This window comes from Kitasatospora sp. NPDC058406, from assembly GCF_042722765.1.
In the GTDB taxonomy this organism is placed as follows: Bacteria; Actinomycetota; Actinomycetes; order Streptomycetales; family Streptomycetaceae; genus Kitasatospora.
The window spans coordinates 54688-107140 of the sequence record NZ_JBHXKE010000003.1 but is presented as its reverse complement, the minus strand read 5'-3'; the positions used below and the strand labels follow the sequence as shown (position 1 = coordinate 107140).

At 72.4% G+C, this 52453-nt stretch carries 55 protein-coding genes (1 of these 55 cut by a window edge); 28 read left to right on the top strand and 27 right to left on the bottom strand.

What is annotated here, in order from left to right:
• Window positions 1-149: 149 nt before the first annotated feature.
• From ACFWOG_RS01570 to ACFWOG_RS01560, 3 genes are all read right to left on the bottom strand, one after another.
• Window positions 150-1496 carry a DUF5667 domain-containing protein gene (locus ACFWOG_RS01570; protein ID WP_380353630.1) on the bottom strand — a complete coding sequence of 449 codons (1347 nt, stop codon included), beginning with the start codon at window positions 1494-1496 and terminating at the stop codon, window positions 150-152.
• Window positions 1497-1773: 277 nt separating this feature from the next.
• The gene (locus tag ACFWOG_RS01565; protein ID WP_380353642.1) at window positions 1774-2547 is read right to left on the bottom strand and encodes an ECF subfamily RNA polymerase sigma factor, BldN family; all 774 of its coding nucleotides are present in this window, start codon (window positions 2545-2547) and stop codon (window positions 1774-1776) included.
• A gap of 626 nt (window positions 2548-3173) precedes the next feature.
• Complete coding sequence (locus ACFWOG_RS01560) at window positions 3174-4253, bottom strand: HAD family hydrolase (protein WP_380353628.1); 1080 nt, start codon at window positions 4251-4253, stop codon at window positions 3174-3176.
• Window positions 4254-4539: 286 nt separating this feature from the next.
• Here ACFWOG_RS01560 and ACFWOG_RS01555 point away from each other — a divergent pair, with 286 nt between their 5' ends.
• The 8 genes from ACFWOG_RS01555 (at window position 4540) to hemB (ending at window position 12012) form a co-directional block, all read left to right on the top strand.
• On the top strand, window positions 4540-4818 hold the full coding sequence (locus ACFWOG_RS01555) for a glutaredoxin family protein (protein ID WP_329885534.1): 279 nt from the start codon (window positions 4540-4542) through the stop codon (window positions 4816-4818).
• A gap of 247 nt (window positions 4819-5065) precedes the next feature.
• The gene (locus ACFWOG_RS01550) at window positions 5066-5764 is read left to right on the top strand and encodes an exonuclease domain-containing protein (RefSeq protein ID WP_380353625.1); all 699 of its coding nucleotides are present in this window, start codon (window positions 5066-5068) and stop codon (window positions 5762-5764) included.
• Between the two features lie 101 nt (window positions 5765-5865).
• Window positions 5866-6762, top strand: a complete 897-nt coding sequence (locus tag ACFWOG_RS01545; RefSeq protein WP_329885532.1) for a redox-sensing transcriptional repressor Rex — start codon at window positions 5866-5868, stop codon at window positions 6760-6762.
• On the top strand, window positions 6759-6899 hold the full coding sequence (locus ACFWOG_RS01540; RefSeq protein ID WP_380353621.1) for a hypothetical protein: 141 nt from the start codon (window positions 6759-6761) through the stop codon (window positions 6897-6899). Before ACFWOG_RS01545 ends, ACFWOG_RS01540 begins: the two co-directional genes overlap by 4 nt.
• The gene (locus ACFWOG_RS01535; protein ID WP_380353618.1) at window positions 6896-8233 is read left to right on the top strand and encodes a glutamyl-tRNA reductase; all 1338 of its coding nucleotides are present in this window, start codon (window positions 6896-6898) and stop codon (window positions 8231-8233) included. The genes ACFWOG_RS01540 and ACFWOG_RS01535 overlap by 4 nt, the downstream gene beginning before the upstream one ends.
• Before the next feature lie 41 nt (window positions 8234-8274).
• Window positions 8275-9300 carry a hydroxymethylbilane synthase gene (gene hemC, locus ACFWOG_RS01530; protein ID WP_380353615.1) on the top strand — a complete coding sequence of 342 codons (1026 nt, stop codon included), beginning with the start codon at window positions 8275-8277 and terminating at the stop codon, window positions 9298-9300.
• The gene (locus ACFWOG_RS01525; RefSeq protein ID WP_329885527.1) at window positions 9297-10967 is read left to right on the top strand and encodes a bifunctional uroporphyrinogen-III C-methyltransferase/uroporphyrinogen-III synthase; all 1671 of its coding nucleotides are present in this window, start codon (window positions 9297-9299) and stop codon (window positions 10965-10967) included. Before hemC ends, ACFWOG_RS01525 begins: the two co-directional genes overlap by 4 nt.
• 64 nt (window positions 10968-11031) lie before the next feature.
• A complete protein-coding gene (gene hemB, locus ACFWOG_RS01520) occupies window positions 11032-12012 on the top strand; it encodes a porphobilinogen synthase (protein WP_329885526.1) in 981 nt (326 codons plus the stop codon).
• Window positions 12013-12065: 53 nt separating this feature from the next.
• Here hemB and ACFWOG_RS01515 read toward each other — a convergent pair whose 3' ends face one another.
• From ACFWOG_RS01515 to ACFWOG_RS01505, 3 genes are all read right to left on the bottom strand, one after another.
• A complete protein-coding gene (locus tag ACFWOG_RS01515; RefSeq protein ID WP_329951434.1) occupies window positions 12066-12335 on the bottom strand; it encodes a hypothetical protein in 270 nt (89 codons plus the stop codon).
• A 254-nt stretch (window positions 12336-12589) separates the two neighbouring features.
• A complete protein-coding gene (locus tag ACFWOG_RS01510) occupies window positions 12590-12934 on the bottom strand; it encodes a rodlet layer protein (protein ID WP_327678146.1) in 345 nt (114 codons plus the stop codon).
• A gap of 80 nt (window positions 12935-13014) precedes the next feature.
• Window positions 13015-13359: a rodlet layer protein gene (locus ACFWOG_RS01505; protein ID WP_327678144.1), complete on the bottom strand. Its 345-nt coding sequence runs from the start codon at window positions 13357-13359 to the stop codon at window positions 13015-13017.
• A gap of 299 nt (window positions 13360-13658) precedes the next feature.
• Between ACFWOG_RS01505 and ACFWOG_RS01500 the strand changes: the two genes are divergently transcribed.
• Window positions 13659-14318, top strand: coding sequence for a hypothetical protein (locus tag ACFWOG_RS01500; protein WP_380353610.1), 660 nt, complete (start codon window positions 13659-13661; stop codon window positions 14316-14318).
• 131 nt (window positions 14319-14449) lie between these two features.
• Here the strand turns inward: ACFWOG_RS01500 and ACFWOG_RS01495 are convergent, their stop codons facing one another.
• The 4 genes from ACFWOG_RS01495 to ACFWOG_RS01480 all read right to left on the bottom strand — a co-directional run bounded on the left by ACFWOG_RS01495 (window position 14450) and on the right by ACFWOG_RS01480 (window position 16120).
• Window positions 14450-14818: a hypothetical protein gene (locus ACFWOG_RS01495; RefSeq protein WP_329885522.1), complete on the bottom strand. Its 369-nt coding sequence runs from the start codon at window positions 14816-14818 to the stop codon at window positions 14450-14452.
• Between the two features lie 119 nt (window positions 14819-14937).
• Window positions 14938-15210, bottom strand: coding sequence for a chaplin (locus ACFWOG_RS01490; RefSeq protein ID WP_329885521.1), 273 nt, complete (start codon window positions 15208-15210; stop codon window positions 14938-14940).
• Between the two features lie 107 nt (window positions 15211-15317).
• Complete coding sequence (locus ACFWOG_RS01485) at window positions 15318-15560, bottom strand: chaplin (RefSeq protein WP_329885520.1); 243 nt, start codon at window positions 15558-15560, stop codon at window positions 15318-15320.
• Window positions 15561-15877: 317 nt separating this feature from the next.
• Complete coding sequence (locus tag ACFWOG_RS01480) at window positions 15878-16120, bottom strand: chaplin (protein WP_329885519.1); 243 nt, start codon at window positions 16118-16120, stop codon at window positions 15878-15880.
• A gap of 242 nt (window positions 16121-16362) precedes the next feature.
• Between ACFWOG_RS01480 and ACFWOG_RS01475 the strand changes: the two genes are divergently transcribed.
• The 5 genes from ACFWOG_RS01475 to ACFWOG_RS01455 all read left to right on the top strand — a co-directional run bounded on the left by ACFWOG_RS01475 (window position 16363) and on the right by ACFWOG_RS01455 (window position 23608).
• Window positions 16363-16602 (top strand): chaplin, encoded by a 240-nt coding sequence (locus tag ACFWOG_RS01475; protein WP_329885518.1) that lies wholly within the window; start codon window positions 16363-16365, stop codon window positions 16600-16602.
• A 354-nt stretch (window positions 16603-16956) separates the two neighbouring features.
• Window positions 16957-18642 carry an RICIN domain-containing protein gene (locus ACFWOG_RS01470; RefSeq protein ID WP_380353605.1) on the top strand — a complete coding sequence of 562 codons (1686 nt, stop codon included), beginning with the start codon at window positions 16957-16959 and terminating at the stop codon, window positions 18640-18642.
• 239 nt (window positions 18643-18881) lie between these two features.
• Window positions 18882-20168, top strand: coding sequence for a hypothetical protein (locus ACFWOG_RS01465; protein ID WP_329950297.1), 1287 nt, complete (start codon window positions 18882-18884; stop codon window positions 20166-20168).
• 135 nt (window positions 20169-20303) lie between these two features.
• A complete protein-coding gene (locus tag ACFWOG_RS01460; protein WP_380353601.1) occupies window positions 20304-20792 on the top strand; it encodes a MarR family winged helix-turn-helix transcriptional regulator in 489 nt (162 codons plus the stop codon).
• 992 nt (window positions 20793-21784) lie between these two features.
• Complete coding sequence (locus ACFWOG_RS01455) at window positions 21785-23608, top strand: LCP family protein (protein WP_380353599.1); 1824 nt, start codon at window positions 21785-21787, stop codon at window positions 23606-23608.
• Between the two features lie 113 nt (window positions 23609-23721).
• Here the strand turns inward: ACFWOG_RS01455 and ACFWOG_RS01450 are convergent, their stop codons facing one another.
• Window positions 23722-24204 carry a hypothetical protein gene (locus ACFWOG_RS01450; protein ID WP_327678121.1) on the bottom strand — a complete coding sequence of 161 codons (483 nt, stop codon included), beginning with the start codon at window positions 24202-24204 and terminating at the stop codon, window positions 23722-23724.
• Between the two features lie 466 nt (window positions 24205-24670).
• Here ACFWOG_RS01450 and hemL point away from each other — a divergent pair, with 466 nt between their 5' ends.
• The 7 genes from hemL to ACFWOG_RS01415 all read left to right on the top strand — a co-directional run bounded on the left by hemL (window position 24671) and on the right by ACFWOG_RS01415 (window position 31905).
• Window positions 24671-26011 (top strand): glutamate-1-semialdehyde 2,1-aminomutase, encoded by a 1341-nt coding sequence (gene hemL / locus ACFWOG_RS01445; protein WP_329950300.1) that lies wholly within the window; start codon window positions 24671-24673, stop codon window positions 26009-26011.
• Between the two features lie 74 nt (window positions 26012-26085).
• Window positions 26086-26733 (top strand): histidine phosphatase family protein, encoded by a 648-nt coding sequence (locus ACFWOG_RS01440; protein ID WP_329885745.1) that lies wholly within the window; start codon window positions 26086-26088, stop codon window positions 26731-26733.
• 325 nt (window positions 26734-27058) lie between these two features.
• Entirely contained in the window at window positions 27059-27667 is a 609-nt protein-coding gene (locus ACFWOG_RS01435) for a TlpA disulfide reductase family protein (protein ID WP_329885512.1), read from the top strand.
• On the top strand, window positions 27664-28434 hold the full coding sequence (locus ACFWOG_RS01430) for a cytochrome c biogenesis protein CcdA (protein ID WP_329885511.1): 771 nt from the start codon (window positions 27664-27666) through the stop codon (window positions 28432-28434). The genes ACFWOG_RS01435 and ACFWOG_RS01430 overlap by 4 nt, the downstream gene beginning before the upstream one ends.
• Before the next feature lie 2 nt (window positions 28435-28436).
• On the top strand, window positions 28437-30239 hold the full coding sequence (locus ACFWOG_RS01425) for a cytochrome c biogenesis protein ResB (protein WP_380353594.1): 1803 nt from the start codon (window positions 28437-28439) through the stop codon (window positions 30237-30239).
• Between the two features lie 3 nt (window positions 30240-30242).
• Window positions 30243-31376 carry a c-type cytochrome biogenesis protein CcsB gene (gene ccsB, locus ACFWOG_RS01420; RefSeq protein WP_329950302.1) on the top strand — a complete coding sequence of 378 codons (1134 nt, stop codon included), beginning with the start codon at window positions 30243-30245 and terminating at the stop codon, window positions 31374-31376.
• Window positions 31377-31518: 142 nt separating this feature from the next.
• Window positions 31519-31905, top strand: coding sequence for a hypothetical protein (locus tag ACFWOG_RS01415; RefSeq protein WP_380353591.1), 387 nt, complete (start codon window positions 31519-31521; stop codon window positions 31903-31905).
• A gap of 52 nt (window positions 31906-31957) precedes the next feature.
• Here ACFWOG_RS01415 and ACFWOG_RS01410 read toward each other — a convergent pair whose 3' ends face one another.
• Window positions 31958-33025, bottom strand: a complete 1068-nt coding sequence (locus ACFWOG_RS01410; RefSeq protein WP_380353588.1) for a ScbA/BarX family gamma-butyrolactone biosynthesis protein — start codon at window positions 33023-33025, stop codon at window positions 31958-31960.
• 351 nt (window positions 33026-33376) lie between these two features.
• On the opposite strand from ACFWOG_RS01410, the gene ACFWOG_RS01405 reads away from it, so the two are divergent.
• The gene (locus tag ACFWOG_RS01405; RefSeq protein ID WP_329885506.1) at window positions 33377-34027 is read left to right on the top strand and encodes a ScbR family autoregulator-binding transcription factor; all 651 of its coding nucleotides are present in this window, start codon (window positions 33377-33379) and stop codon (window positions 34025-34027) included.
• Between the two features lie 19 nt (window positions 34028-34046).
• Here the strand turns inward: ACFWOG_RS01405 and ACFWOG_RS01400 are convergent, their stop codons facing one another.
• The 4 genes from ACFWOG_RS01400 to ACFWOG_RS01385 form a co-directional block, all read right to left on the bottom strand.
• Window positions 34047-34754, bottom strand: a complete 708-nt coding sequence (locus ACFWOG_RS01400; protein WP_329950305.1) for a ScbR family autoregulator-binding transcription factor — start codon at window positions 34752-34754, stop codon at window positions 34047-34049.
• A 313-nt stretch (window positions 34755-35067) separates the two neighbouring features.
• Window positions 35068-35280, bottom strand: a complete 213-nt coding sequence (locus ACFWOG_RS01395; protein ID WP_329885504.1) for an acyl-CoA carboxylase subunit epsilon — start codon at window positions 35278-35280, stop codon at window positions 35068-35070.
• An 81-nt stretch (window positions 35281-35361) separates the two neighbouring features.
• The gene (locus ACFWOG_RS01390) at window positions 35362-36963 is read right to left on the bottom strand and encodes an acyl-CoA carboxylase subunit beta (protein WP_329885503.1); all 1602 of its coding nucleotides are present in this window, start codon (window positions 36961-36963) and stop codon (window positions 35362-35364) included.
• Window positions 36964-37403: 440 nt separating this feature from the next.
• Entirely contained in the window at window positions 37404-37817 is a 414-nt protein-coding gene (locus tag ACFWOG_RS01385) for a PLD nuclease N-terminal domain-containing protein (RefSeq protein ID WP_329885502.1), read from the bottom strand.
• Window positions 37818-37932: 115 nt separating this feature from the next.
• Between ACFWOG_RS01385 and ACFWOG_RS01380 the strand changes: the two genes are divergently transcribed.
• Together ACFWOG_RS01380 and mqnP are read left to right on the top strand one after the other, a co-directional pair.
• The gene (locus ACFWOG_RS01380; RefSeq protein WP_329885501.1) at window positions 37933-39390 is read left to right on the top strand and encodes a menaquinone biosynthesis decarboxylase; all 1458 of its coding nucleotides are present in this window, start codon (window positions 37933-37935) and stop codon (window positions 39388-39390) included.
• On the top strand, window positions 39387-40292 hold the full coding sequence (gene mqnP, locus ACFWOG_RS01375; RefSeq protein WP_329885500.1) for a menaquinone biosynthesis prenyltransferase MqnP: 906 nt from the start codon (window positions 39387-39389) through the stop codon (window positions 40290-40292). The genes ACFWOG_RS01380 and mqnP overlap by 4 nt, the downstream gene beginning before the upstream one ends.
• A 24-nt stretch (window positions 40293-40316) precedes the next feature.
• On the opposite strand, the gene ACFWOG_RS01370 is transcribed toward mqnP, so the two are convergent.
• A complete protein-coding gene (locus ACFWOG_RS01370) occupies window positions 40317-40526 on the bottom strand; it encodes a DUF4287 domain-containing protein (RefSeq protein WP_329950306.1) in 210 nt (69 codons plus the stop codon).
• Between the two features lie 42 nt (window positions 40527-40568).
• Window positions 40569-41207 carry a DUF998 domain-containing protein gene (locus ACFWOG_RS01365; protein ID WP_380353580.1) on the bottom strand — a complete coding sequence of 213 codons (639 nt, stop codon included), beginning with the start codon at window positions 41205-41207 and terminating at the stop codon, window positions 40569-40571.
• Between the two features lie 169 nt (window positions 41208-41376).
• Between ACFWOG_RS01365 and ACFWOG_RS01360 the strand changes: the two genes are divergently transcribed.
• Together ACFWOG_RS01360 and ACFWOG_RS01355 are read left to right on the top strand one after the other, a co-directional pair.
• On the top strand, window positions 41377-42228 hold the full coding sequence (locus tag ACFWOG_RS01360) for a helix-turn-helix transcriptional regulator (RefSeq protein ID WP_329950307.1): 852 nt from the start codon (window positions 41377-41379) through the stop codon (window positions 42226-42228).
• Window positions 42197-42394, top strand: a complete 198-nt coding sequence (locus ACFWOG_RS01355; protein WP_329950308.1) for a DUF397 domain-containing protein — start codon at window positions 42197-42199, stop codon at window positions 42392-42394. Before ACFWOG_RS01360 ends, ACFWOG_RS01355 begins: the two co-directional genes overlap by 32 nt.
• A 205-nt stretch (window positions 42395-42599) precedes the next feature.
• On the opposite strand, the gene ACFWOG_RS01350 is transcribed toward ACFWOG_RS01355, so the two are convergent.
• The 8 genes from ACFWOG_RS01350 to ACFWOG_RS01315 form a co-directional block, all read right to left on the bottom strand.
• On the bottom strand, window positions 42600-44165 hold the full coding sequence (locus ACFWOG_RS01350) for a carbamoyltransferase C-terminal domain-containing protein (protein WP_380353576.1): 1566 nt from the start codon (window positions 44163-44165) through the stop codon (window positions 42600-42602).
• 48 nt (window positions 44166-44213) lie between these two features.
• On the bottom strand, window positions 44214-45041 hold the full coding sequence (gene hisN / locus ACFWOG_RS01345; protein ID WP_380353573.1) for a histidinol-phosphatase: 828 nt from the start codon (window positions 45039-45041) through the stop codon (window positions 44214-44216).
• 4 nt (window positions 45042-45045) lie between these two features.
• Window positions 45046-45735, bottom strand: coding sequence for a methyltransferase (locus ACFWOG_RS01340; RefSeq protein WP_329950311.1), 690 nt, complete (start codon window positions 45733-45735; stop codon window positions 45046-45048).
• Between the two features lie 31 nt (window positions 45736-45766).
• Window positions 45767-47056, bottom strand: a complete 1290-nt coding sequence (locus ACFWOG_RS01335) for a DegT/DnrJ/EryC1/StrS family aminotransferase (protein ID WP_380353570.1) — start codon at window positions 47054-47056, stop codon at window positions 45767-45769.
• Window positions 47057-47085: 29 nt separating this feature from the next.
• The gene (locus ACFWOG_RS01330) at window positions 47086-48102 is read right to left on the bottom strand and encodes a Gfo/Idh/MocA family oxidoreductase (RefSeq protein WP_329950313.1); all 1017 of its coding nucleotides are present in this window, start codon (window positions 48100-48102) and stop codon (window positions 47086-47088) included.
• Between the two features lie 97 nt (window positions 48103-48199).
• Window positions 48200-48670, bottom strand: a complete 471-nt coding sequence (locus ACFWOG_RS01325; RefSeq protein ID WP_329950314.1) for an NUDIX domain-containing protein — start codon at window positions 48668-48670, stop codon at window positions 48200-48202.
• Window positions 48671-49185: 515 nt separating this feature from the next.
• Entirely contained in the window at window positions 49186-50028 is an 843-nt protein-coding gene (locus ACFWOG_RS01320) for a methyltransferase domain-containing protein (RefSeq protein ID WP_329885489.1), read from the bottom strand.
• 160 nt (window positions 50029-50188) lie between these two features.
• The gene (locus tag ACFWOG_RS01315) at window positions 50189-50398 is read right to left on the bottom strand and encodes a hypothetical protein (RefSeq protein ID WP_380353566.1); all 210 of its coding nucleotides are present in this window, start codon (window positions 50396-50398) and stop codon (window positions 50189-50191) included.
• Between the two features lie 97 nt (window positions 50399-50495).
• Here ACFWOG_RS01315 and ACFWOG_RS01310 point away from each other — a divergent pair, with 97 nt between their 5' ends.
• Window positions 50496-50975, top strand: a complete 480-nt coding sequence (locus tag ACFWOG_RS01310) for a diadenosine tetraphosphate hydrolase (protein WP_329950315.1) — start codon at window positions 50496-50498, stop codon at window positions 50973-50975.
• A gap of 85 nt (window positions 50976-51060) precedes the next feature.
• Window positions 51061-51684, top strand: a complete 624-nt coding sequence (locus tag ACFWOG_RS01305) for a DJ-1/PfpI family protein (RefSeq protein ID WP_329885486.1) — start codon at window positions 51061-51063, stop codon at window positions 51682-51684.
• A gap of 76 nt (window positions 51685-51760) precedes the next feature.
• Here ACFWOG_RS01305 and ACFWOG_RS01300 read toward each other — a convergent pair whose 3' ends face one another.
• Window positions 51761-52453 carry the 3' portion of an alpha/beta hydrolase gene (locus ACFWOG_RS01300; RefSeq protein ID WP_329885485.1) on the bottom strand. Its footprint extends 63 nt past the window's final position, so 693 of the gene's 756 nt are visible here — the last part of the coding sequence; the start codon falls outside the window, past its right edge; it ends in the stop codon at window positions 51761-51763.

Here is a 52453-nt window from a genome sequence, read left to right as displayed (position 1 = left end):
TTTTTACTCCCCCCCCCACCACCTTTATCTACTCTGCCTGTGTCGGGGCCTGTGTCTTTTTTTAATACCCCCCGGGCCCCGGGGGGCCCCCCGCCCCCCCCGGCCCCCACCCGCGTCACCACCACGCGGTCGATCGTCCTGCCGGCCGCTCAGCCGCCGAGGATCCGTAGCCCGGGCAGCAGGCCCGGGATCAGCGGGGGCACCTCGACGCCCTGTTGCGGGGCGCCGTCGGCGGTCGGGCTGGGCGTGGCGGACGGTTGGGCCGGTGCCTGGTCCGGCGCCGGGTCCGGACTGGGCGAGGGCTTGGCGCCCGTGAGCCCGTTGGTGAGGTTGTCGACCAGCCCGCCGACCGGGGCCGGGACGACGTTGCCGGGCACGCTGCTCGGCAGGATGTCGACCGGGGCACCGGGAGCGGCCGGAGGCGCCGGAACGGTCGCCCCCGCGGACGGGGCACGCTCGGCGGTGCCGGGCCTGCCGCTGCCGGCCGTGCTGCCGGCCGGACCCGCGCCGGAGCCGCCCTGCGCGGGCGCGCCGGGAGCCGGGTTGCCGCCCGTGGCCGTGGTGCCGGCGGGACCGCCGTCCCCACCGGTGGCCGGGGTCTGCGCGCCGCCGCCCGCCCCGCCGCCGGCCGGTGCACCGCTCTTGGCGGGCGGTTCGGCCAGGCGCAGGGGCGCGACGTCCTCGCTTATGTCGTCGAAGAGCTGTTCCACCAGGTGGGCCTGCGGGATCAGCTGGACGGGCAGCTTGGACTGGACCTCGGCCCAGGCGCCGTCCTCGCCCTCGGCGAAGCCGGCGAGGGTGCGCATCGGGTCGAGCGAGCCGTTGCTGCGGTACACGGCGCGCAACAGGTCGCGGCCCCGGAGGGCGTCGGCGTGCATGTCGTCGAGCGCCTTGCGGACCTGGTCGACCGTGCCCGGGCTGAGCGAGCCGCCGGTCCCGGTCCGCCCGACCAGCGACCGGGCCTCGCCGAGCCGGGTGGCCGCGTTGTCCAGCAGCAGCTCGCCGCGCTCGGTGTCGGATTCCGCGAGGTTGAGCCGGAGTCCTTCCAGGCCGCGCTTCATCCCGTACAGCGGATCGCCCGGCAGTGCCCCGGTGCTGGCGGCCGCGGCGCCGGCGAGGCTCCCGACGGCCAGCCCGGCCACCAGCCCGCCGATCGCGAACCGGCGGCTCCAGCGGCCGCGCGGTGCACTCCGGATCGCCCGATGGCGGCGCTGCCGGGGCACCGTGGCGCCCGGTCCACCGGCGAAAGCCTGCTCGAACGCGGCCATCAGCTGGGCGCGTTGGACGGTCCGGACTTCGCGGTCCAGCTCCGGGCCGGGCAGCGCGCCGAGCGCGCCGACCATGTCGATGAGCCCGGCCATGGTGGCCGGACCTGCGCTGCCGGCCGTGCTCCTGGCCGTTTCCGCGCCGTCGGTAGCGAGTTGCTCCGCCTGGTGGGCCTCCAGCGCCTCGGCGAAGGCCTTCGCCCGCCGGTGCTCCAGCACGTTTGCCGTCACGGGCCACACCTCCCTTCGTCGTTGTCGACACCCCGGCCTGCCGGACGGTTGCCCCGGCAAGCCAATGCCACTCCATCGGGTGAGAGGTCGCAATTCGACTTGACCGTACGCCTGGTGGAGGCTTGCACGCTGGCCAACGAGTGGTGCGGGCGGTCGGTTACGCACGGCTGATCATCGGACCGACCGTTCACCCGGACGTGTCGGACCGTCATCGGGGATGACGGCCCGCCGGTTATCTCCCCCGCCGCGCCGGGGTCGCCCCCGGCCTGCGCCCCGTTCACCGTGCGTCGGGCGGGAGCAGGCGGGCCAGGGTGCGGACGGCGCGGTACTGGAGGGTCTTGATGGCGCCCTCGTTCTTGCCCATGATCCGCGCCGTCTCGGCGACCGAGAGCCCCTGCAGGAAGCGCAGTGTGACGCACTCCTGCTGCTGCGGGTTGAGCCGCCGGACCGCCTCCAGCAGGGCCGCGTTGGACAGCGACTCCAGGACCGAGTCCTCCGGGCTGCGCTCGCACTCGTTGGAGTCGAGCATCTCGCCGGTGGTGACCTCCAGCCGGAACCGGCTGGACTTGAAGTGGTCGGCGACCAGGTTGCGGGCGATGGTCACCAGCCAGGCGCCGAAGTCCCGGCCCTGCCAGGTGAACGTGCCGATCCGGCGCAGCGCGCGCAGGAACGTCTCGCTGGTGAGGTCCTCGGCGGTGGCCCGGCTGCCGACCCGGTAGTAGATGTAGCGGTAGACCGTGTCCGAGTAGTGGTCGTAGAGGCGGCCGAAGGCCTCGCTCTCGCCGGCCTGGGCCCGCTCGACCAGCTCCATGATCGGATTGTGCTCGGTCTCGTAGCCGGGGCCGGTGGTGGTTCGGGTCCGGCTCCGGCCGCCCGTGCCGGCGGCTCCGGTCCGTCCGCGCGCACCGGTGCCGGCGGAGCCGGCCGAGCCGGCTGCGGTGGTGCGCAGCAAGGGGGCTCCGGTGTGCGGCTGGCCGGGGCCGAACGCGGCTCCGGCGGGAACCGGTTGGGGCGAGGTCACGAGCTGGCTGCGGAGCAGGGTGCGCAGCAGTTCGAGGCCGGTGGAGATCTGCCGGGGCGGGACCGGGCGGCCGCGGAGGCTGGTGCGGGAGCGCAGGGGCGCGGACGACGGGCGGGAGGGTGCAGGCGCGTCGTTCCGGACGGGTGGGTACACGGGACTCCCAGAGGCAGAACTGTGGACGGATCACCTCCGCCTGCGCGGAGAGCACGGCCGCACCACCCGGTCATGCCGGGGCGGGTGGGTGACGCGCATCCAGGAGAGAATAACGCTTTGTGCAATGACAGCTACACCGTGTGGTCGAAGTGGTCGTTTGGGATCCGCATTGACCACTTATAAGGCTGACACTGACCGAACGTGTCATCGATCATCCGGCCCAACGTGACCGAACGGGTGCGCCAGGTGACCAATTCGGCGGCGCGGGGGGCGGTTTCCCTGCCCTGGGCGCGGATAACCCCTGACTTTCCCGGACTGACGAGCGATCAGAACCGGTCACCTGGTGTCGGGTTCGGTCGATGACCCTGAATCGACGTCCGGCGCGCCGGAGTTAGCCCGTAAGAGCGGCCTGGTCAGCGCGCGAATTGACCGGACTCACTCCGTCGGGCGGCCTGGCGGGAGGATCGGGTCCGGGTGCGCGCCCGGGCGGGTCCGGGCCGGGGTCAGGCCCGGTGGCGGCGGTGCAGGGCCACCGCCGCCGCCACCGCGCCCGCCGTCACCCCGAGCGCGGCCGCCGCCGGCAGGCCCACCCGGGCCGCCTTCCGGCCGGTCCGGAAGTCCCGGACACGCCAGCCCTGCGAGCGGGCGTGCCGCCGCAGCGCGCCGTCCGGGTTCACCACGTACGGGTGCCCGACCAGCGAGAGCATGGGGATGTCGTTGGCCGAGTCGCTGTACGCGGCGCAGCGGTCCAGGTCGAGCCGCTCCCGGCGGGCCAGCGAGCGGACGGCCGCCGCCTTGGCCGGGCCGTGCAGCATCTCGCCGACCAGCCGGCCCGTGTACGCGCCGTCGCGGGCCTCGGCGACGGTGCCGAGCGCGCCGGTCATGCCGAGCCGGGCGGCGATGATCCTGGCCACCTCCACCGGCGCGGCGGTGGCCAGCCAGACCCGCTGGCCGGCGTCCAGGTGCATCTGGACCAGGGCGCGGGTGCCGGGCCAGACCTTGTCGGCGATGACCTCGTCGAAGACCTCCTCGCAGAGGGCCTCCAGATCGGCGGTCCGCTTGCCGGCGACCAGGCCGAGCGCCGTGTGCTGGGCGTCGGCCATGTGGTCCGGGTCCTCGGCGCCGTGCAGCCGGAACCACGCCTGCTGCCAGGCGAAGCGGGCGATGTCGCGGCGGGTGAGGAAGCCGCGGCGGTAGAGGCCGACGCCGAGGTAGAAGATGGCGGCGCCGCGCAGGATGGTGTTGTCGCAGTCGAAGAAGGCGGCGGCGCGCGGGTCGTCCGGCTCGGGGGTGTGGTTCTCGGTGGGGGCCTTGGGTGCCTTGCCGCGCCGCGCGTGCTGCCCGGCGCCCTCCTCGGCGCTCTCCTCGGTGCCTTCCCCGGCGGGCCCGGTCTCCCCGCTCGGCCCGGCGACGGTCCCGGGGGCTGTTCCGGCGACGGTCCCGGGGGCCGGCTCCACGTCGGCGGGCGGCTGCGGCGCGGTGCGCAGGGCGGCCTCCGCGGCCTCGGCCGCGGCCTCGCCCGCCAGGGCGATCCGCGCGGTGGTGGGTCGCCTTGTCTGGAGGAGCCTTCGGAGCACGGCCATGTCACCGAGCATAGCCAGCGGGTCGCGGGGCGGCCGTGACGGCGGCGTGCCGGGCCGGTGAACAGCCGCGCCGTCCGCCCGACCGGCCGCTCCGCGCGCCGGCCGCGGCCCCGTCGCCCCCGGACCGCCCACGGAACCGCGCGCCGGCCGCGGCCCCGTCGCCCCCGGACCGCCCACGGAACCGCGCCCGGCCGCGGCCCCGTCGCCCCCGGACCGCCCACGGAACCGCGCCCGGCCGCGCCCGGCCGCCGTCCGGCGGCCTGTAGGGGCGGCGCACAATGGCGGGGTGAGCCCACTGCTGCGACGTGACAAGAACCCGAAGCCGGCCGAGCGGACCGTGACCCTGGTGGCCAAGCCCGGTTGCCACCTGTGCGACGACGCCCGGGAGGTGATCGTCCGGGTGGCGGGCGAGCTGGGCGCGACCTTCGAGGAGAAGGACATCACGCAGGACGAGGAGCTCTACCGCCGCTACTGGGAGCAGATCCCGGTGACCCTGATCGACGGCCGCCAGCACGACTTCTGGCGGGTGGAGGAGAAGCGTCTGCGCGCCGCGCTCGGCGGCTGACGCCCCCCGGGGGGCCCGGCGGGCGGCTCCCGCGCCCCCGCCGGTCGGCGGGGGCGGTTCGCCGAATCGTTGTGAAGAATCCCCGCACGCGGCTTGGGGCGCCCCCCGGTGCTCGGCTTACGATCGAACTCGTCTGCGCCCATGGGGGGCTGAGCACGCGAGGAGTGCCGCCATGCTTCCCGGTCCGCCCCCCGCGGCGCCCCCAGGGCCGCCCGCCGCCCCGTCGGCCGGGCCCGGGGGTTTCGCCGTGGTGGACGTGGAGGCGACCGGCCGCAGCCCCTGGCGGCACCGGGTGGTCGAGGTCGCCGTGGTGCTGCTGGACGAGCGGCTCCGTCCGGAGGGCGAGTTCTGCACGCTGCTGGACCCGCTCGGGCCGGTGGGCCCGACCCATGTGCACCGGATAGCGCAGGAGGACGTCGAGGGCGCCCCGCGGTTCCGCGAGATCGCGCCCAGGCTGCTGGAGCTGTTGGCCGGTCGGGTGCTGGTCGGCCATCACGTCACCTGCGACCACGCCTTCCTCGATCGTGAGTTCGCCCGGATCGGCGTCCCGCTGCCCTCTGTGCCGCTGCTCTGCACGATGCGGCTGGCCCGGACCCACCTGCCGGAGGCCCGTGGGTTCGGCCTGGCGGCCTGCGTGGAGGCGGCCGGTCTGGGCGGGTTCGCGGCCCACACCGCGCTGGGCGACGCCCGGGCCACCGCCGGGCTGCTCCGGCACTGCCTGGGTGCGCCGTCCTGTCCGCCCGGCGACTGGGTGGAGCCGCTGCGGGCGGCGGCCCGGGTTCCGTGGCCGAGGTTGGGCGGCGCCCGGTCCCGGCCGGAGGGGGAGCCGGTCCCGCTGGTCCGCCGTGAGCTCCCGCGCGAGCCGTTGTACGGCCCTCGGCCACCCGCTGCACCGCCCCCGGCGGTGGCCCGGAAAGCGCCCGGTGCTATAGGTGCCACGGCGTGATGCGCATCACTGTGTGGGGACAAATCGGACACCATCTTTGTGCACACGTTCACAAACGCATAGCCTGGCTGCCAAAGCCCAGCTTCACCCACAGGAGCACCGTGGCAATCGGCCGATCACCACAGAGCAGTTCGCAGACGCCCGAGCAGGGCGCCGCGCGCCGACCCTCGCGTGCCCGGGGAATCCCGGAGGCGACAGTCGCGCGCCTGCCCCTCTATCTGCGCGCGCTCACCGCGCTCTCCGAGCGCTCGGTGCCGACGGTCTCCTCCGAGGAGCTGGCCGCGGCCGCCGGGGTGAACTCCGCCAAGCTGCGCAAGGACTTCTCCTACCTGGGCTCGTACGGCACCCGCGGCGTCGGCTACGACGTCGAGTACCTCGTCTACCAGATCTCCCGCGAGCTGGGCCTGACCCAGGACTGGCCGGTCGTCATCGTCGGCATCGGGAACCTCGGCCACGCGCTCGCCAACTACGGCGGCTTCGCCTCCCGCGGCTTCCGGGTCGCGGCCCTGCTGGACGCCGACCCGGCCGTGGTCGGCAGCAGTGCGGCCGGCCTCCCGGTGCGCCACATGGACGAGCTGGAGTCCATCGTGGAGAGCCAGCACGTCTCGATCGGCGTCATCACCACCCCGCCCGGTGCCGCCCAGCAGGTCTGCGACCGGCTGGTCGAGGCCGGTGTCACCAGCATCCTGAACTTCGCCCCGACCGTGCTGACCGTCCCGGACGGCGTCGACGTGCGCAAGGTGGACCTTTCCATCGAGCTGCAGATCCTCGCCTTCCACGAGCAGCGCAAGGCCGGCGACGAGCCGGACCGTGCCGAGTCCGTGCTCGACCGCGCCCCCGGCCCGGTCCGGGCGGCCGCCGCCAAGCTGCGCCGTGCCGCCGGCGGCAGCACCAAGGCCCGCCCGGCCACCGAGCCCGCCAAGGACGGCGACCCGGCGGCGAAGTCCCAGCCCGGCAAGCCCGGTGAGGGCGACCTCTCCGCGGTGATGCCGGCATGAGCGGGCAGCACGGGCAGCAGGGGCACTACGGGCGGATCGTCGGCGGCCGGGTGCCGTCCGACGCGCCCGCCGAGCCCGCCGAGCGCGGCGGACGCCGCTCGGGCATCGGGATCCGCGGTACCGGGGGTCGGGCGTGAGTCTTCTCGTCGTAGGGCTGAGCCACCGCACCGCCCCGGTCGGCGTGCTGGAGCGCGCCGCCCTGACCGGTGAGGTCCCGACCCGCCTGCTGCACGACGCGGCCGCGTCCGCGACCGTCGCCGAGGCCGCGCTGCTGAACACCTGCAACCGGATCGAGCTGTACGCGGACGTGGACAAGTTCCACGCCGGCGTCGCCGAGCTGTCGCTGCTGCTCGCCCACCACAGCGGGGTCGACCTGGAGGAGCTCACCTCCCACCTCTACGTCCACTACGAGGACCGCGCCGTCCATCACCTCTTCTCGGTGGCCTGCGGCCTGGACTCGATGGTGGTCGGCGAGGGCCAGATCCTCGGCCAGCTGCGCGACTCGCTGGCCAGGGCGCAGGACGAGCACACCGCGGGGCGCGGCCTGAACGAGCTGTTCCAGCAGGCGCTGCGGGTCGGCAAGCGGGCGCACAGCGAGACCGGCATCGACAAGGCCGGCCAGTCACTGGTGACCTTCGGCCTGGAGCAGGTCGCGGCCGGCGCCGGCGAGATCGCCGGCAAGCGGGCGCTGGTGGTCGGCGCGGGCTCGATGAGCTCGCTGGCCGCCGCCACGCTGGTCCGCTCCGGCGTCACCGACCTGCTGATCGCCAACCGGACGCCCGAGCGGGCCGAGCGGCTGGTCGGGATCCTCGGCGCGGACGTCGCCCGCACCCTCGAACTGGCCAAGGTGCCCGAGGCGCTGGCCGACGTCGACCTGGTGATCTCCTGTACCGGCGCGGCCGGCGTGGTCATCAGGTCCGAGGACGTCGCCGCCGCAATGGCGTCCCGCCACGCCGACACCCCGCTCGCCTTCCTCGACCTGGCCATGCCGCGCGACGTCGACCACGCCGTGCACGAGCTGCCCGGCGCGCTCCTCGTCGACCTGGAGAGCCTCTCGCACGCCCACGCGGCGACCCCCGGCGCCGGCGACGTCGACGCGGTCTCCGGCATCGTCGCCGAGGAGGTCACCGCCTTCGGCGCCGCCCAGCGGGCCGCCCGGATCGCCCCGACCGTGGTGGCGCTGCGCGCGATGGCCTCCGAGGTCGTCGCCGCCGAGCTGGGCCGCCTGGACTCCCGGCTGCCCGCGCTGGACGACCGCTCCCGCGCCGAGATCACCCAGACCGTCCGGCGGGTTGTCGACAAGCTGCTGCACGCCCCGACCGTACGGGTGAAGCAGCTCGCCGCCGAGCCGGGCGGTGCCTCCTACGCGGACGCGCTGCGCGAGCTGTTCGACCTCGACCCGGCCGCCGTGCACGCGGTCTCCGGCACACCGATCGGCACCCAGCAGCCTGCGGGCGGGGGCGCCAGATGAACCGTCAGCCATCCCACGAGTACCACCGGGACGATCACCTCATGAATGGTCAACCGCTCACCGGCCAGTCCCCGGACGCCACCGCACCCCTGCGGCTCGGCACCCGGCGCAGCGCGCTCGCCATGGCCCAGTCGGGCATGGTCGCCCGCGAGGTGACCCGGCTCACCGGGCGCCCCGTCGAGCTGGTGGAGATCACCACCTACGGCGACACCTCGCGCGAGGCGCTGGCCCAGATCGGCGGCACCGGCGTCTTCGTCTCCGCGCTGCGCGACGCGCTGCTGGAGGGCCGGATCGACTTCGCCGTGCACTCGCTCAAGGACCTGCCCACCGCCGCCCCCGAGGGTCTGGTGCTGGCCGCCGTCCCCGAGCGCGAGGACTTCCGCGACGCCCTGGTGGCGCACGAGGGTCTGACCCTGGGCGAGCTGGTGGAGAAGCTGGCCGGCTCCGGCCGCACGGCCCGGATCGGCACCGGTTCGCCGCGCCGGATGGCGCAGCTGAACGCCTGGGCCCGGGCCCGGGGCGCACAACTGGAGACGGTGGCGATCCGCGGCAACGTGGACACCCGGATCGGCTTCGTCGCCTCCGGCGAGCTGGACGCCGTGGTGCTGGCCACCGCCGGCCTGAACCGGCTCGGCCGCGCCGCCGAGATCACCGAGCACCTGGACCGCGAGCTGATGATCCCGGCCCCCGGCCAGGGTGCGCTCGCCGTCGAGTGCACCCCCACCGCCGTACTTCCGGACGGGGGGTCGCTGGCTGCCGCGCTGTCGGCTCTGGACCACACCCCCACCCGGGTCGCGGTGGCCGCCGAGCGCGCCCTGCTGTCCGCCCTGGAGGCCGGCTGCTCCGCACCGGTCGCCGGCCTGGCGGTCCGGGGCCACGAGAACGAACTGCGGCTGGAGGGCGTGGTCGGAACCACCGACGGCGCCACCCTGCTGAAGATGTCCGCCGACGGTCCGATCGTCCTCGACGAGACCGCCGAGCAGCGGGCGGCGGCCCTCGGCCGCGCGCTGGCCGCCCGGCTGCTCGACGCGGGCGCGGCCGCCCTGATGGGGGAGCGAGCCCGATGAGCCCCACCGCCGCCACCGACAGCCCGTTCCCGGCCGACAGCCCGTTCGGGGGCGTGGTCCCCGCCACCGGTCGATGCACCTTCCTGGGTGCGGGCCCCGGCGACCCGGGCCTGCTGACCCTGCGCGCGGTCGAGGTGCTGGCTTCGGCCGACATCCTGGTCGCCGACCCGCTGACCGCCGCCGCGGTGCGCAGCCACTGCCCGTCCGGCGTGCAGGTGCACGCCCCGGGTGCGGAGGGGCCGGAGTTCGACCTGGCCGAGCTGGTCCGCGAGGCCGTGCGGTCCGGCAAGCACGTGGTGCGGACCGTCGACGGTGACCCGGGCCTGGACGGCTGTGCCGCCGAGGAGATGCTCGGCTGCGCCGGCGCCGGGATCGCCTTCGAGGTGATCCCCGGGGTCGCCCAGTCGGTCGGCGTGCCGGCCTACGCCGGTGTGCCGCTGCGCGGCGCGGCCGGCACCGACGTCCGGTTCGTGGAGGGCGCGGCCCTGTTGGCCGGCTCGCCGGTGGACCTGGGCGCGCAGGAGACCACCCTGGTGGTGCGGACCACCCTGGGCCAGCTGCCCGCCACCGCCAACGCGCTGGTCTCCAACGGCCGCAAGCCGGAGTCGGCCCTGAGCGCGACGCTCTCCGGCACCACCACCCGCCAGCGCACCTTCACCGCCACCCTGGCCACCATCGCGGCCGACCTGAAGGCGGCCCGGGTGCTGCCCTCGCCGGTGTCGGCGCCGGTGGACCCGGCCACCCCGGTCATAGCCGTGGTCGGGGAGCAGGTCGCGCACCGCTCCTCGCACTCCTGGTTCGAGACCAAGCCGCTGTTCGGCTGGAACGTCCTGGTGCCGCGGACCAAGGAGCAGGCGCACGGCCTCTCCGAGCAGCTCCGCTCGTACGGCGCGGTGCCGCAGGAGGTGCCGACCATCGCGGTCGAGCCGCCGCGCACCCCGCAGCAGATGGAGCGGGCCATCAAGGGCCTGGTCACCGGCCGGTACGAGTGGATCGCCTTCACCTCGGTGAACGCGGTGCGCGCCGTGCGGGAGAAGTTCGAGGAGTACGGCCTGGACGCCCGGGCGTTCGCCGGGATCAAGGTCGCGGCGGTCGGCGAGACCACCGCGCAGGCGCTGGTCGACTTCGGCGTGAAGCCGGACCTCGTGCCGTCCGGCGAGCAGTCCGCCGCCGGCCTGCTGGAGGACTGGCCGCCGTACGACCCGGTGTTCGACCCGATCGACCGGGTGCTGCTGCCGCGCGCCGACATCGCCACCGAGACCCTGGTGGCCGGCCTGGTCGAGCTGGGCTGGGAGGTCGACGACGTGACGGCGTACCGGACGGTGCGCGCCTCGCCGCCGCCGGCCGAGACCCGTGAGGCGATCAAGGGCGGCGGCTTCGACGCGGTGCTGTTCACCTCGTCCTCGACCGTGCGGAACCTGGTCGGGATCGCGGGCAAGCCGCACAACGTGACGGTCATCGCCTGCATCGGCCCGGCCACCGCGAAGACCGCCGAGGAGCACGGCCTGCGGGTCGACGTGATGGCCCCGGCGCCGTCGGCGGCCGCGCTGGCCCAGGCACTGGCGGACTTCGGGGCCAAGCGCCGCGACACCGCGACGGCCGCCGGCGAGCCGGTCTACCGGCCCAGCGAGCGTCGTCCCGGCTCGCGCCGCAAGGCCGCACGCTGACAACGGCCGGGGGCGGCCCACCCGCCGCCCCCGGCACTCGCACCACCGTTCGGAGAGAGAAGCAGTGTCCGCTGAATTCCCGTACGTCCGCCCGCGCCGCCTGAGGTCGACCCCGGCGATGCGCCGCCTGGTCGCCGAGACCCGGCTGCACCCGGCGGAGCTGATCCTGCCGGTGTTCGTCCGCGAGGGCGTGCGCGAGCCGGTGCCGGTCTCGTCGATGCCCGGGGTGGTCCAGCACACCCGCGACACCCTGCGCAGGGCCGCGGTCGAGGCGGCCGAGGCGGGCCTGGGGGGCCTCATGCTGTTCGGCGTCCCGGAGGTGCAGGACGCCGTCGGCAGCGAGGGCACCAACCCCGACGGCATCCTCCAGCAGGCGATCCGGGACGTGGTCGCCGAGGTCGGCGACGCCCTGGTGGTCATGTCCGACCTCTGCCTGGACGAGTACACCGACCACGGCCACTGCGGCGTGCTGGCCGCCGACGGCTCGGTGGACAACGACGCGACGCTGGAGCGCTACGCCGAGATGGCCCGGGTGCAGGCCGACGCCGGCGTCCACCTGGTCGGTCCGTCCGGGATGATGGACGGCCAGATCGCGGTGGTCCGGCGGGCCCTGGACGAGGCCGGCCACCAGGACGTGGGCATCCTCGCCTACACCGCCAAGTACGCCTCGGCGTTCTACGGTCCGTTCCGGGAGGCGGTCGGCTCCTCGCTGAAGGGTGACCGCAAGTCCTACCAGCAGGACCCGGCGAACGCGCGGGAGGCCCTGCGCGAGCTGGAGCTGGACGTCGCCGAGGGCGCCGACCTGGTGATGGTCAAGCCGGGCATGGCCTACCTGGACATCCTGCGCCAGGTCGCCGACGCCTCGCCGGTGCCCGTCTCGGCGTACCAGGTGTCGGGCGAGTACGCGATGGTCGAGGCGGCCGCGGCGAACGGCTGGATCGACCGGGAGCGGATGATCCTGGAGACGCTGACGTCGCTGCGCCGGGCCGGCGCCGAGCAGATCCTCACCTACTGGGCGGTCGAGGCCGCCGCGATGCTGAAGTAGCGGCGGACGCACGAAGGCCGGGCCCCTCTGTGGTGAGGGGCCCGGCCTTTCGTCTACTTCTCCCAGCCGCCGATGTGGGCGAAGCCCTCCGCGCCGCCGACGACGTCGGTGGAGGTGGCGGCTCCCCATCCGTGCCCGCCGGTGTGGATGTTCGAGGTGTGGGCGAGACCCCACCACTCGCCGGCCGCGAACACCGGGTCGGCCGACGCGACGAACTCGCCGCCGCCGACCAGGCCGACGTGCGCGGACGCCGGGGTGGCGACACCGGCCAGCGCCAGCGCGCCGAAGGCGGTCAGCGCGACCTTGCCCAGCTTGCTCTTCATGGATCTGCCCTCTCTTCCGGAGCGTCCGGTCGGAACGCTCTGCCTCTGACGTGTGCTCCGGTCCGTGTCCGGGCGGCAGCTCTGACACGTGAACACACGCTGCCGTCCGCACCGGCGCCCCACGCGCCGTTCCGACGGCCTGTCACCCGGCCGGCCCGCACGCGGAGTGCGGCCGGCCGGACGTCCGGTCCCGTACGCCGGGAGGGCCCGGGGACCAGACGTCCCCGGGCCCTCCGCCGCACCGTGCCGCAGAATCAGCCGATCAGGTGCGAGACACCCGCGTCGCCCGAGGACTGGGTGTTCTGGCCGACGTTGCAGATCTGCTTCGGGGTGCTGTTGAGGATCGGCACCTCGACCGGGACGGCCACGCCGAGGACGGCGACCGCGATGTTGTGGACCTCCGGCAGGCAGATGTTCGCGTTGTCGAGGGTGTGGAAGTTCGGGCTGTGGTCGCCGTGGGTGCCGGTCTGGTTGGTGCCACCGTTGCCCTGGACCGAGACGGCGGAGCCGTCCGAGTCGGCGATGGCCGAGGCCGAGCCGGCGGACATCGCGATGGCGGCGGCGGCGAGGCCGGCGGCGGCGAGGGACTTCTTGATCATTTCGGTGTTCCTCTCGGGGGATGAATCGGGGAGCGATTCGAAGGGTGGTTCTGGAGGGGTGACGCAGGTGGGGCGAGCGGTCAGCCGATGAGGTGGGAGACGCCCGAGTCGCCCTTGGTCTGGGTGCCCTGACCCTGGGTGCAGTACTGCTTGCCACCGCTGTTGGCGATCGGGACCTCGACCGGGACGGCCACGCCGAGCACGCCGACGGCGATGTTGTGGATCTCCGGCAGGCAGACGTTCGCGTTGTCCAGGAAGTGGAAGTTCGGGCTGTGGTCGCCGACGGTGCCGGTGAAGTTGGTGCCGCCGTTGCCCTGGAAGGACCCGGCGGAGCCGTCCGAGTCACCGATGGCCGAGGCCGGCGCGGCGGCGGCGGCCAGCGCGGCGGCAGCCAGCCCGGCGGCGGCGAAGGACTTCTGGATCATGGGGAGATCCCTCTCTGAAATGCTCTTGAGTTTCCGTGCGTACAACGCGTACAACGCTCAGACCCGGTCTGCAGTCACTGACGTTCAGATCAAAGAATGACGGCACGGAAGGTTACGGGGATTTTTGAAAAGAGTCCGGGAGGCGCGACCCGAACCCCTTTCCGGTCGGATTATTAGCCCGAACCGGTTAACGCCCGCAATCCGGGATCCCGGTGGCTCGTTGAGACAGATTGCTTTGGGCTGCGCCCGCGCAGCCCTCCCAGAGATCTCCAGTACGGACAGGCGGAACGGTGAAAAGCATGAGGTTCTCCAAGCGGGCCGGCGCGATGCTGCTGGCGGTCGGTGCGGGCGTACTCGCCTCCCAGGGGGCGGCCTCGGCCGCGGCCCCGGTCAGCCCCGAGCAGGTCGGGGCGCTGGAGGACCAGCTGGCGACCCAGCAGGTCCCGGTGGACGTGCCGGTGGCGCCGTTGGGCAGCCGGATCTCCGGCGGCATCCCGACCTCGCTGCTGATGCCCCCCGTGCCCGCCCACACCACCGGCGGCGCGCTGATCCCGGAGCGGATCGTCCCCGCCCTCGGCACCGGCAAGGTGGGCCCGACCGCGAAGGCCGAGCTGCCGCTGCCCCTGGTCGACCAGGGCGCCGACCTCGGCGAGCTGCTGCTGGACGCCCCGGCCGCGCCGCTGCACGCCGACACCCCCGGGCTGGGCCTCGGCAGGCCGCTCTCGGTCGTCCAGGACGGCACCGGACAGCTCGCCGGCGGCCGGGTCAAGGTGGACGAGATCGACCCGCGGCTGGTGACCGGCGCCGTCCAGGCCGTTCCGGGGGCCAAGGCCACCCTCGGCAACGAGGACGAGCGGATCTCGGTGACCGACTCGGTGGGCAACCTGGCGACCACCACCACCGCGACCGCCACCGGCGTGGTGCAGGAGACCGGCCTGGCCGGCCTCGCCCAGCTGTAGCAGCCGCCCGCACCGCAGCGCGCAGCACGCCGGACGCAGTACACGGGAGAGCCCGGCACCCCGCTCCGAACGGGGGTGCCGGGCTCTCCCGCGTACGGCCGTGGATCGCGGACGGCCGCCGGGCGTCCGGCTCAGCCGGGCAGTGCCCCGAGCAGCTGGCCGACCACCGGCAGGTCGCGCGGTCCGCCGCCGGCGCTGAGCGGGCCGGTCAGCGTCTCGGTGCCGATCGGCGCCAGGCCGGTGTTCTCCGGCTTGACGGTCGCGCCGTTGTTCAGCACGTCGGCCGAGGAGTTGGCCCACGGGTCCAGACGCAGGTCCTTGATCGGTGCGACGCCGTAGCCGAGGCCGGTGGTCGTGCCGCCGAGTGCCTGGGCGAGGTCGGTCTTGGTCAGCGAGGCACCGCCCTCGGCCGGGGCCGCGTGTGCGGCTCCCGCGCCGCCGAGCAGCATCGCGGCACCCAGGGCGGCGGCGAGGCCGGCCCCGCTCTTCTTCGAAACCATGCGGAATCACCCTTCGGGGGAGTGGGTCCCGGCGCGGCCGGACCGCGCCCGGGTACGCCGAACCGCCCCCCGGCCGGTGGGCCGGAGGGCAGCGCGGCCGGAACGCGTGCCGGACGGGATCAGCAGTCGTCCTCGACGTGGTGCTGCGGCGCCTCGGCGTTGATGCAGGTGTTGCCGAACGCCGGGTTGAGCAGGCCGATGACGTTCACGGAGTTGCCGCACAGGTTGACCGGGATGTGCACCGGGACCTGGAGCTGGTTGCCGGAGACGACACCGGGCGAGCCGGCGGCGACGCCCTCCGCGCCGGAGCTGGCGGAGGCGGCGCCCGCCGCACCCATCACCAGGCCGGCGGCGGCGGCGGAGAGGACGGCGGCCTTCTTCACGTTCTGCATGGGGGTTGATCTCCTCGATCACACACGGTAGCGGGCCGCACCCCGCCACTGGCGGGGTGCGGCACGGATTCGGCAGTACGGCGGTCACCGGTGCGGCGACCGCCGGTTCAGCCGGCGTTGACGCAGGTGTTGCCGAACGCCGGGTTCAGGATGCTGACGATCCCGATGGAGTTGCCGCAGACGTTGACCGGGATGTGCACCGGGATCTGGATCTGGTTGCCGGAGAGCACACCCGGGGAGCCGGCGGCGACACCCTGGGCGCCGGAGCTGGCGAACGCGCCGCCGGCCGCACCGACCACCAGACCGGCGGCGGCGAGGGACAGGGCGGCGGCCTTCTTGAGGTTACGCATGTGGTTCTTCCTCCGTTTTCTGCCCGACCGTCTGTGGAATAGTCGGGAGCCGGGCGAGGTGAAATCCTTGCCCGTCGGCTTCTGGGAATGCCGTGATTGTCACTCGGGCGGCCCAGATGGCGCGTGTCGCCCATGGCTCGGGCGATGATTCGGCCGCCGCTTCACCGCGCGCCGCGAACGATTCCCGCACGGCCGGGAAGAATTCGTGCAGACGCACGACCAGGAGGAATTCCGGACGGGCTTGGACCGGCGTCGGATCTCCCGGAGTCGAGGTGCCGCCCGTCTGGGGGCGGGCCGGGCGGCGGTGCCGCCCCGGATCAGGCGTTGACGCAGGTGTTGCCGAACGCCGGGTTGAGCAGGCCGACCACGTTGATCGAGTTGCCGCACAGGTTGACCGGGACGTGCACCGGGATCTGGATCTGGTTGCCCGAGGCCACGCCGGGGGAGCCGGCCGCGACGCCCTCGGCGGACGCGCCGTGGGCGTGGGCGGCGCCGGCGCCGGCGGCCAGCAGGGCGGCGGTGGCCGCGGTGCCGAGGACGCCGTGGGCGAGCTTGCGCATGTGCGGGACTCGATTCGTCGTAGAGAGCGTCGTGAGGAGCGGGGCGGAGCGTGTTCCGCCAGGGAGAACGAGGGAGCGCTCGGGGGGAAACGGTCGGATGTGCTGATCACCCGAATGCCTGGCGGGCCGTTCCGTTCCTCCGGATGGGTGACAGTGGGGGTGCCCCAGCAACCGGCTCGACCGGGTCTCGTTGGAGATGTCGCACTCCCCGTGCATCTCTGTCGAACAGTCAGGAGGCTCGTATGAGCATCAAGAAGACGGCCGCCGTCGGCGCCGCTGTAGTCGGCATCGTGGCGGCCGGTGCCGGCACCGCGATGGCCAGCTCCGGTGCGGAGGGTGTTGCCGCGGGTTCCCCCGGTGTCATCTCCGGCAACCAGCTGCAGGTCCCGGTCCACGTTCCGGTCAACCTGTGCGGCAACACCATCGACATCATCGGTCTGCTGAACCCCGCGTTCGGCAACACCTGCGTCAACCACGGCTGATCTGCGACCGGTCCGGCCCGCTGCGAGCCGCCGTTCCCGTGCTTCCCTCCTGGGGCGCGGGGCGGCGGCTCTCGGCATGTCCGGGGGCGGCCGGCGGGGGCGACCGGTGAGCCCGGCCGGTTCGGTCCGCCCCGTCCGCCCCGTCCGCCCCGTTGGTCCCGTCCGGCCCGTCGGTTCGGTCGGTCCGGTCGGTCGTCAACTGCCGGTGTTGTCAGGGGCCTTGTTGCGTTACTTGTCAGTACCTAGAATATGAGACCTGCTCACCTTTCTGCGCTCCGAAGCTCCGAAGCCCCCCACGCTCCGAACCGTCGGGCACCCCCCGGCCGGGCGGTCCCCACCCGCAAGGAGTCGCGTGTGATCAGGTCACGACGGGCAGGTGCGCGGCGGAACCGGACGGTCGCGCGCCGCTCCCCCTACGGCGCGCTGCTGGCGGCGGGCGCCCTCGTCGCCGCCCTCGGCACGGTCGCCACCCCCGCCGCCTTCGCGGGCGCCGCCCCGGCGGGCTCCGGGGCCGCCACCGCCCGCCCGCCCGCGATCGTCGCCCTCGGCGACAGCGCCATCTCCGGGGAGGGCGCCGGCACCGACACCGCCGACGGCTACTTCCCCGAGACGGACAGCCCCACCAACTACTGCCACCGGCACCCCAAGTCGGAGATCTTCGTCACCGACATCCCCGGCGTCACCCCGATCGACCTCGCCTGCTCCGGCGCCCAGACCGGCGACCTGGTCAGCGACCCCGAACTGGCGAAGATCACCGGCCCCGGCAGCGGGGACTTCGGCGAGGCCAAGCAGGACGTCCAGCTCGCCGGCGTGGCCGCCGCGTACGACGTGAAGCTCGTCGTCGTCACCATCGGCGCCAACGACGACTTCGACTTCAGCGGGATCATGATGCACTGCCTCGCGCAGTACTTCCCGATCCCCAAGGACCAGGGGTGCCGCGACACCATCGGCAGCGCCGAGATCGCCCGCCGGGCCCAGCAGGTCCGGCCCAAGGTGGTCGCCGCGCTGCAGAACATCCGGCAGACCATGCGGAGGGCCGGTTACGCCGACGGCTCCTACCAGCTGGTCTACCAGTCGTACTTCAATCCGATCACCCCGGACATCCGGCGCAACGACTACCTCGGCAAGGTCGCCGACGGCTGCCCGGCCTTCCCCGAGGACCTCGCCTGGGGCCACAACTGGGTGGTGCCGCTCTTCAGCGACGCGCTGCGCGGGGCGGCCGAACAGGTGCCCGGCGTCCGCTACCTCGACCAGCGCCGGGTCGCCTTCGGCCACGAGGTCTGCGCGAAGTGGACCAGCTCCCCGTACGAGTACACCAACGGGGACGTCATCAACCTCTCCGAGTGGGTCCGCAACGGCTGTGACCAGCAGATCGGCATCCCCGGCCTGTGCATGAACATGGTTCGCCAGTCGTACCACCTGCGGGTGGCCGGCTACCGCGGCGAGGGGGTCTGCCTCGGCCAGTTCTACGCCCGCGCCGACCTCACCCAGGCGTACTGCACGCTCGACCAGCGGAACACCACCTCCATCCAGCCGCTCACCCCCGGTCGACCGATCGCCGACGAGCCCGAGGACGGCGCCTGGTACCGGTTGGCCAACGCCGCCGACGGCCGGGCGCTGGACCTCAGCGGCGGCGGCACGTACGGGGACGCCACCAACGGCCGGGCCGCCATCACCTATCCGGCCACCGGCGGGCTCAACCAGTCCTTCGTCCTGGAGGCCGGGGCCGGCGGCAGCTACGAACTCTCCTTCAGCGGCAACCGAGCCATGTGCCTGGACGCCGACGCCGGCTCGACCGCACCCGGCACCCGCATCCAGCAGTGGCGGTGCCACGGCGGCGGCAACCAGCGCTGGTTCGTGAAACCGGCCGGCGACGGCCTCTGGAAGCTGGCCGACTCGCAGGACCAGGGCAAGGTCGTCACCGCCACCGGCCGGCTCGACGCCGGGGGCAACCCGCTCGTCCAGCTCGCGGCCGACACCGGTGCCCCCGCACAGCTCTGGCAGCTCACCAAGCTCGGCATCGTCCACCTCCGGGACTGACCCGCCCCGACCGGCCGCCGCCGCCCCGCTGCCCGGGGTGGCGGCGGCCCTGCCGTGTCACCGCCGTCTCCCCGCCGCGTGTCGTCGCTGTCCGTCGCTGCCGGGCCGCGGCTCCCGGTGGTGGAAGGGCGGACACGGAAGGTTGGGGTGGGGCGGGAGAAGGCGGTGTCGTAGGCTCGGCCGGCGTCGCTGTGTCGGTCGGCGCGCCGGTCACGAGTGGGGCGGGGAGTCCAGAGCTGATGAGCACGGCATCGAGCACCGAGTCGTCGGGCGGTGGCGCGGGAGTGCCGCCGCCTCCGGAGACGGTGGAGCGGGAGGTCGGGGCGGAGCCGGAGCGACGACAGGGGCGGTTCGCCGCCGCGGTCGACCGGTTCGCGCCCGCGCTCGGCGCGTACGCCGTGGTGAAGGCGACCGGCCTGACCGTCTTCCTGCTGCTGCTCTCGCACACCGAGGACTTCCTGAAGAAGGACCCGGGGCGGGGCGGCGGCGCCCAGCCGTGGGACGTGCTGGGGACCTGGGACGGCATCTGGTACCAGCGGATCGCCGAGAACGGCTACGACCCGCAGCTGATCGCGCTGCACGGCTACCCGCTCGCCACCTACTACGAGAACTCGGCCGCGTTCTTCCCCCTCTACCCCTGGCTGATGCGCCTGGTGGGGACGATCACCGGGCTGGGGCCGTACGGCTCGGGCATCGTCGTCTCGGTGATCGCCTCGTTCGTCGCGGCGGCCGGGATCTTCGCGATCGCGGAGCGGCTCGGGGGCTTCCGGGCGGGCGTGATCGCGGCGGTGATCTGGGGGCTCTTCCCGGGCTCGGGCGTGGAGTGGGCGGTCTACTCGGACTCGCTCTTCGTCGCCCTGTCCACCTGGGCCTGCTACTGCGTGATGACCCGGCGCTGGCTGGCCGCGGGAACGCTCGCGCTGGTGGCCGGTCTCAACCGGCCGACCGCCGCCGCGCTGATCGCGGCGGTCTCGATCACGGCGCTGGTGGCGCTGGTCCGGCGCACCGACGGGATCGCCCGCCCGCTGACCGCGATGCTGATCACCCCCTGGGGGCTGCTCGGGTACGTCGCCTGGGTCGGCTACCGGATGGGCGACTGGACCGGCTACTTCAAGCTGCAGCGCGGTGCCTGGAACCGCTACTTCGACTGGGGGGCCTCGACCGCCCGCACCACGCTGGACGTGGTCACCGGGCACTGGACGTTCTGGCAGTCCAACCCCGCACCGGACCTGATCGCGGTGGCGCTGCTGATCGCCCTGCCCGGGCTGCTGGTGCTCCTGCTGCGGCTGCGACCGCCGCTGGTGCTGGTGGTCTACACGCTGCTGACCCTGTTCACCGCGCTGAGCAGCAACCAGATCTACGGCAACATCTCGCGCTACCTGCTGCCGGCCTTCCCGCTGTTCATCGGGCTGGCGATCGCGCTGCGCCGGCTGCGGCCTACCACGGTGGCGGGCCTGTTCGCCATGCCCGCGGTGGCGGCCGGATGGTACGCCGGGTACGCACTGTTCGAGCTCGGCATCCCGTAGCCGGGCCCGCCCGTGCGGGAGTTCCCGTGCGGGAGCGCCGGTGGAGGAGTGCCGGCGGGGGAGTGCCGGTGGGGGAGACCGGGCACTCCCGCACGGGATCATCCGCCTGCGGACGGTGTTGCTAGTCTCGGAGCCATGACGACGAGTCCGCCCGCGCGCCAGATCCGTGACATCTCCGGCCTGCTGGACCACGCCAGTCACGTCCTGGCGACGCGGATGGCGGCCGCCTTCGTCGAGCTCGGCATCACGCCGCGCGCGTACTGCGTGCTCTTCCACGCCCTGGAGGGCGAGCGCACCCAGATCCAGCTGGCCGAGCTCGCGGACCTGGACAAGACCACCATGGTGGTGACCGTCGACGAGCTGGAGAAGGCCGGGCTGGCCGAGCGCAGGCCGTCCGTCACCGATCGCCGGGCCAGGATCATCTCGGTCACCGGGGACGGCGAGCGGGCCGTCGAGCGGGGTACGGCGATCGCGGACCGGGTGCACCGGGAGGTGCTGGAGTCGCTGCCGGAGGGCGAGCGCACGGTGTTCGTCTCGGCGCTGACCCGGTTGGTGGGCGGCGCGCTGGCGGAGCCGGTGGAGAGCGAGCGCACGGTCCGCCGGGCGCGCCGGGCGCGGAGCTGAGGCCGCCCGAAGGACGGTCGGCGATCGGGCGCATCGGGGCGGCCGGGTCCGCCCGTGGCGCCCGGTCCCCGTCGCGGCGGTGAACCTTTTCGGTGGAGTGCGCGGCGGATCAACGGAACTGTGGCGGACAGAACGTCGCAGCACGGCGGCCGGTCCACGGAAATGACCGTTCGACAGGCGCGGAGGAGACGTCGCCGAGCCGAAACCGGCGCGGGCGGCAGTCGTCAGGGGGGGCGGATCGTTTCCGGGCCTCCGCACCGAGGTGTGAATCCGCTCGCGTGTGCCTGTTCTCCCCGGCGCCGCGCAGGCACGGCGGCGGACGAACTCCGGGCAGTCCGATCGGAGTCGGGGGCGGGGCTGCGGGACTCCTCGCACAGCGGCGGCACAGCGGCGGCACACCGGAGAGCCGCCCCGTCGCCGCAGCGGTGACAACGCCGGTGGCAACGCCGACGACAACGCCGGTGAAAGCGGCGTGGCGCGGATCTCCTCCGACCCGGATCCGGGCGGTCCGATCCGGGCGGTCAAGCACCGAGCGGGAGATTCCCGGCCTGCGGCCGAAGGTCCGCGAACGCCCTCCTCCCTGTTTCGTCGCGTTCGACGTCCTCCGGTGGCGTGGCACCGCGGAATTCGGCCCGACAGCGGTCGGGCATTTCCGGTTCACGGAGGGGGGCTCACGGGCGCGAGGGCATCCGCCCGCTCGCGCGACGGGGGTCGGGGAGGGCGGGGTCCCTGGCCGACCGCCCTGCCGAGGGCCACCGCGGCCCGCTCCGCCACCGGTCCAGACCTCTGCCGGGACCTCCGCCCCGAGCTCCGCCCCGACCCGTGCTCCGACCCCTGACGACGTCCTCACCCGGCGCGGCGGAAGGCGGTTTCCGGTCGGCTTGTATGCTCCACCTGGCACCAGGGGGGCATTTCCTGGCCGCCGTTCGTTCGATGGCACAGCCGTGAGAGGTGCGGGGATGTCGGGTCGCCGAGACAGGAGTCAGCCCAGCGTGGCCCGACCACGGTCGGAGGGCTCGACCGGCTCGGCGGGTTCCACGGGCGGCCCCACCGGTTCCGGCACCGGCTCCGGCACCCGTTCCGGCGCCCGGGCGGCGGCGGCTCCGGCCGCCAAGGACGGCGCCACGGGCTCGATCCCGGCCCCCCGGGCCGGCGGACGTGCCGAGGCCCGAAAGGCGGCGCAGTCGCAGGGCCGTGGCGGCCGCGGCGGCCAGGGCGGCGACGGGGGCCAGGGCGGTGGTTCCGGGCACCGCAGGTCCGGCGGACGCGGCAAGAAGCCCGAGCGGAACGTCAAGAAGATCGTCGGCTGGACGGCGGTCGGCGCCCTGGTGCTCATAGCCGGCACCGGCGGAGCGATCTACTTCAAGCTCAGCGGCAACATCAAGACCTTCGACTCGGACGCGGTCAGCAAGGACCGCCCGCCGGAGGCCACCGCGGACGCCAACGGCAACAAGCCGGTGAACATCCTGCTGATCGGTTCCGACAGCCGCGGCGGCGGGAACTCCGACCTCGGCGGCGGCAACTCCGAGGGCGCCCGCTCGGACACCACGATCCTCCTGCACGTCTACGCCGACCACAAGAACGCCATCGGCGTCTCGATCCCCCGCAACACCCTGGCCGTGATCCCGCCGTGCAAGCTGCCGAACGGGAAGTGGACCAAGGAGCAGAAGGGCGACGACGTCCTCTTCAACGCCGCGTTCGAGACGGGCGGCTCACCGGAGGGCAACCCGGCCTGCACCCAGAACACGGTGGAGAAGCTCACCGGGATCCGGGTGGACCACACCATCGTCGTGGACTTCTCGGGCTTCTCCTCGATGACCAAGGCCGTCGGCGGCGTCGAGGTCTGCCTCCCCAAGGCCATCTACGAGGGCGACATCAACCCGAACCTCAACAAGAAGGGTGCGCAGGTCCTCCCGGTCGGCAAGCAGAAGGTGGACGGCCAGAAGGCCCTCGACTACGTCCGGCTGCGGCACGGCATCGGCGACGGCTCCGACATCGGCCGGATGAAGCGTCAGCAGGCCTTCATGAGCTCGATGATCAGCACGGTGAAGAAGCAGGGTCTCGACCCGACCACCCTGTTGCCGCTGGCCGACGCCGCGACCAAGTCGCTGCGCGTCGACGAGGGCCTCAACTCGGTCGACAAGCTGATGTCCCTCGCGCTCTCGCTCAAGGGCATCGACATGCACGACCTCAAGTTCGTCACCCCGCCGTGGCGTTACCACGGTGCCAACCTCGACCTGGTGAAGCCCGACGCCGACAAGCTGTGGGAGGCCATCCGGGCCGACCACACCCTCGACGGCAAGGACGCCACCGGTCAGCAGCCCGACGCACCCGCGGCGGCTCCGGAGACCCCGGCCGTGCCGACGCCGGCGGCCCCGACCACCACCGCCCCGCCCACCACCGCGGCCGTGACGACCCCGGTCAAGGTGGCGGTCTACAACGGAACGACCGTCAACGGCCTGGCGGGCAAGGCGAGCGAGGCCCTCAAGGCGGCGAAGTTCACCGTCACCGGCACCATGACGGCGAAGTCCACCAACAAGGCCACCACCACGATCGAGTACGGCGCCGGGCAGAAGGCCAACGCCGAGAAGGTCGCCGCGCTCTTCCCCGGGGCCACCCTGGCCGCCAGTTCGGCGGCGGGGATCAGCGTGGTGCTCGGCAAGGACTACGCCGACGCCAACGGCGGCGCCGGCGCCTCGGGTGCGCCGGCTGCCACCCCGACCGCGCCCGCCCCGCTGCCCACCTCGGTCACCGAGGAGGCCCGCTCGGCCGACGACGACATCTGCGCCAACACCACCTACGGCTCCGGCGGCTGACCTGCCGACGACTCCGGCCCCGAACGTCGGTTCGGGGCCGGGGCGGGTGTTCCGGTGTCAGGTGTTCCGGTGTCAGGTATCCCAGGTTCGGGTCCGGGTCCGGACCGGAGGGATCAGGGCCAGACGAGACAGTAGAGCTGGTGGCCGGCGTCGTGCAGGCGGTTGGCGAAGTCCTGCCACTCGTGCAGCATGCTGTAGATCACGAAGGCGTCGCGCGGGCCCCGGCGGTCGGGGACGGTGGACCAGATGAACGCTGCGGCGCCGAGCTCGGTCTCGTCCGCCTTGCGCAGCGGCTCGACCACGTTCTGCGGGAGCTGCACGACGGCGTAGTCGGGGTGCAGCACCACCAGCTCCAGCGGCGGGACCTGGTGCAGCGGCACGCCCTGGATGCCGGTGAGGACCATGGCGCTCATGGTCTCCGGCTTGATCTTGGTGGAGAGGTGGCCGTTGGGCGAGCCGCTGGTCTCCATCAGGTCCCCGAGCCGGCCGAGCGAGCCGAGCTCGCCCGCGTCGAGGCCGAGCCCGCCGGGGCCGAGCGCCGTCGGGACTCTGGCGGCGGTGGCGCGGTCGGGTGCCCCGAAGTACTTGTAGGTCACCCCCACGCGTCCCTCACCCCGCCTCTCGCCACCACGACCGCCACGCCCCGTTCCCGCTCCCGTACCCCCGCGTGCGGCCTCGGCGGGGCGGCGGGGGCCACCCGCGGCCTCGTCGTAGCCGTCCTGCGCCTCGGACACTCGGACCATCCTCACCGGAATTCGCCGGAATCGACAGACCCCCGCACACCCGGCGTCCCGCCGGACGTGCTCCTTACCCGTCATGCGCCGCCGTACCCAGTCGAGGTACGCGGCAGTCCTCTTCACACCCCTGCATCGACACGGAGTGCCCGTGCATCCCGAGTGCGGGGCACTCTGGACGCACTCCGGGTACATAGTCTGACTGGTTCGGAGAGCCGACACAGCCAGGGGACCCGTTGTACGGATAACCGTACAGACTTTGGCGCCCGGATCATCGTTCCAGATGATGAGGTCCGACATGCAGAGGAGAAGGACACGATTTGAGACCATGTCCCACGTGAGCTACCCCTACGAAGCACCCCAGTCCCAGTCGCTCTTCGACCGCGCCTCGGTCGTCACCCCCGGCGGCGTCAACTCCCCGGTGCGCGCGTTCCGCGCCGTCGGAGGTACGCCGCGCTTCATGGTGTCCGGCACCGGCCCCTACCTGACCGACGCCGACGGGCGCGAGTACGTCGACCTGGTCTGCTCGTGGGGCCCGATGATCCTCGGCCACGCGCATCCCGCCGTGCTCGACGCCGTCCGGGAGGCGGTGACGCGCGGCACGTCGTTCGGCACGCCCGGCCAGGGCGAGGTCGAGCTGGCCGAGGAGATCGTCGCGCGGGTCGCCCCGGTCGAGCAGGTCCGCCTGGTCTCCTCCGGTACCGAGGCCACCATGTCGGCGATCCGGCTGGCCCGCGGCTTCACCGGCCGGGCCAAGATCGTGAAGTTCGCCGGTTGCTACCACGGCCATGTGGACGCGCTGCTGGCCGCCGCCGGTTCCGGTGTGGCCACCTTCGGCCTGCCGGACACCCCGGGCGTCACCGGCGCGCAGGCCGGCGACACCATCGTGCTGCCGTACAACGACCTCGCCGCGGTCGAGGAGGCCTTCCGGGCCCACCCCGGCGAGATCGCCTGCGTGATCACCGAGGCCTCGCCCGGCAACATGGGCGTCGTCCCGCCGCTGCCCGGCTTCAACGCCGGCCTGGCCCGGGTCTGCGGGGAGAACGGCGCGCTGTTCATCTCCGACGAGGTGATGACCGGCTTCCGCGTCTCCAAGGCAGGCTGGTACGGCCTGGAGGCGGCGCGTGAGGGCTGGGCGCCCGACCTGCTGACCTTCGGCAAGGTCATGGGCGGCGGCTTCCCGGCGGCGGCCTTCGGCGGCCGTGCCGACGTGATGGCCCACCTGGCCCCGGCCGGCCCGGTCTACCAGGCCGGCACGCTCTCCGGGAACCCGATCGCCACCGCGGCCGGCCTGGCCCAGCTGCGGGGCTGCACCGACGAGGTGTACGCCACCGTCGACCGGGTCGCCGCCGAGGTCTCCGGCCTGGTGTCGGACGCGCTGACCAAGGAGGGCGTCGTGCACCGGCTGCAGACCGCCGGGAACATGTTCTCGGTGTTCTTCACCGAGGGCGCGGTCACCGACTACGAGCGGGCGAAGACCCAGGAGGCGTTCCGCTTCACCGCGTTCTTCCACGCGATGCTCGCCGAGGGCGTCTACCTGCCGCCGTCCGCGTTCGAGTCCTGGTTCGTCTCGGCCTCCCACGACGAGCGGGCGGTCGAGCGGATCGCCGCCGCCCTGCCCATCGCCGCCCGGGCGGCCGCCGAGGCCACCGCCCCGGCCACGGCCTAGGCTCCGGACGACCCCTACGAAGCTCCCAGGAGTACTGAGAAGTGAGTGCCGAAGAGATCACCGTCGTCCACCTGATGCGGCACGGCGAGGTGCACAACCCGGAGGGCGTCCTGTACGGCCGCCTCCCGGGCTACCGACTGTCCGAGCTGGGCCGGCAGATGGCCGACCGGGTCGCCGAGGACCTGTCCGGCCGGGACATCACCCACGTGGTGGCGTCCCCGCTGGAGCGGGCCCAGGAGACCGCCGAGCCGATCGCCAAGTCGCACGGCCTGGACGTCGCGGTGGACGGGCGGCTGATCGAGGCGGAGAACATCTTCGAGGGCAAGACCTTCGGGGTGGGCGACGGCTCGCTGCGCAACCCGGCCTACTGGAAGTACCTCACCAACCCGTTCCGGCCCTCCTGGGGCGAGCCGTACCTGGAGCAGGCGGTGCGGATGATGGGCGCGCTGGCCGCCGCCCGGGACGCCGCGCGCGGGCACGAGGCGGTCTGCGTCAGCCACCAGCTGCCGATCTGGATCGTCCGCTCCTTCGTGGAGCGCCGCCGGCTCTGGCACGACCCGCGCAACCGGCAGTGCTCGCTGGCCTCGCTGACCAGCTTCACGTACGAGGGGGACCGGATCGTGTCGGTCGGCTACCGCGAGCCCGCCCGCGACCTGCTGCCGGTGCACCTGGTCGGCAAGGGCGGCAAGAGCAAGCCGGTGGGCAAGAGCTTCGGCGCCTGACCCCGCGCCCTCCGCGGCGACGCCCTCCCCGCGGCGTGGCGTCCTCGTGACGTGGCGTCCTCGCCGTGGCGTGCTCGCCGCAGCGTCACCGCCGTGGCGGCGGAACCCCGTGCCCCGGGGCACGCGGCTCCGCCGCCACGGACGCCGTGCGGCGGACGGGACGAGTGCCCCCGCCCGATGTAGGGCCCGGCTAAATATGGGGTTCATCACCCTCGCCACGACCCGCCGCTCCGGTACCGCCGCAGGTCAGAGGGGGTTCGACACGGAAGGCCGGACCCCCCCGAACCTGCCCGGAACTCCATGCGAAACTTTTCACATGTCTGGCATGACGCGCCCCCGTCCCCGTCTCGCCGCAGCGGCCGCCGCCACCGCCGTCGCCGCCGCGCTCGCCCTCAGCGGCTGTTCCTCCTCCGGTTCGTCGGCCAGCGGTGACGGCCAGATCGGTTTCGTCACGGCCAAGGGCAGCAACATCTCCACGGCTGCCGCCGGACATCGCCAGGACGCGCCGGACATCTCCGGCAACACGCTGGAGGACACCCCGGTCAAGCTCTCCGACTACCGGGGCAAGGTCGTCGTCCTCAACGTCTGGGGTTCCTGGTGCGGGCCGTGCCGGGCCGAGGCGGACGACCTCCAGCGGGTCTGGGACAAGTACAAGGACCAGGGCGTCCAGTTCCTCGGCATCAACACCCGGGACCCCGAGAAGGCCAACGCGGTCCGCTTCGAGCAGGAGAAGGGCGTCACCTACCCCAGCCTCTACGACCCTGCGGGCACCCAGCTGCTGAAGTTCCCCAAGGGCAGCCTCAACTCGCAGTCCGTGCCGACCACCATCGTGGTCGACCGCGAGGGCAAGCTCGCCGCCCGGGCCGTCGGCGGCCAGATCGACGACGGCCTGGAGTCGATGATCCAGCCGGTGCTCGCGGAGCAGAAGCAGTGAGTGCCGCACTCCTCGCCGACACGACCGGGACGATCCAGAGCGGGGCGCTGCTGGTGGCCGTGCCGATCGCGCTGGTGGCCGGTCTGGTGTCGTTCTTCTCGCCGTGCGTCCTGCCGCTGGTGCCCGGCTACCTCTCCTACGTCACCGGCTTCTCCGCCGCCGACCTCGCGGACGCGCGCGGGGCCCGGCGCGGCCGGATGCTGGCCGGGGTGCTGCTGTTCATCCTCGGCTTCACCGCCGTCTTCGTCTCCACCGGGGCGCTGTTCGGCTACTTCGGGTCGACGCTGCTGGAGCACGAGCGCGTCATCTCGATCGTGCTCGGCGCGCTGACCGTCGTGATGGGCCTGGCCTTCATGGGGCTGGTGCCCGGGTTGAGCATGCGCGAGCTGCGCTCGCACCGCCGCCCGGCGGTCGGCCTCGTCGGCGCGCCGATGCTGGGCGTGGTCTTCGGCGTCGGTTGGACGCCCTGCCTCGGCCCGACCCTGGCCGCCGTGCAGAACCTGGCGCTCAACGAGGCCGATGCCGGCCGCGCCGCGCTGCTGATGACCGCCTACTGCCTGGGCCTGGGCGTACCGTTCGTCGTGGCCGCGGTGGCCTTCCGCCGGGCGCTGGGCGCCTTCGGCTGGGTCAAGCGGCACTACCCGCTCGTCATGCGGATCGGCGGCGGCATGCTCGTCGTGGTCGGTCTGCTGCTCGTCACCGGGCTCTGGAACTCGATGGTGAACGAGCTGCAGTCCTGGACCGCCTCCTTCCAGATCGGAATCTGACCGTGAGCAAGACCACGACCGGTACCGAGCTGCCCGCGCAGGAGGTCGAGGACGCGGCGGAGAGGATGACCACCGCCCCGATCGAGTCGGACGGCCCGACCGGCATCGGCGTGCTCGGCTGGCTGCGCTGGATGTGGCGTCAGCTGACGTCGATGCGGGTCGCGCTGATCCTGCTCTTCCTGCTGTCGCTGGCGGCCATCCCCGGTTCGCTGATCCCGCAGAACGGCCAGAACCAGTTCAAGGTCGAGAGCTGGAAGGCGCAGCACGCCACGGTCGCGCCGATCTACGAGAAGCTCCAGCTGTTCGACGTCTACAGCTCGGTCTGGTTCTCGGCGATCTACATCCTGCTGTTCGTCTCGCTGGCGGGCTGCATCGTCCCCCGCACCTGGCAGTTCGTCGGGGTGCTGCGGGCGCAGCCGCCGGCCGCGCCGCGCAACCTGACCCGGATGCCGGTGTACGCGGCCTGGCGGACGGACGCGGACGTCGCGGACGTCAACGCCGCCGCGCACCGGCTGCTGCGGGCGCGGCGGTTCCGCGCGCACCTCGGCGGCGGCGCGGTGGCGGCCGAGAAGGGCTACCTGCGCGAGGTCGGCAACCTGGTCTTCCACCTGTCGCTGTTCGCGCTGCTCGGCGGTTTCGCCTGGGCGAGCCTGGCGAGCGGCACCGGCGGCAAGCTGCTGGTCGAGGGCGAGGGCTACTCGAACACCATCACGCAGCTGGACGACTTCACCGGGACCAGGTTCTACGGCACCGACGACCTCGACCCGTTCTACGTGAAGCTGAAGAACTTCACCTCGAAGTTCCAGAGCCGGGGCGACCAGATCGGCAGCGCACGGGAGTTCACCGCGCACGTCGAGTACTACGGGGGCAGCGACGCCGGGAAGCTCAAGCAGGGCACGATCGAGGTGAACCACCCGCTGGAGGTCGGCGGCAGCAAGTTCTACCTGATCGGGCACGGCTACGCCCCGGTGATCACCGTGCGGAACGGCGCGGGCGACGTCGTCTACACCGGCGCGACCCCGTTCCTGCCGCAGGACGGCAACCTGACGTCCACCGGTGTCGTCAAGGTCTCCGACTACGGCGACAAGGACGGCAAGAAGACCCAGATGGGTTTCTCCGGCTTCTTCCTGCCGACCGCCCCGGTGGCGTTCGACCGGAACACGGGCCCGCGCTCGCTGTTCCCCGGTGACGCGGACCCGGCGCTGGTGCTCAACGCCTACGCGGGAGACCTGGGCACCGACTCCGGCCTGCCGCAGAACATCTACCAGCTCAACACGAAGAACCTCACCCAGCTCCAGCAGGAGGGCGAGCCCGCCAAGGTCCGGTTGAAGCCGGGCCAGGGCTGGACCCTTCCGGACGGCTACGGGAGCGTCACCTTCGAGGGCTACAAGCAGTGGGCCAGCTTCAACGTCTCGCACCGTCCGGGCAACGGGATCGCCCTCGTCGGGGCGGTGCTGGCGATCCTCGGCCTGATCGGCTCGCTGTTCGTGCAGCGGCGCCGGATCTGGGTGCGGGCGGTGGCGCTTCCGGACGGTGGCACGCTGGTCGAGCTGGCCGGGCTGGGCCGCAGTGAGTCGGCGAAGATCGCCGAGGAGCTGGCCGAGCTGGCGGTCGACCTCCAGGACGACGCGCCCGCGCTCGACGACCCGGACGACGACCCGGACGACGACGCTGCCGAAGCCGAAGCCGAAGCCGAAGCCGACGCCGAAGCCGACGCACACGGCTCCGACGAGGCCGACGGGGCCTCCGCACCACCCGCACCTTCCGACCCCGCAGTCCCTGCCGACCAGAACTCCAAGGAGTAGACGGTGCACCTCGCCTCGTCGGTCGACCCACAGCTGGCCGACCTGTCCAACAAGCTGATCTACTCGGCCATGGCCGTCTATCTGATCGCCATGTTCGCCTACATGTTCGAGTGGACCTTCGGTGCCAAGGGTGCCGTCGCCGTCCGCTCCATCGAGCAGGCCGGCCTGGCCGAGACCGTCGCCGAGGCCGATGCCAAGGCCAAGGGCTCCAAGAAGGTGACCGTCACCGTCGCCTCCGCGCGCGGCGGCACCACCACGCTCACCCGCACCGCACTGGCCGGCGAAGGCGCGACGGTGGTGACCAGCGGTCGCGGCGACGACGAGGTCGACGGCCCGGGTGCGGCCGGCACCAGCGAGAAGGCCGACCTGGCCGGCCGGATCGCGGTCTCGCTCACCGTGCTCGGAGCCCTGCTGCACGTGGGGGGCGTGCTCACCCGCGGCCTCTCGGTGTCCCGCTGGCCGTGGGGCAACATGTACGAGTTCTCCTGCGCCTTCGCGCTCGCGATGACGGTGGCCTTCGTCGGCCTGCTGCTGTCGAAGAAGCCGGTCCGCTGGCTCGGCCTGCCGGTCACCCTGGCCGTCGTGCTCACGCTCGGCATCGCCACCGAGGTGCTGTACACCGAGTCCGAGCAGCTCGTTCCGGCGCTGCACTCGTACTGGCTGGCGATCCACGTCTCCACCGCGATCGTCTGCGGCGGCGCCTTCTACGCGGCGTTCATCGCGACCCTGCTGTACCTGGGCAAGGACTCCTTCGACAAGCGGATGGCGGCGGGTCTGACCAGGGGCCCGCTCGGCACCTCGCCGTCGATCTGGCGCCGGCTGCCCGCCGCGTCGACCCTGGACAAGCTGTCCTACCGGATCAACGCGCTGGTCTTCCCGCTCTGGACCTTCACGATCATCGCGGGCGCGATCTGGGCCGAGGCGGCCTGGGGCAAGTACTGGGAGTGGGACCCGAAGGAGACCTGGTCGTTCATCACCTGGGTCGCCTACGCGTGCTACCTGCACGCCCGCGCCACCGCCGGCTGGAAGGGACGCAAGGCCGCCTACCTGGCCCTCGGCGCCTTCGCCTGCTGGCTGTTCAACTACTACGGCGTGAACATCTTCGTCACCGGCAAGCACTCCTACGCGGGGCTCTGACCGGGGGCTGCACCACCCACCGGCCCGGCGCTCCGCACAAGGAAGCCGGGCCGAGGTGCGAGAGGGGTAGTTCGTGCCGGCCGTCCGGTCCGGCACGGGAATGAACCGAGGAGGAAATCGCGCAATGGAGTGCGACGAGGTCATGCTGACCGTCCGAATCACCGCCGCCGAGCGCACGTTGCTCCGCCGGCTCGCCCAGGGGCACCGGAGCGACGTGTCCGAGGTGGTGGCAGACGGCCTGCTGGACATCATTCCCACGTTCAGCTCGCCGACCGACGCCTACCGGCTGCTGGGGGCCCTCGCGGCGCCCGCGCCGTGCGCGCTGACCGTCTGGCTGCCGACGCCGCTGGCCGATCTGCTGGTGCCGGGTGCGGCCCGGATCGCCCAGGTGACGGAGGTCCGGATCGGCTCGGCCAGCGCCATGCTGGGCGCCGCGCTGCGGCTCTGGCTGGCCCAGGACCCGGTCCGGCTGGCGGCCAACCTCAGCGTGATGCACGCGGGTCGTCCGTCGGCCCTGGTCGCGGCCTGACCTGACGGCGGTACCGGGGGAGCCACGGTCCGGCGCCGGTGCGGGCGCCGGATCAGCCGGCGAGCGACAGGCCCCGGCAGACCGGGGCGGGCCCGACGGCGGTCGGCCCGCCGTCGGCCGGACCGGCCAGCAGCCGGCACTCGGCGACCGTCCGGCCGTCCTGCACCAGCAGGACCCGGACCGGGAGCCGCCGTACGTCACGACCGGCCCCGGGGCCGCTCTCCGGGGCGGGCTCGCGGACGGCCCGGACCAGGCAGGGGCGGTCCAGCGCGATGGGGGCGTGGAAGGACGTGACCAGCTCGACCGGCGCCACCCGGGCCGGGTGGCAGAGCCGTTGGGCGGCCTGGCGCGCCGCCTCCAGGACGAGCATCCCGGGGACGTGGTCGGGGGCCGGGTCCATCCGGTCGAACAGCGCCGGGTGGTCGGCGTCCGCGCGCAGCAGCCAGCTGCCGGGCAGCAACGAGGGGCCGAGCACGACGTCGGCGGCCCGCTGGCGGCCGACGAGTTCGGGCGCGGTGCAGGACTCCGGGGGCCGGGGAGCGGGAGCCGGGCGGCCGGGGCCGCGCAGCCGGGCGTACGAGGCGGGGGAGAGCACCCGCAGTTCGCCGGAGCCGCGGCCGACCGGACGGCCGTCCCGTTCGATCTCGGCGTGCACCCGCAGGGCGGCCAGCCGGCCGTGCCGCATCCGGACGTCCTGGCAGCCGATGCGGAGCATCAACGCGGCGGGGGCGGGGGCGATCGCGAGGCCGTCGAGGCCGGCAGGCCCGAGCGCGTAGCTGAGTTCGTCGAGCGCGTAGTGGTGGTCGTGCGGGACGCCGAAGCCGACGTGGCCGATCAGCAGGGCGGCCTGGCGGATCGTCTCGGCCATCAGGACGGGGTCGTGGTGGCGGTCGCCGGGCAGCCGGTAGAAGCCGTGCAGCCGGGGCCACTGGGCACCGAGCAGGAAGTCGTACGGGCCGGTGGCCTGCCAGCCGGTGATCAGGACCTCGGCGACCGAGGAACGGTGCACCAGACGGCGCGAGACGGTCCGCTCGTGGAAGTCGTAGCGGGCGTGACCGGGGTGGCCGGGAGCGGGGTGGGGGTACGGAGAATCGCCGTCCGGTTCTGCGATCGCTGGCATGGCGGGCCCCACTCCCGGGTGTCGGTCGACCGGCCGCGTGAGCGGCCTCGGAAAAACATACAGGCCACCCGGTTTCTGCTCGGCGTGCGGGGCCGCCACTGCCGGAAAGCCGAAATGCACACGCTACCCGGCCGCTGGTCTGCGGGAACGTCCGGCCGGGAGAGTCCGGACCTTGGACGGGGGTCGGTCCCCCCTGGACGGCGGGGACCGACCAGGGGCTAGATTAGATACCAACCATGCGGTTTCGGGCGGGCCGGTCCGCATGCGTGGCGCCGCACCACCACCGACGGCGGCGCCGAGACAGCACCCGGGCGAGCCGGAGCTCGCCGCGGCCGGGGCCGGAGGGGCCGAGTGGCTAAGCAGGAACGGGCGGGGCGAACCAGGCAGGCCGTGCTGCTGGCCGCGGCGGACACCTTCGCGGACGCGGGCTTCGAGTCGGCCAGCCTGGTCGACATCAGTCGCCGGGCGGGCGTCAGCAAGGGCGCGCTCTACTTCCACTTCGTCTCCAAGCAGGCGCTCGCCGACGGTGTCCGCGCCGAGGCCGGGGACGCGATCGGCGCGGCCGTGCTGCGGGCCCTGCGCGGCGCCGCGCCGGCCGTCCAGGAGCTGATCGACCTCACCCACGAGCTCGGCCGGCTGCTGCGCGAGGACGTGGTGGTCCGGGCCGGTGTGCTGCTCGGCCTCGGCGGCCGGCCGGCGGCCTGCGCGGGCGGACTGGTGGTGGCGCCGGCGGGATCACCCCCGGAGCCGTCGGCGGACGCCTGGCGCAGCCTGACCGCCGTCTTCCGGACCCTGCTCGACCGTGCGGGGGAGGCCGGCGAGCTGCGCCCCGGGCTGGACCGGGGCCAGGCCGCCGAACTGCTCACCACGCTGGCGGCCGGGCTGGTGCTGTTCGCCGCCGAGTCCACCGGCCGGCTCGCGGAGGAGGCGGTCCGCGGGCTCTGGGCGGCCGCGCTGCCCGCCCTCGTGCCGGCGGAGCGCTTCGGGGAGTACCGGACCTGACAGCGGGGCGGGCGGCGGATCAGGCCGGGGGCGGTCCGGGATCCGGTGCCTTCGCCGGTGGTGCGTCCGCCGGTGGTGCGTCCGCGGGCGGCGTGCCCGCAGGCGCTTCGGCGGGCGGCAGCCGGTCGGCCAGGACGAGCCGGGCCAGGGTGTGCGGCGGGACGAGGCCGGGCAGCAGGAGCGTCCAGAGGTCGGCCATCCGCCGCAGGAGGTCCCGGCGGTCGGTGAACACCTGCGAGCTGAGCTGGATGCCGGTCACCGCGCCGGTGATCACTCCGGCCGCGGCCGCCGGTTCCACCCCGGGGCGGAGCTCACCGGAGTCCCGGGCGTGCTCCAGCAGTTCGCGGGCCGCGTCCGTCCAGCCCTGGTAGGCGGCGATCTGCGGCTGGGTGAAGCTGCCGTGCTCGATGGTCAGCCGGATCGAGCCGCGCAGCACCGGGTTGTCGAGCAGGGCGTGGGCGAAGGCGTAGCCGAGGTCGATCAGGGTCTGCACCGGGCTCTCGGAGGCCGGCTGCCAGGTGGCCAGCCAGGCGCTCTGGCCCGCGATCACGGCGAGCGCCAGCTCTTCCTTGGAGCGGAAGTGGAAGTAGAGCGCGCCCTTGGTGACGCGGGCCCGTTCCAGGATCTCCGCCATGGTGGCGGCCGCGTAGCCCCGCTCGTCGAACACCTCGGCCGCGGCGAGCAGCACCGCCTGGCGGGTCGCCAGCGCCCGGGCCTGCCTGGCCATCGCAGCCTCCTCGGATAGTTCTGGTCGTCGGCAGCGGCTGGATCCCACGGGCCGACGGGGCGGCGGGCCGCGTACCGTCCGGTGGCGATCCTATCGAGCACCCGGGGTCACTCTCCGGCGCGCGAATGGCATCGCGCGCCGGTCTGTACGCCGGTTCACGTGTACGAACGTGCGCCGTGGCTCTGCGCCGCGACCGTGCGCCGTGACTGCGCACCGCGACCGTGCGCCGCGATCGTGCACCGCGAACGCCGAGGGCCGGCCACCCCGAGGGTGACCGGCCGTCGGTCGTGCGGTCCGGTGCTGCGGGCGGGCCTCAGGCGGCCCACTGCCAGCTGACCGGCGAGTAGTACGCCGGGCGGCGCTCCAGGCGCTGCCAGTTGGCGATCGGCTCGACCGGCGAGGCGGCGGAGGCCGCGTGCTGGGCGGACGCGGCGCGCGCCATCAGCACGGCGGTCAGGGCGGCGAGCTCCTCGTCGGTGAGCGAGCCGCGGACGATGCGGACGAGTGGTTCGGCGGAAGCGGTCATGGTCCGGTCTTCTCCCGGCGGAAGAGGGTGAGGGGTCGTCGGCACTGTGGCCGCGGTGCTGTCCGCGGCCGAACCGCGCTGTTACATCGGGGGGTTGCCGTGCTTGCGGCTCGGCAGGTCCGCGTGCTTGGTGCGCAGCATGGCCAGCGAGGAGGCCAGGACCTGGCGGGTCTCGGCCGGGTCGATGACGTCGTCCACGAGGCCGCGCTCGGCCGCGTAGTACGGGTGCATCAGTTCGTTCTTGTATTCCTTGATCTTCTGCGCGCGCATGGCGTCCGGGTCGTCGGCGCCGTTGATGTCGCGGCGGAAGATCACGTTGGCCGCGCCCTCCGCGCCCATCACGGCGATCTCGTTGGTCGGCCACGCGAAGGACAGGTCGGCGCCGATCGAGCGCGAGTCCATCACGATGTACGCGCCGCCGTACGCCTTGCGCAGGATCAGCTGGATGCGCGGCACGGTCGCGTTGCAGTAGGCGTAGAGCAGCTTGGCGCCGTGCCGGATGATGCCGTCGTGCTCCTGGTCGACGCCGGGCAGGAAGCCGGGGACGTCGAGCATGGTCACCAGCGGGATGTTGAAGGCGTCGCACATCTGGACGAAGCGCGCGGACTTCTCGCTGGCGTTGATGTCGAGGACGCCGGCCAGCGACTGCGGCTGGTTGGCGATGATGCCGGTGACGTGGCCGTCGATCCGGGCCAGCACGCAGAGGACGTTGGTGGCCCAGCGCTCGTGGACCTCCAGGTACTCGCCGTGGTCGACGATCTCCTCGATCACCTTGCGCATGTCGTACGGGCGGTTGCCGTCGGCCGGCACCAGGTCGAGCAGCGAGTCGTTGCGGCGGTCCACCGGGTCGTCGTTGACGACCGGCGGCGGCATCTCGCGGTTGTTCTGCGGCATCAGGGAGAGGAGGAAGCGGACCTCCTCGATGCAGGACTGCTCGTCGTCGTACGCGAAGTGCGCGACACCGGAGACGCCGGAGTGGACGTCGGCGCCGCCGAGCCCGTTCTGGCTGATCTTCTCGCCGGTGACGGCCTGCACCACGTCCGGGCCGGTGATGAACATCTGCGAGGTCTCGCGGACCATGAAGATGAAGTCGGTCAGGGCCGGCGAGTAGGCCGCGCCGCCGGCGCACGGGCCGAGCATCACGGAGATCTGCGGGATGACGCCGGAGGCCCGGGTGTTGCGCTGGAAGATGCCGCCGTACCCGGCGAGGGCGGTGACGCCCTCCTGGATGCGGGCGCCGGCGCCGTCGTTCAGCGAGACCAGCGGGGCGCCGGCCGCGATGGCCATGTCCATGATCTTGTGGATCTTCTGGGCGTGGGCCTCGCCGAGGGCGCCGCCGAAGATCCTGAAGTCGTGTGCGTAGGTGAAGACCGTCCGGCCGTGCACGGTGCCCCAGCCGACGATCACGCCGTCGGTGTGCGGCTTCTTGGCCTCCAGGCCGAAGCCGGTGGCGCGGTGCCGGCGGAGCGGCTCGACCTCGCGGAAGGAGCCCTCGTCGAGCAGCAGGTCGATACGCTCGCGGGCGGTCAGCTTGCCCTTGGCGTGCTGCGCCTCGGTGGCCTTCTCGCTGGGGCCGCGGCGGACCTGCTCGCGAAGCTCGTGCAACTCGGCGACCCGCCCTCGGGCGTCCGCCGGGCTCTCCGGGATGTCGTCTCCGACCGGTGCCTCATGCACAACCGTCATCTCGAACCACTCCAAAGGTGAGGGAACTGTCCGACAGCCAACGTCTGCGATGCCCCCGGCTGCGAATCACTTCTTCACTTATGACTGTACGAGGGGCCGCGTGCTGGTTTCGGCGTCGATTCCGTACAAGGTCGCGTCCGTTTAGATGTCAGGGCTGCACAGAACCCGTAGCGTTTCAGCCCATGCGGCCGGTAGCTGTTCGATTACCCCGAGCTTTCGCCCAGGTGGCCGCCGGATGATCTGAGCATGAGGAAACCCGCAGGTCAGGGCTGTCATGAGCAGCGCCGATCGGGTCGGATCGAGGATCGCTCAAGGGTCGCTCGGTGCGGCCGTGAAGGCTGTGCCGGACGGCCGGTGGCGGCAGGGCAGTCGTAGGGATGCACCAAAAACTCCGCAGCCCACCCGGTGGGTACCGGGTGGGCTGTCCGAGCTACGGGGGGTCAGCTCCTCCGGCCGTCCTCCGGATCCTCCCTGCCGCGCAGCTCCTCCTCGCGGCGGCGCAAATCCGCCTCCCACTGCTTGAGCATGTCCTCGTGCTTCTTGTCGTCCTTCTTCAACGACGCCAGGAACTCCGGGTCGTCGTCCGGCGCGAGCGGCCGGCCTCCGCGCGGGCGGTCGAACCCGGAGCCGCCGTCGCCGTTCACGTGGCGGCCCGCACCGGCGGTCCGCGGGGCGTTGCGCTGCTTGCCGGCCACCAGCCAGGCGATCGACCCCACCAGCGGGAAGAGCAGCACGATGATCACCCAGACCACCTTCGGCAGGTGCTTCACCTCGTCCTCGGGGGTGGTCAGGCAGTCGATGAAGGCCCACACCCACAGGGCGAGCGGGAGTACGAAGGTCAGAATCCTCAGCACGGCGGCGATCTCCCCCGGCGACGGCGGTGGCGGGCGGGCGACTCCTGGAGCGGCGGGACGCTTCAGGGGGGCCCTTGACACAGGCCAGGCTAGCGGGTGGCGGATACTGGCTGGCATGGCATACGACGATCTCCGCTCGTTCCTGCGGGCCCTCGACCGCGAAGGCGACCTCAAGCGCATCAAGGCGGAGGTGGACCCGTACCTGGAGGTCGGCGAGATCGTCGACCGGGTGCAGAAGGCCAAGGGCCCCGCGCTGCTCTTCGAGAACGTCAAGGGTTCCTCGATGCCGCTGGCGATGAACGTCTTCGGCACCGAGCGCCGGCTGGCCAAGGCCCTCGGGCTCAAGGGCCCGGAGGAGATCTCCGAGAAGATCGCCGGTCTGCTGAAGCCGGAGCTGCCGCAGGGCTTCACCGGGTTCCGGGACGCCTTCGGCAAGCTCGCCTCGATGGCCCACGTGCCGCCGCGGAACGTGAAGTCCGGTGACGCGCCGGTGCACGAGGTCGTGCTCACCGGCGAGGACGTCAACCTGGACGAGCTGCCCGCGCTCTTCACCTGGCCGCTGGACGGCGGGTCGTTCTTCAACCTGGGCCTCACCCACACGAAGGACCCGGACTCCGGCATCCGCAACCTCGGTCTGTACCGCCTCCAGCGGCACGACCGGCGGACCATCGGCATGCACTGGCAGATCCACAAGGACAGCCGCAACCACGCGGCGGTGGCCGCCGCGCGGGGTGAGCGGCTGCCGGTCGCGATCGCCTTCGGCTGCCCGCCGGCCGTCACCTACGCGGCCACCGCCCCGCTGCCGGGCGACATCGACGAGTACCTGTTCGCCGGCTTCGTCGCCGGGGAGCGGGTGAAGATGGTCGACTGCAAGACCGTGCCGCTCCAGGTGCCGGCCGACGCCGAGGTGGTCCTGGAGGGGTGGCTGGAGCCCGGGGAGCTGCTGCCCGAGGGCCCGTTCGGCGACCACACGGGCTTCTACACGCCGCAGGAGCCGTTCCCGGCGCTGACGATCGACTGCGTGACGATGCGCCGCCGTCCGATCCTGCAGTCCATCGTGGTCGGCCGCCCGCCGACCGAGGACGGCCCGCTGGGCAAGTTCACCGAGCGGTTCTTCCTGCCGCTGCTGAAGATCATCATCCCGGACATCGTCGACTACGACCTGCCCGAGGCGGGCGGCTTCCACAACTGCGTGATCGTCTCGATCGACAAGAAGTACCCGAAGCACGCCCAGAAGACGATGCACGCCATCTGGGGCGCGCACATGATGTCGCTGACCAAGCTGATCATCGTGGTGGACGCCGACTGCGACGTGCACGACTACCAGGAAGTCGCCTGGCGGGCCTTCGGCAACGTCGACTACAGCCGCGACCTGACCGTCGTCGAGGGTCCGGTGGACCACCTCGACCACGCCTCCTACCAGCAGTTCTGGGGCGGCAAGGCGGGCATCGACGCGACCCGCAAGCTGCCCACGGAGGGCTACACCCGGGACGGCGGCTGGCCCGAGATGGTCTCCTCCGACCCCGAGACCGCCGCCCTGGTGGACCGCCGCTGGAAGGAGTACGGCCTGTGAGCACGGCGGCAGCCCTCCCCGAGGTCCCGCCCGGGAAGGTCAAGAGCTTCCTCCGGCTGGTGATGATCGAGCACTCGGTCTTCGCCCTGCCCTTCGCCTACATCGCGGCGCTGACCGCGATGTTCCTGTCCGACGAGCGGGTGCACTGGGGCGAGCTGTTCGTCGTCACCGTCTGCATGGTCGGACTGCGGACCTTCGCCATGGCGGCCAACCGGATCATCGACCGGGAGATCGACGCCCGGAACCCGCGCACCGCCGGGCGTGAACTGGTCACGGGCGCCGTCTCGCTGAAGACCGCGTACGTGGGCTCGGCGGTCGCGCTGATCGTCTTCCTGGGCGCGGCGGCCCTGCTGAACCCGCTCTGCCTGGTGCTCGCGCCGGTCGCCGTGGTGCCGATGGTGGTCTACCCGTACGGCAAGCGGTTCACCGACTTCCCGCAGGCCATCCTGGGGATCGCCCAGGCGATGGGACCGGTGGGCGCCTGGCTGGCCGTCACCGGCACGTGGTCCTGGGACGCGGTGGTGCTCGGTGCGGCGGTCGGCATCTGGATCGGCGGCTTCGACCTCATCTACGCCTGCCAGGACGTGGAGTCCGACCGGGCGGGCAGCGTGCGGTCGGTGCCGGCCCGGTTCGGCGTCCCGGCGGCCATCCGGGGCGCGCGCGGCTGCCACGTGGTCACCACGCTGCTGCTCGGCTGGTACGCGGTGCTGACGGACGCCGGGCCGGCGTTCTGGGTGGGGCTGCTGGTGGTCGCTGGCGCCTTCGTCTACGAGCACACCATCGTGAAGCCCCACGACCTCTCGCGGCTGAACCGGGCGTTCTTCCAGACCAACGGGTTCGTCGGGATCTCGCTGTTCTTCTTCGCGCTGGTCGACCTGGTGGTGCGCGGCCTCGGCATCTGAGCCGGGGCCGCGCCCTCCGGGGCGTCAGCCCTTCGACTCGTCCAGCGTGTGCTTGACGAGCGCGTTGGCGTGGCCGTGGCCGAGGCCGTGCTCGGCCTTGAGCCAGGCGACCAGCTCCGCGTGCTTGCTGAGCGGGGAGGAGCGGATCAGCTCCTTCCAGTGGGAGACGGGGTGGCCGTACTTCTCCTCGATGGAGGGGAAGTAGCTGGCGGGGCCGTTGCCGGGGAGGGCCATGGGGATTCTCCTGACGTCCGAACGGTCTTGGGAGTTCGATCTTCACGCATTCAGCTTGACGGTGACAGCGGTGAGCCAGCCGAGCCCGAGCGTGGCGCCCAGGGTGAAGGCCAGCACCGTGGCCCCCGATGCGGCGAAGCCGAGGAGCACGGCGGCGGCCACCAGGCGGGAGGCGAGCGCCCAGCCGCGGTCCAGGTGCCGGGCGAGGACGAGGAAGGCCGCGCACAGGGCGAGGAAGCCCACCGCCCCGCCGATCAGGTGGACGGTGCCGTGCGCGCTCAGCTCCGTCACCCGCCCTTCGGGCGCCCCGACCGGGAACCCGGCTCCGGGGTCGGCCGCGAAGAACCCGTCCAGGACGAAGGCCGCGCCGAACACCCCGACGAGTCGCGGCGCCCAGACGCCGGCGGGCAGCGCGAGCCGCAGCCCGACGGCGCCCGTGACGGTGAGCAGACCGGTGAGGAGGAACGCCGTCTGCTGGATCCAGCCGAGGTCGCCGAGGCTCAGCTGGCTGAGCGCGTTGCGGGTGAAGTCGAAGCCCTCGCGGGTCAGGCCCCCGACGACGCCGACGGCGAGGAAGAGCGGCCCGGCGGCGGCGCCGGCGGCCAGCAGGGCGCGGGTGGTGGAGCGGGCGCGGTCGGCCGGGGCGGTCGGGGTGATCGGCGCTGCCATCGTGTTCGTCATGCCAGTAGGACCGGGGGCGGCGCGAGAACTCATCGGGACCGGCGATGTGATCCGGGTCACTCTCGATGAGACAAGCACACTATTGCTGTTCGTGTCCCAGTCGTTCCTCTGCGTGGCTAGCGTTGCCACCGGAAGGCCCGAGCACCGGTTCCTTGAAGGGATTTGGCACATGGCCAGGGAACTCGACCCGTCCCGTTCGCCCCGCGCGTTCTGGGGCGAGGAGATCAAGCGGCTGCGGGAGGAGGCGGGGCTCTCGCAGGAGGCGCTGGGGAAGCTGCTGTTCTGCTCGGGCGCGTACGTCGGCCTGCTGGAGGGGGCGGTCCGGAACCCGCAGGAGGACATGTCGGTGCGCTTGGACGACGTGCTCAGCACCGGCGGCCACTTCCTGCGCGTCTACGAGATGTACCGGAAGTCCTCGCGCTACGCCGACTACTTCCGGCACGCCGCCGAGTTGCAGGGACTGGCGCTGACCATCAGCGAGTTCTCCCCGCTGCTGGTGCCGGGCCTGCTGCAGACGCCCGACTACGCGAGGGCGTTGTTCGAGTCGGCGCAGCCGCTGCGGAAGGCGGCCGAGAACGAGGAGATGGTCGCGGCCCGGATGTCGCGGGCCGAGCTGCTCGATCGGAAGTCCGCGCCCATGTACTGGGCGGTCCTGGACGAGGCGGTGCTGAGGCGCCCCGTCGGCGGCGAGGCTGTGATGGCAGGCCAGTTGAGGTATCTTGCCGCTCTGTTCCAGGCGCGCAAGGCACTCATCCAAGTGGTTCCGCTGACGGCGGGTGCGCACTCGTTGATGGTCGGCTCCCTCAGCCTGATGACCTTCGAGGATGCGCCGCCGACGGCCTATGTCGAAGGGCTTCTCACGGGGAATCTGGTGGACGATCCGGCGCTGGTCGACCAGTGCTCGCTGGCCTACGATCTGGTCAGGGCTGCCGCGTTGTCGCCGGAGGCGTCCCTGGCCCTGATCGAATCGGCGGCGGAGGACCACGCGGATGCAGCGAACCGAGCAGTGGCGCAAGAGTAGTTACAGCAGCGGCAACGCAAACGACAACTGCATCGAGGTGGACGACGCGCGCCCCGGTTCGGTCCGTGACTCGAAGGACCCGCAGGGTCCGCGACTGCGCTTCACCCCGGCGGCGTGGCAGTCCTTCGTGACCGCCACCGCCGACGGCGAGTTCGACGCCGGCTGACGCACTCACCGACTCGCAGCGAAGGCCGTCCCCGAATCACCGGGGGCGGCCTTCGAGCCGTTCGGGGGCGCTACTGGCAGGCGCGGCCGTCCTGCGAGGTCCTCCGATGCCGGGGACCGGCCCGGGGCGCAAGGCGGTGGGCGGGGCGGGTGCCCGGCCGGGTGCCCGCCGGGTGCCCGCCAGACACCCGCGCGCGCAGCCGGCCCTAGCGTCGCGGTGTGACGAAGACGTCGTTCACGACGTACCCGTCCAGTCCGTGCAGCTCGCCGTAGGCGATCAGGTCGCTGCTCCGGTTGATGAACCCGCGTCCCGCATAGTTGAGCGAAGTGTTGCAGAGGACGCTGAATCCGGTGAGTTCGCCGAAGGCGGTCAGCAGTGCACCCATGGCCGGGTTCGCGGTCGGGTCGACGGTCTGGGTGCGGGCCGTTCCGTCGACGTGGGTCACCGCGCGCAGGTCGGCGGATTCGACCCGGCTGAAGTACAGCATGTAGGGGTCGGGGAGGCCACCGCCGAACCAGCGGCCCGCTTCCTGCTCCAGGCAGATCGGGGCGATGGGGCGGTAGCTTTCGCGCTGTTTGATCCTGTTGAGCCTGGCCGTGGTCTCCTCGGTGAAGGGAGCGGCCAGGATCGACCGGTTCCCGAGGGCGCGGGGGCCGATCTCCCAGCGGCCCCGCGCCCAGCCGATGATCTTCCCGTCGCGGAGGTGGCGGGCGACCTCGCCGTGGTCCAGCGGGCGGATCTCGTAGCGCTGCGGGTCGAACGCGATGTCCTCCACGAATTCGCCGCCCGCGTAGACGTCCCACTCCAGGTCGGCCGACCCGGTGTAGAAGTGCTGGGCGTCGATGGCGGTGCCGATCGCGGATCCGCTGTCGTTGGGACACGGCGGAACGAAGACCGCGGGGAAGAGCCCGCACTCGCGCCAGCGCCGGTTCCACTCGCAGTTGAGCCCGCAGCCCCCGGAGATGAGCAGCGGGATTCCCTCGGTCAGGTACTCCCGGGCGTACGCGTGGAAGCGGTCGAAGATGGCGTCCGAGAGCCGGGCCGCCAGGTTCTTGTAAGCGCTCGATTCCACACCGACGTTGTGGAAGGGGGAATCGGTCATCCGGTCCTTCAGGCTTCCGGTGATGACCTCCTTCTGGCCGAGGACGAAGTCGATCACGTCCTGTTCCGCCCGGGTCGCCGGCCGGTTCTCGGCGAATCCGGCCAGGGCCATCTGCTTCCCCGCGTCCTGGAACCGGACGAACTCCTGGTGCGGACTGAACTTCGGGTCGGCGAGCGCGAAGCCGTAGGAGTACTTGTTGCCGGGGTAGTTGAGCACCTCCTTGAGATGGGTCACCTTCCCGTGCTGGTCGATCCGGTAGAACGAGCCGATGTTCCCCTCCCACACCAGGCTGTAGAAGGGCTGGTCCCGGCGGAGTGCCGACATGCCGTAGGACGTCATGATGTGGGAGCGCTCATGGGTGGACGAGAAGACGCGCACGGCCTTGCCGAAGAACCGGCCGGCCTCGTCCGTGATCGCGGATGCGCCCACACCGAAGTACCCGGCGCGCGAAGCCTGGTCGGTGCACTGGGTGCCCTTGATCCAGCCGCTCACGGCGACGACGTCGGGCTGCCTGTCCAGCCGGTCCGCCGCCGTCGCGAACAGTTCGGCCGTCGGATTGCTGTAGCGGAGGAACGAGTCCTTCTCCGCTTCCAGGGAGAAGAGCAGCCTGCCGTCGTCGACGGCCGCGATCGCCCCGTCATGGCCTTCCTTGAGGGAAAGAATCAGCATGATGGTCCGTTTCTCGGTGGGTTCCGCGTCCGACGGTTCGGGGCGGGCTCAGGGTCCGGGCGGCCCGGGTGCTGCGGGCGGCGCGGAGAGGGCCTTCAGGGCGAGCCGGTGCAACCGCGGGTTGGCGGACAGGGCGCCGGTGCCGTTCCGGGGCGAGGTGCCCAGGAGGTCGGTGCAGAGGCCGCCGGCCTCCTCCACGAGAACCTGTACCGCGGCGATGTCCCAGGGGTTGACGACCGGTTCGGCCGCGATGTCGAGCGTTCCCTCGGCGACCATGCAGTGCTGGAGGAAGTCGCCGAAGGCACGGTCCTCCCAGCAGGCTTCGGCCAGGCGCAGATAGGCCGCACGTGAGTGGAAGACGTCCCAGGTCCGGGTGCTGGTGGTGGAGAGGTATGCCTGGTCGAGGCGGGTGCGGCCGGAGACCCCCAGGCGCACGGGGGTGGTGCCGGCCGGTCCCCGGCGCAGCCAGGCGCCCCGGTCCGCCGCCGCCCACCAGCGGCTGTGCAGGGCGGGGGCGCTGATCACGCCGACGGTGGGGCGATCGTCCTCCAGCAGGGCGATCAACGTGGCCCAGACCGGTACGCCGCGCAGGAAGTTCTTGGTGCCGTCGATGGGGTCGACCAGCCAGGTGCGCCCGGAGGAGACGGAGCCGCCGGTCTCCTCCCCGGCGAACGCGTCATCGGGGCGGGCGGACCGCAGTTCCGCGCGGACGGCCGTCTCGACGGCGGTGTCCGCGTCGGTCACGGGTGTACGGTCCGGCTTCTCCCGGACCCGCAGGTCGAGGGCGTGGAAGCGGCGGACGGTGAGCCCGTCGGCGAGGTCGCCCAGACGGAGGGCCAGTTCGAGGTCGTCCTCCGGTGGCACGGGCGGCGTCACCGGATCACCTCGTTCGCAGTTCGAGCAGGTGGTACTCCATGACGCCCACTTCCTCGATCCGGCGGACCTTGCGCAGCATGTCGATCCGCAGGCCGGCCTCACCGGCGAGCACGTCGAGCCGTTCACGGTCCCCGAGGTGGGCGGTGCCCAGCAGCAGCCGGCCGCCGTCGGTCAGGTGCTCGTGCGCCCCGGCGAGGTAGCGGGCCTGGCCCCGGTAGCCCGGGTCGAAGACGGCGGTGTGGATGTCGCTGGAGAGGGCGAAGCCGTCCTCCACATAGGTCCAGGGCACGTTCCAGAAGATCGTGTCGAAGCGGCTCAGGGGATCGAGCGCCGTGTACATGTCGCTGTGGAGGGCGCGGACCCGGTCGCCCACACCGTGCCGCTCGGCGTTGGCGACGGTATTGGCCACGGCCTTCTCGTTGACGTCCAGTGCGGTGACGGAGGCACAGCCGCTGAGTGCGGCGGTGACGGCGATGACGCCCGTACCGCAGCCGACCTCCAGGAACGAGCCGTCCCGGGGATAGGGCACCACCGAGGCCATCACCTCGGTGGCCGCGCTCAGCGTGCTGGGCCAGACACCCCGGTGCAGGCTCCATTCCCGTCCCAGCAGGGTGAAGGTGTCCGGCAGGTCGTCACCGGCGAGGGCGTGCTGCAGGGCCCTCGCCACGTCCTCCGGCGACTCTTCGACAGTCATGCCCACTCCCTCTTCGGCAGTGCGGTTTCGGTCATCGGGGCAGCTCGGCGGCATACCGGACCAGCGCTTCGCGGTGACGGCCGATCTTGCGGAACGCCTCGGCGTACTGGTCGATGAGCACCGTGTCGTCGGGCCAGGCGGTGAAGGTCGGCAAGGAGAGCGCGTGCTGCTCGACGTGCTCGGCCTGCGAGTCGGCCCCCGGCGTGGTGGCCTTCTTCGGGACTCCGGGGAAGAGAGGGTTCTCGGTGCGGGCGTAGAGCGGCAGGGTGGACAGCCGGGGGCCGGAGGGGGCGCCGACCTCCATGCCCTCGGCGCGCAGCGCCCGGATGAGCACCGAACGTGGAACGCCACCCAGCGCCTGGGGCCGGTAGAGCGGCTTGTAGCCGTACCAGGCGCCCATGTCGACGTGGTCGGCGACATGGACCTGCTGCAGGTACTCCACGTCGGCGAGCTGCTCGCCGAGGTGCCGCAGGCACCGGTGCCGGGCCTCCTTGCGTGCGGGGAAGGCGGCGAGGGCATGCCGGGCGACGATGGCGTTGAACGGTGACATGCGCAGCTTGAGTCCGAAGCCCGTGACCCAGTGGGCCCGCAGGTCCTCGTCGAGGACGGAGTCCCGGGAGCGGTCCCGGTAGTGCCCGAGGAGGGTGGCGCGGTCCTGGATCCCGGGGTCGCTGGTGACGAGGATGCCGCCTTCTCCGGCGTAGACGGCCTTGTTGGCCTGGAGGGAGAAGACGGCGGCGTCGCCGAAGGTGCCGACCGGCCGGCCCTTGTAGCGGCTGCCGTGGGCGTGGGAGCAGTCCTCCAGGACGCGCAGCCCGTGCCGTTCGGCGATCGACAGGATCGCGTCCATGTCGCAGGGGTGGCCCCACTGGTGGACGACGGTGACGACCTTGGTGTGCTCGGTCAGCGCGGACTGGAGCGCCTTGGGGTCCAGGCCGCGGGTGTCGGGGTCGATGTCGGCGAGGACCACGTCACCGCGCAGCGCGAAGACGGGGCTCAGCGCGGCGTGGTAGGTGAGCGCCGGTCCCACGACGTCCACCCCCTCGCGTACGCCGAGGGCGAAGTAGGCGGCGAGGAGCGCACTGGTGCCGGAGTTGAAGGTGACCGCGTAGCGGGCGCCGCCGTTCAGGAAGGCGAGGAAGTCGGCTTCGAGCCGGCCGATGGGGCCGCTGTTGCCCTTGATGGAGATGTCGGTGTTCCGCTGTGCGGCCAGCTCGGACAGCTCCGCCTCGTCCGCGGGGGGCGGCCACACCTCGTGGGGCAGTGGCCGCGAGATGGCGGGTGCGCCCCCGAGAAGGGCGAGCCGTTCGTCGGTACTCATGTGCTCTCTTCCTGTCCTTGCGGGGTGGGTCAGGCGCATCGGTCGGTGAGTCCGCTCGTCCCGCCCGATCGGGCCCGGTAGATTCCGTCGATCGTGCGAACGGTGGCGAGTTGACGCAGGAGGTGGTCCCGGCGGTAGTCGCGGTCCTCCAGGCGGTCCAGGTAGTGGATGAACATGGAGCGCGTGATGTCGGTCCTGGATCCTTCCGGGGCGTAGCGTTCCAACTGGGCCCCTCCGACGGCATGCAGGGTGGCCGCGCCGGGGGCGACGGTCAACGCGCCTTCCGAACCGAGCACGCAGAGCTGTTCGGTCTTCGCGAGGCTGTGGCGCGAGATGCGCAGCGAGCCCGCCAGCCCCCTCGACGGGTAGCTGCACAGGAGGGCGACCAGATCCTCCAGTCGGCGATCCCGCGTCTCCTGGTACTGGTGCACGAAGGCCGAGTGCACCCGGGGGGTTTCGGGGAACATCCCGTTGAGCACATCGACAAGGTGGTAGCCCATGTCGAGGAGCACACCACCCCTTGCCTGCTCCCGGGACGCGCGCCAACCCGTGGTCGGACGAGCCAGGTTGAAGTGGTAGTCGTAGGAGAACCAGTAGGGCCTCCCGATCCGCGCGAGGTTGTCCCGGGCGAACCGGAACACCGGGTCGAAGTTCCGTTGCAGCAGTGTGAAGACGCTGCGGTCGGCCTGCTGCGCGAGATGTATCAGCTGGCGCGCTTCAGGTTCGGTGACCGCGAACGGCTTCTCCTTGATGACGTGCCGGCCGTGCGCCAGCAGCCGCGTACAGACCGGGAAATGCTCGCCGTGAGGCACGGTGACCACTGCGGCGTCGAATTCGACGGCTTTCAGTGCGTCGTCGAGGCTCCCGTAGTACGGGAATCCCCATGCGTCGGCGAGTGGCACGGCGGGCGGGGCGGAGTCGACGCCGCCGACGATATCGGCAATCTCCTGTACGATCGGCAGGTACTCCTTTCCTTGATGCCCGGCAAATCCGATCATCAGCACTCGTGGTCGCGGACGGATGTCCTTCAGCCTGTCGCCGGGCATGCAGAATATTCCCCTCGCAGAACACCGCTCGACGATGACGTGGGAAGTCGGGAAAGGGTTGTTCAGCCCGGATCGGACGTACGTGTCCGCAGACGGTTCAGAGAGCCGTGCGGCTCCCCGAAGGGTCGGCGCGCCAAGCGTGTGCCGCGGTCACGACGTCCTTGATGAAGGTGCTGCCGCTGCGCAGTGTGTTCTCGTCGAGCAGCGTGACGTCCTCGGCGGCCAGCCAGGCGAACTCGGTGTGCTTGTCCCGTTCGAGTGCGGGCGAGGAGAGGTCTCCGTCCACCTCGACGAGGTAGTCCGACTCGATGTGTCGTATGCCGTCCCCCGTCCACTCCGTGTGTGCCACCCGGGCGAGAACGCGGCGCAACCGCCACCCCGTCTCTTCCGATATCTCCCTGCGGAGCGCGTCCAGGAGGGACTCCCCTGGTTCCACGGCTCCACCGACCACGTCCCAGCAACCGGGGAAGAGGGAGCGGTCGGCCGAGCGGCGTTGGACGAAGATCCGGCCGGCCGGATCACGGATCAGTGCGCCCACCACCGGTCGGGGCCGGGCTGCCCCGGTCATGAGGGTCCCCCGTCGCGCTCGGACGGGCACGGGGGTTCGGAACCAGTATTCCCGTACGAACGGCCGAACGGGCGGGGGGGCGGGCGGTCCGAACGGCGGGGTCGGGGCGGGACGAAGCGGTCTGGATTCGAACTGGAGAATGAACGACCTGAAGCTTGCCTCTCCACTCCGCGAGGTTAGCCGAATCCCGGAGAACAAGTGCGAGGGCGAACTTCTTCAGGGCGCCTTGAGTTCCACTTGACACGGCGAACGGTCGCGTGCTGAGGGATTGCCTTCCGGTGTGTGCCGCGGCCCCGCCCCGGCGGAATCGCCGGGGCGGGGCCTTGTCCGCGCACGGTCCGGTATCGGCCCGGTCCGGCTGTCCCCTGGCGACGGGGCTCCGGCAGCGGATTCTTGAGCGATTCTTTCCTGCCGCCGCTGACGGATCGTGACGGAACTCTATTGGCCGGATCGGCCGCCCTTCGCGTCCCGGCGATGCCGTCCTCCGGCCCCGCCGACCCGGCCGGCGCCTCCGTTCACCGGCGGCGCGCGACCACGAAGGCGTAGCCGATCTCCGCGAGGGCACCGAACCGGGGAAGGGAACGGGCGAAGTCGAAGAACTCGTAGTGCGGGTCGTCCACGGAGGGGGTGACGCGCGCGAAGGCATCGGCGAACGCCTGGTAGGTGCGCCGGACGTGCTCCCCGATGTCCTGGAACTCCAGAACCTCCAGACCGGCGCGGTCGAGGGCCGTGCGGAGCTCCGCCGGCTCGGGGAGCGCAGGGGACCCGAACGCCCGGCAGGTCCGGCGGACCGTCTCCGCGGCCTCACCGGTCACCGGCGACCGGAGCAGCACGTCGGTGACGACCAGCGTGCTGCCGGGCCGCAGGGTCCGGGCGATCTCGGTGAGGGCGGCGGTCCGGTCGGGAATGTGCATCATGGACTCGACCGCCCAGGCACCGTCGAAGGACGCGGACTCGAAAGGCAGTGCGCAGGCGTCCGCGTACCGGAAGTCCACCCGGTCGGCGAGCCCGGCGGCATCCGCCCGGGTCCGTGCGAGGGCGATGTCCTCGGCGCTGACCGAGATTCCTGACACCTGGCCACCGGTGGCCCGGGCGATGCGCAGCGCGGGCCGTCCCGTTCCGCAGCCGACATCCAGCAGACTGCGGCCGGGTGCGGCGCCCAGCCGCCCCGCCACGAGGTCGGTGAGCCGGTCGGTGGCCTGGTCGAGCGACCGTCCGTCCGCCGGGCTGTCCCAGTAGCCGACATGAATGTTCCCGTCGACGGCCGCGCCGGCCACGATCTCGGGGTGCTCGTCACGGAGCGGGTCAGGGTCGGGTGAGGACGGGACGCCGTGCTGCGCGGACGGGTTGTCGGTCATCGCGATCTCCCGGGTGCGAGGGGTGAGTCGGCGGGTGACGAGGGCCGGCGGCGTTCGCCGGGAGCGGGCAAAGGTGTTCCCGGACGAACGCGACGCCGTTCCGCTCTTCCTGAAGGACTTCCCGTGCGACCGGTGGTGGGAACCGCTTCTCGGTGACCGGCTACCGCAGGGCGGTGATGGCGGTGGCGAGGTAGACGTCGTGGACGTGCCAGTGGCCGTCCAGGGTGGGGAGCGGGGAGGGGGCGAGGAGGACGGCGGTGAAGGTGCCGTCCGGGCGGAGGGTGAGGTCGGCCTCGGAGAAGTCGAGGAAGCGGTCGTCACTGCGCGGCCGACCTGCAGGTCCTGACCTCGGCAGGAACCGCGACAACACATCCCACTCGGCATCCGAAAGCTCATGACGCCGCACCACAACCGACATGATCTCTCATCACTTGATCAGATTTGAAGACGGACCCTAGCATCGCCGCATGATCGACGACGGCACCGACTGGAAGTCCGACCGCATCGGCAGCGCGCTGCGGGGTGAGAACCCGACCGTGATCCGGCGCCTGGACGCCGGGTTCGCGGTGATCGGGGACGTGCAGTTCCTGCCCGGCTACGCGATCCTGCTCACGGACGAGCCTGGCGTCGAGCGGCTCTCCGACCTGCCGAGGGCGCGCCGGATCGCGTACCTGGAGGACCTCGACCGGCTCGGCGAGGCCGTGGAGCGGGCGTGCCGGGCGGCCGACCCGGCGTTCCGGCGGGTCAACCTGGAGATCCTCGGCAACACCGACCCGATGCTGCACGCGCACGTGTGGCCGCGCTTCGGATGGGAGCCCGAGGACCTCGTCCGGGTGCCCGTCTGGCTCTACCCGGCGGACCGGTGGCGTGACGACCGGTACGCGCTCGGCCCGGCGCAGGACCCGATCCGGGCGGCGATCGGGGCCGAGCTGGATGCGCTCAGGTGAAAGCCGGTGGTGCAGACCACTCGTTCTCGTGAATCCGCTGACCAGGGTGCGGACGCCGTGCCAACTCCGCTCTAACCTGCGGAACATGGACATCGTGATCCCGCTCTTCGACGATTTCGAGCCGCTCGACGCGGTCGGCCCGTACCAGGTGCTCGGGTATCTCCCGGGCGCCGTCGTGCGGTTCGTCTCGACGAGCGGGACCGGCCGGGTGGTCGACACCCTGGGCGGGCTGAGACTGGACGTTCCCGCCCGGTACGAGGAGGTCGAGTCGTGCGACGTCCTCCTCGTGCCGGGGGGGAACGGGGCGCGTCCGCTGCTGGACGACGCCGGGTTCACCGACTGGATCCGCCGGGTGCACGCGACCACCCGGTTCACCACCTCGGTCTGCACCGGTGCGCTGCTGCTCGGGGCGGCCGGACTGCTCAAGGGGCTGGTGGCGACCACCCACTGGGCGGCCGCGGGCGAGCTGGCGGCGTACGGTGCGACGTACACGCCGGAACGGGTGGTCCGCCGGGAGCGGATCGTCACGGCGGCCGGGGTCTCCTCCGGCATCGACATGGCGCTCCGGCTCGTGGCGCTGCTCGCCGACGAGACCACCGCCCGGGCGATCCAGCTCCACGCCGAGTACGACCCCCAGCCCCCGTTCGACTCCGGTTCGCCGGCGAAGGCGTCGCCCGCGGTGCTGGAGCGGATCCGCGAGATCGGCTAGGCAGGGGCGGGCGGGCGGGCGGGCGGGCGGGCGGGCGGGCAGGCGGGCAGGCGGGCCTCCGGGCGGGGCCGAGGCGTCACCCCCGGAGGAAGGACTCCAGGGAGGCCGCCAGCGCGACCGGTGTCTCGTGCATCGGGTAGTGGCCGCTGTTGGGGAGCTCCTCCAGCTCGGCGTTGGGGTAGTGGGTCAGGAAGGTGCCGCGCATCACCTCGGCGGTCAGCGCGAGGTCGTGCGCTCCCACGATCACCTTGACCGGCACGGGATTCCCGTCGATCCGTTCCACCAGGTCGGCGGTGGCCCAGTCGCGCACGTAGCCGCCGAACGCCTCGCGGGTGGACAGTGACAGCGAGCGGTTCACCATCAGGTCGAGCCAGACCCGGCCGGCCCGCCGCCCGGTCACCAGATCGATGATGGCGAACCGCTTCTCGCGGTCCTCCGCCGCCCCGTAGAACAGCTTCTCGGCCGCCGCGTCCATCGGGTACACGCTCGCGGGGACGGGCGCCAGGCCCACCAACTTCCTCACCCGCCCGGGTGCCTGGGCCAGCACCTGTTGCACGGCCTTGCCGCCCATGGAGTGCCCGACGAGCGAGAAGCTCTCCCAGCCGAGCTGGTCGGCCAGCGCGAGCGCGTCGTCCGCGATCTCGGCGAGCGTGTACGCACCCGCCACGTTCCGGCGCTCGCCGTAGCCCCGGTAGTCGAGGAAGGCGTAGGTGAAGGCGGAGCCGTCCAGGTAGTCCAGGAACGGGCCCCAGCCGGCGCTGGTGCCGAA

What these genes read in the sequence shown, in the direction of transcription:
- ACFWOG_RS01560 (WP_380353628.1), bottom strand. Translation starts at nt 4,253, where the DNA reads ATGGCCGTGCTCCGAAGGCTCCTCCAGACAAGGCGACCCACCACCGCG.
- ACFWOG_RS01540 (WP_380353621.1), top strand. Translation starts at nt 6,759, where the DNA reads ATGAGCGGGCAGCACGGGCAGCAGGGGCACTACGGGCGGATCGTCGGC.
- hemC (WP_380353615.1), top strand. Translation starts at nt 8,275, where the DNA reads ATGAATGGTCAACCGCTCACCGGCCAGTCCCCGGACGCCACCGCACCC.
- ACFWOG_RS01525 (WP_329885527.1), top strand. Translation starts at nt 9,297, where the DNA reads ATGAGCCCCACCGCCGCCACCGACAGCCCGTTCCCGGCCGACAGCCCG.
- ACFWOG_RS01515 (WP_329951434.1), bottom strand. Translation starts at nt 12,335, where the DNA reads ATGAAGAGCAAGCTGGGCAAGGTCGCGCTGACCGCCTTCGGCGCGCTG.
- ACFWOG_RS01510 (WP_327678146.1), bottom strand. Translation starts at nt 12,934, where the DNA reads ATGATCAAGAAGTCCCTCGCCGCCGCCGGCCTCGCCGCCGCCGCCATC.
- ACFWOG_RS01505 (WP_327678144.1), bottom strand. Translation starts at nt 13,359, where the DNA reads ATGATCCAGAAGTCCTTCGCCGCCGCCGGGCTGGCTGCCGCCGCGCTG.
- ACFWOG_RS01500 (WP_380353610.1), top strand. Translation starts at nt 13,659, where the DNA reads ATGAGGTTCTCCAAGCGGGCCGGCGCGATGCTGCTGGCGGTCGGTGCG.
- ACFWOG_RS01495 (WP_329885522.1), bottom strand. Translation starts at nt 14,818, where the DNA reads ATGGTTTCGAAGAAGAGCGGGGCCGGCCTCGCCGCCGCCCTGGGTGCC.
- ACFWOG_RS01490 (WP_329885521.1), bottom strand. Translation starts at nt 15,210, where the DNA reads ATGCAGAACGTGAAGAAGGCCGCCGTCCTCTCCGCCGCCGCCGCCGGC.
- ACFWOG_RS01485 (WP_329885520.1), bottom strand. Translation starts at nt 15,560, where the DNA reads ATGCGTAACCTCAAGAAGGCCGCCGCCCTGTCCCTCGCCGCCGCCGGT.
- ACFWOG_RS01480 (WP_329885519.1), bottom strand. Translation starts at nt 16,120, where the DNA reads ATGCGCAAGCTCGCCCACGGCGTCCTCGGCACCGCGGCCACCGCCGCC.
- ACFWOG_RS01475 (WP_329885518.1), top strand. Translation starts at nt 16,363, where the DNA reads ATGAGCATCAAGAAGACGGCCGCCGTCGGCGCCGCTGTAGTCGGCATC.
- ACFWOG_RS01465 (WP_329950297.1), top strand. Translation starts at nt 18,882, where the DNA reads ATGAGCACGGCATCGAGCACCGAGTCGTCGGGCGGTGGCGCGGGAGTG.
- ACFWOG_RS01460 (WP_380353601.1), top strand. Translation starts at nt 20,304, where the DNA reads ATGACGACGAGTCCGCCCGCGCGCCAGATCCGTGACATCTCCGGCCTG.
- hemL (WP_329950300.1), top strand. Translation starts at nt 24,671, where the DNA reads ATGTCCCACGTGAGCTACCCCTACGAAGCACCCCAGTCCCAGTCGCTC.
- ACFWOG_RS01440 (WP_329885745.1), top strand. Translation starts at nt 26,086, where the DNA reads ATGCGGCACGGCGAGGTGCACAACCCGGAGGGCGTCCTGTACGGCCGC.
- ACFWOG_RS01435 (WP_329885512.1), top strand. Translation starts at nt 27,059, where the DNA reads ATGACGCGCCCCCGTCCCCGTCTCGCCGCAGCGGCCGCCGCCACCGCC.
- ACFWOG_RS01415 (WP_380353591.1), top strand. Translation starts at nt 31,519, where the DNA reads ATGCTGACCGTCCGAATCACCGCCGCCGAGCGCACGTTGCTCCGCCGG.
- ACFWOG_RS01410 (WP_380353588.1), bottom strand. Translation starts at nt 33,025, where the DNA reads ATGCCAGCGATCGCAGAACCGGACGGCGATTCTCCGTACCCCCACCCC.
- ACFWOG_RS01400 (WP_329950305.1), bottom strand. Translation starts at nt 34,754, where the DNA reads ATGGCCAGGCAGGCCCGGGCGCTGGCGACCCGCCAGGCGGTGCTGCTC.
- ACFWOG_RS01395 (WP_329885504.1), bottom strand. Translation starts at nt 35,280, where the DNA reads ATGACCGCTTCCGCCGAACCACTCGTCCGCATCGTCCGCGGCTCGCTC.
- ACFWOG_RS01390 (WP_329885503.1), bottom strand. Translation starts at nt 36,963, where the DNA reads ATGACGGTTGTGCATGAGGCACCGGTCGGAGACGACATCCCGGAGAGC.
- ACFWOG_RS01380 (WP_329885501.1), top strand. Translation starts at nt 37,933, where the DNA reads ATGGCATACGACGATCTCCGCTCGTTCCTGCGGGCCCTCGACCGCGAA.
- ACFWOG_RS01370 (WP_329950306.1), bottom strand. Translation starts at nt 40,526, where the DNA reads ATGGCCCTCCCCGGCAACGGCCCCGCCAGCTACTTCCCCTCCATCGAG.
- ACFWOG_RS01365 (WP_380353580.1), bottom strand. Translation starts at nt 41,207, where the DNA reads ATGACGAACACGATGGCAGCGCCGATCACCCCGACCGCCCCGGCCGAC.
- ACFWOG_RS01360 (WP_329950307.1), top strand. Translation starts at nt 41,377, where the DNA reads ATGGCCAGGGAACTCGACCCGTCCCGTTCGCCCCGCGCGTTCTGGGGC.
- ACFWOG_RS01355 (WP_329950308.1), top strand. Translation starts at nt 42,197, where the DNA reads ATGCAGCGAACCGAGCAGTGGCGCAAGAGTAGTTACAGCAGCGGCAAC.
- ACFWOG_RS01350 (WP_380353576.1), bottom strand. Translation starts at nt 44,165, where the DNA reads ATGCTGATTCTTTCCCTCAAGGAAGGCCATGACGGGGCGATCGCGGCC.
- ACFWOG_RS01340 (WP_329950311.1), bottom strand. Translation starts at nt 45,735, where the DNA reads ATGACTGTCGAAGAGTCGCCGGAGGACGTGGCGAGGGCCCTGCAGCAC.
- ACFWOG_RS01335 (WP_380353570.1), bottom strand. Translation starts at nt 47,056, where the DNA reads ATGAGTACCGACGAACGGCTCGCCCTTCTCGGGGGCGCACCCGCCATC.
- ACFWOG_RS01330 (WP_329950313.1), bottom strand. Translation starts at nt 48,102, where the DNA reads ATGCCCGGCGACAGGCTGAAGGACATCCGTCCGCGACCACGAGTGCTG.
- ACFWOG_RS01325 (WP_329950314.1), bottom strand. Translation starts at nt 48,670, where the DNA reads ATGACCGGGGCAGCCCGGCCCCGACCGGTGGTGGGCGCACTGATCCGT.
- ACFWOG_RS01320 (WP_329885489.1), bottom strand. Translation starts at nt 50,028, where the DNA reads ATGACCGACAACCCGTCCGCGCAGCACGGCGTCCCGTCCTCACCCGAC.
- ACFWOG_RS01310 (WP_329950315.1), top strand. Translation starts at nt 50,496, where the DNA reads ATGATCGACGACGGCACCGACTGGAAGTCCGACCGCATCGGCAGCGCG.
- ACFWOG_RS01305 (WP_329885486.1), top strand. Translation starts at nt 51,061, where the DNA reads ATGGACATCGTGATCCCGCTCTTCGACGATTTCGAGCCGCTCGACGCG.